Below are 57,671 nucleotides of genomic sequence, written 5' to 3'. Positions count from 1 at the left end.
CAACTGAAATCCTGCCGTATTCTAGCACTTTTTTTGTCAAACCAGTCTCCGGTTTTAACTTAGGAATATGGTGATCTGAAGCAGCGCCGACATGAGATAGAACTTGATGGTCATCTGTAATTGAAACCGCATCAGCAGCGGTTAATTTCAGCATAATTTCCGCTATTTCCCTGCACGAATGGAAATTTAAGCCTTGTCGAAAATATGGCAGAGTTTGATCGGCAATAAAAAAAGCCTGGTTGGTTTGATTTGCACGGGTAACCTCTTTATCACGTTTAATTGCGCTTATAATGAACATAAACAGCAATGTACCCAATCCATTGCCGAATATCATCGGGAAGCTAATGAACTGTACAAGACTCCATGCTTGTTCAAACGGTTTAGCAAATACAAGGATGAGTAACATCTGTACTGATTCCATTATCATGCCTATCATTACAGCAAATCTAGCAGTAATTTTTTTCCCCGATTGCATTCTTTTTTTTCCAAAGTGACCTGCGATAATTCCAGCTAAGATAGTAGAAATTCCGCATGCAAATGCGGTGAAGCCGCCAAGCGTGTAACGATGGACTCCAGCAACCAATCCCGCACCAACACCAACGATCGGGCCTCCAAGCACTCCTCCAATGACCACTCCCATTACTCTTGTATTTGCCAGCGCGCTCTCTTGTTCTAATTCCGAAAGCCACTCTGCTCTATCAATGGAATTATGATGAACTTCAATCCCTGTATAATTACTAATGATCCCAAAGGCACCAAAAAGTAAAATAAGCAGGATTCTCTCATTTGTCTTGTGCTCAGTTTGAATAATATGACGAAATGGCTTCATTTGCGATAGCAAAAAAGCAACAATGACAATGATTCCGACCTTTTCAAGCATTATTGCTGCTAAATTTAACATTTCCATCCATCCTTTATTTTCTACACATTTATTAGGTTACAGGCAGAACATCGTCCATCCACCTTTTTATTAGATCTCTTTGAGCTAGAAATGACAATCGGTTTTATTTTAACATAATTTTAGAAATACTCTATCAACCTATTATTATTATCGAGTAGAAGGCGATCCGCAAAATTTTATTTCTATTAAACGTTTGATAACGCTTTTAAGGAAAATAAAAAAACCTAAGTCCATATCTATAAAGGACTTAGGTGGTATCTACCCCATTAAAAATCATTTTTATAGCACTCTATTTAATCGTTTCCTTTACCGCTTCGATTACTTCATCCGTTGTTTTCATTTGTAGGGCTTTTTCTGCAAGGTTCTTCATTTCTGCTTTGGAAAGACGCAGGATTTGGGAACGTGCCTTTAAGATAGATGATGCACTCATAGAGAACTCATCAAGCCCCAACCCTAAGAGAAGTGGAATCGCTGTTTCGTCTCCTGCCATTTCACCGCACATACCTGCCCATTTACCTTCAGCATGCGCCGCATCAATCACCATTTTCACCAATCTTAAAATAGATGGACTGTATGGCTGATATAAATAAGAAACACGCTCGTTCATACGGTCTGCAGCCATTGTATATTGGATTAAATCATTTGTACCAATGCTGAAGAAATCCACTTCTTTCGCAAACTGATCCGCTAAAACAGCAGTAGAAGGAATTTCCACCATGATCCCCAGCTCGATCTTTTCTGCAACCTGTTGACCTTCAGATAAAAGCTTTTGTTTTTCATCTTCAAGTAGTGCTTTTGCTGAACGGAACTCATCCAGTGTAGCAATCATCGGAAACATAATTTTTAAATTTCCATAAATACTTGCCCGCAGCAAGGCTCGAAGCTGGACTCGGAACATATCCTGCATTTCTAAGCATAATCGAATCGCCCTAAATCCAAGGAACGGATTCATTTCTTTCGGCAGTTCTAAATACGGAAGCTCTTTATCTCCGCCGATATCAAGTGTGCGAATCACGACAGGCTTTCCTTCCATACCCTCTAATACCGTTTTAAAAGCAGCAAATTGCTCCTCTTCTGTTGGAAGCTGGGTGCGCCCCATATATAAAAATTCAGTTCGATATAAGCCGACGCCTTCGCCTCCATTTTCGAGCACTCCCTTGAGATCCTCCGGATTACCAATATTGGCAGCGAGTTCTACATGCTCGCCATCTTTTGTTATAGTCGGCTCATTAACCAGCTTAGCCCACTCGGCCTTTTGCGCCTCGTATGCGGCCTTTTTCATGTTGTATTCCTTGATAACCTCTTCCGTTGGATTGACAATTACCACTCCACTAAGACCATCAAGGATAATAATATCGCCATTATTAATGTCTGCCATGACTGTTTTTGTTCCAACAACTGCTGGAATTTCCATGGATCGAGCCATAATCGCTGAATGAGAAGTGCGGCCGCCAATATCTGTTGTAAAGCCTTTAACAAACTGACGATTTAATTGAGCAGTATCAGAAGGTGTTAAATCCTCTGCAATAATAATAACCTCTTCAGAAATCAAGCTTGGGTTAGGGATGGTCACCCCTAAAAGATGAGATAATATTCGCTTGGCCACATCGCGAATGTCGGCAGCTCGTTCTCTCATATATTCGTTATCTAATGCTTCAAACATTGATACGAACATATCCACTACCTCTTGTAATGCAAACTCTGCATTGAGGCTCTGTGTTTGTATTTTATCTTTAATTTGACTAATGAGTTCAGGATCATTTAGGACCAGCAAATGTGCTTCGAATATTTCAGCCTTATCCTCGCCAATTGTCTGGGAGGCATGCTCTTTAATTTTCTCAAGCTCTTCCTTAGAAGACTCAAGCGCCTGTTCAAGGCGTTTCACTTCTTGATCAAAATTTGCGATCACCTTTTTTTCTACCTTTAACTCTGGATTTTCTAAGCGGAAAGCCTTTGCGATGGCAATCCCGCTGGATGCAGCAATCCCTGAAATTTCTTTTGTTAACACTTCATTCGTACTCATTCTGCAAGACCTGAAGTTTTTAGAGTATTTTCTAATACACTTAGGGCATTTTCTTCATCTGAGCCCTCAGCAGATATTTTGATTACTGCACCTTTTGGAATCCCTAATGACATAACACCCATAATAGATTTTAAGTTTACTGATTTGTTGTTGTATTCTAACAGAATCTCAGCCTCAAATTTGCTTGCTGCTGATACTAGAAGTGTTGCTGGACGTGCATGAATACCTGTTTCATCTATAATTGTGAATGTTTTAGTTACCATAATTATTCTATCTCCTTTAGTTTTAATTTATAAGCTCTGTTTTAACAGAATGTTGATTTCACAGGTTTGAAAAATAGGCGGATAAATTCCGGCTATTTTGGGAAATACCCATATTTCCTTAAAAATAAGGGGAGTTTTTCCGCTTATATGATTCAAATCTTTGGATTTTGTCTTATTTAGAGCAGTTAAGCGGAATATCTCCGCTTATAACTGCTTCTTAAGCTTCATCTATACACATTAGCCGGAAATTCTCCGCCTATCACTTCTCATACCTGCACGAAAATAAACATTTAGTAATAACAGAGCCAAATTATGAAATATTTTTACTATAGCCTGCTTCCCAGGAACGACACTTCAGTCAATTTTGAGGGTTTGGCTAAAGAATGTATTAATTTCTTCAATCGACTCTAATTCTTTTAAAATTCCAAGGCTGTTTTCTTCATTGAGCAGTTCTGTCAAATGCGAAAGCGCCTTTAGATGGGTTGTATTATCCGTCGCTGCAATACAAAACAGCAATCGAACCGGAAAATCCTTGTTGTTTAAGAAGTAAACCGGTTGTTTAAGCTTTAAAAAGCTTATTCCTATCCGATTAACACCCTTTTCCGGACGGGCATGCGGGATTGCGACTTCCGGACCAATGACGACATATGGACCTAATGTCTCAATATTTTCAATCATCGCCTCTATATATGATGCTTCTATACTTCCGTTTATCAAAAGGGGATTTGCTGCTTGTTTTACAGCTTCTTTCCAATCAGAAGCTTCCTCCATTACCTGAATGGTTTCTGCTTGTAATAAATCTTCTAATAACGGTTGTTTTTCCTTATAAGCATTTTCTTTTTTATAAAATGTTAACTTGCCTATTTCCTTTTTTAATCCCTCTTCATCGTAAATAGCAGCAAACTTTCCAATGATTTGAATCAGTTCTTTCACAGAAACATCGTGATAGTGAGTACCAAACAGCAGTTGATATACTTCGTTGACTAAATTATGCTTTTCGTTTGGAGTCATAATTGGCTTTACGTAAAAACAAGGAAGTTTTGTCTCCAGCCTTACGGTCGAAAATATTAAATCATAATCGTCAAATGTACCCTCTTTAAATTCTCGTAATGATAATGTTTTTTCAACCAAAATCTCTGAGAAAAGTGATTCCAGCTGGTGTTTCACCATTAAGGAAGAACTTATGCCGCTTGGACAAACGACGATTGCTTTCTTCTTTTCCGGCATCTCCTGCTTTGGTCTTTCTAACAATGCCCCAAAGTGGATCGTAACAAAACCTATTTCCTCCTCCGGAATGGTGATATTCAACAATGTTCCAATCGGCTGCAGGATTTCCTTCACAATCATGTATAGATCTTTATGTTCACTCTTAATTTGATCTAAAAGTGGATTTTCGACAGGAATCCGATACTTCATACGAAAATAGGCCGGTTTAAAATGCTGGTACAATGTATGAACAGCTTCATCTCTTTTTTCAAAAACAATGCAGGCCTTTGTCTCAAAATCAAAGACTAGCTGCTGGCAAAGTTTAATTAATAAATCCTGTTTACTGTTTGCAGCAGAACTTTTTTCAAAAGATAAACCAAGAAATTGTATCGTTAAGTAACATAACTCCGATTCCTCATTCTCTAGTTGGAGAAGCTGACTTAACATAATTGCTGCCTTATGCATCGGATCTTTTTTAAATAGAGCCATTTCATCTGAGTGAAATTGGACGAACTTTTTTTTCTGCTGCCTGTAATAATAAAAAACTAAAAAATTGGCTAATTGATTTAAACGTTCTTCAACAAAATTAAGGGAAAACTGCTTTTCAATTTGTTTAAGAATGGTTAAGGTTCCTCGATAATCAATTTTTCCAGCTTCTTCTTTTAAAAGATACTCCAACAGTTTTTCAAAGTAAGGGACCTGAATCAGACGGGATATGTAATGCATAATAAGAGCTCTTTTATCGAACTCGGTTCCAGTCAGATGGTAGCCATACTTTCGTGAATACTTAATTTCCACCAAGAAAGGGCGATTCATCTTATTTGCCTTTTTTATATCAGAAATAACGGTGTTTTTACTTACTTGTAAAAGCTGGGTTAGATGAAAGGACGAAATGGTATCATTCCGCATAAACAAGTATAGGCAGATGACTGCAAAGCGTTCTTCTTCGGAAAAAACAAAATCGCGTTCATGGCGATTGAACTCCTCATTGCCGAAATACTCCACAACAGCGTCAGGTATTACTATAGAATGGCTCCCTTTAAATTGGATGGCGGGGAGTTCTCTCTCCTTTAACCATTGATTTACTTTATCCAAGTCATAGGATATTTGACGTTTGGTTAAATGAGTGACCTCCATAATCTGATTCATGCTGGTACTCTTCACTTTTAAAAGATACTCCAATAAAAGCGAGGGACGTTTATCAATCATCATTGGCTTGTCCTCCTGTTACTATCATAATATCAACCGCTTTCATTTTGTTCACCAATTGGGAACAAATGATGTACGGATAAACTTACAAAATTGCGCTGAACTTTAAATAAGACAAGTCCTTATAATATAGGTAATTATAAAATTATATCAACTGTGTCTTAAAACAGAAATAAGGTGCCTGCCTCCCAGCCAAAGTAATCCAGGAGATAGGCACCTTATCTATTTCAAATTATTTATTGCTCAAATATTCATTTAAGAATTCTTTCGCTTTTTCACTGTCTGCAACTACTTCTAAACCAGTGTTAACTAAAGGACTTACAGTTGAAACAGCCTTCATTTTGTTTCCTTGGTAGAAGCTAATAAATTCTTCTTGGTTAACAGAGTAAAGAATGGATTTACGTAATGCCGCGCTGTCAGAAACTTCGCGTCCATTCATGTTGAATGAAAGGTATGAAACCCCATTACTCTTGTTTTGTTGAAGCTTTAACTTTTCATCCCCGTTTACAAGATCATATTTGGTTTCAGGCACACCATTAAAGATATGAATTTCGCCGTTACGTAATGCAGATAAAGCACTGTCTGCATCTTGGATAAATTTCACAACAACTTCAGAAACTTTTGCTTCATTTTCAGTACCCGGCATGTAAGCAGGATTTTTCACAAAATGAGCTTCATAATCATTTTTGTAAGTTAAGATATATGGACCGCTTGCATAAAGGTGGTTGTTGTAGCTTGCACCTTCTGTAATGGTTCTTTGGTCACCATATGGAATATCTTTGTTAACATCAAAGCTTGCTACATCATAGGTATTGATGCTTTCCACTTGTTTTTGTGAAACAATACCAGCAGATTGGTGAGCTAGATAGTTCAATACTTGCGGGAATGGGTTCACAGTTGTTATTTTTACAACCTGGTACGCACCAGAATCATTATTTGCTTTTGTTTTATCTGTAACTAATTGATTAATTTCTCCATCGATACCTTTTTCTAATGCTTCACGGATGGTTTTACCATCTGCTGTTTTTCCATCAAGCTCACTTAAATCATTAACGATGGAGATGGATTCCATGTTTTCATGAAGACTGTAAGTACGATGATCCGGAACAGATTTTTGATCCTTCGCACGGTTTAGAGAAAAGACAACATCTTCTGCACCAACACGTTCACCAGTATCAACTGCTTTTTTGTCGCTAACAGCGGCAAAATGAATATCATCGCGTAGTAAGAAGTAGTAGTCTTTGCTTCCTTCAGCGATAACGTGATTTAAAGAAAGTGATCCATCAGATACTACCTTGTCATCGTCAGTTAGGTTTACTAAACGAACATACATGTTTGTGTTTAACGTGTTGATTGAACCATCATTCCCTTTTATCGGGTCTAAAGATGTTAAAGAACTAATGGACTGATGAACAATCAACGGCTGGGCAGCACGTTTGGATTGATCCACGAAATCGAATTTTTCCCAAACTTGCGCTCTTGATTTTGGAAGACGGACAGTGGATTCGTCCACTACTTGGTTGTTAACCGCTTGCGCTTTATACGAAGTGAAAAGCGGTACGATGTATGCATTGTCTAAAACCACGTGCTGTTCTAATTCTTTGTATGTTTTCTGGTATTCTTTAGGTAATTGTGTAGCAGCCTTTTCTACTAATTCATCAACCTTTTTATCAGCAAATAAGCTATTGTCACCATCAGAAGTAAATAACGAACGAACGGCATAATCAGGGTTACCTGTTACGGTTGTCCAGCTATTCACTGCTAAATCGTAGTTACCAGCATCTTTTTGAGCTGTAAAGCTGCCGTAATCGGGTTGGATATTTAGTTTGACCTCAAATCCATTTTTAGTTAGTTGGTCCCGCAAAATGTTCATACTATCTTCGGTTGTAGACATTCCTAAAATTTCAATCGTTGGCGCTTTACCTTTTGGAGCAGATTTAGCGTCTTCTTTTACATCTGATTCAGTTTTAACACAGCCTGAAACAAACAAAATCAATGCTGCTAGTAGAAACCATAATTTCTTCATTTACATTCAACCTCCGTTTTATATTTTTTTAAGTGATCTATTGAAAGAAACAAATCTATGAATCTAACTTCGGATCCAATGCATCCCGTAAGCCATCCCCCAGAAAGTTAAAGGAAAGTACCAAAAGAATAATGGCTATACCAGGGAAAATGGCCAAATATGGATTGGTTTCAAGGTACATACTGCCGATTTTTAATATGTTTCCCCATTCCGGAATATGCGGTTCCACACCCAAGCCTAAGAAACTTAAGGAGCTTGTAGCAATAATGGCACCGCCGATGGTTAGCGAAGCTTTAACAATCATCGGGGCCAAAGCATTCGGTACAATCTGTTTAAAAATAATTTTCCATTCGTTTTCTCCTAATGCTTTGGCTGCCTCAACAAATTCTAAATTGGAAACCATCAAGACATTCGCCCGCATGGTCCTCGCATAGGTAGGGATGGAGCCAACGCTTAACGCAATGATTAAGTTAAACGTACTTGAACCAAAAGCAGCAATGATTGCAATCGCCAGCAAAATGCCTGGCACGGCATACAACACATCAAGTAGACGCATGATGATGTTATCAATCGATTTTTGATAGTACCCCGAAATGGCTCCTAAAAACCCGCCAATTACAAGTGGGATAATGGTCGTCAATAAGCCAACAATCAAGGATATCCGTGCACCAAAAATGATTCGAGAAAAGACATCTCTGCCGAAATTATCGGTACCAAAGGGATGAGCCAAGCTTGGATCTAATAGTAATGCATTATAGTCGTTTTCTGTAGCAAAGGAACTCACAAAGGTTCCGTAGCTTGATATCGAAAGAGCAAACATTAAAAATACGAATAAAAATCCGAGCATAGCCGTAAAATTTTTCGTCATACTCATCCAAAATTTATTCCACTTATCAATAGTGGAAGCATCACTTCTTATTGATTTCATCACCAAGCTATACCCTATGATCAAACCAAAGAAGTTCCCGGTTAAACCAATCAGAAATAAAACAACTCCCAGCCATTTCAATAATGGCTTCTCGCCCCGTTCTACATCTGTTTTCGCAAGGATGATTATTGAAATTAATTCAATGACCATCGACAAGATTAGAAGTACCATTGCGGGCATGAATAGATTTGACACATATGGCTTAAATAAATTAAACACCGAAAGGAAAAACACTAGAAATTGCGTCAAAAACATATAGCAGACAAGGGCATACTCAATCGAATTCTTCTTTATTAACATTCGAAAGGCAAATGCTGAGGTAAAAACATTACCGGCAAATAAACTTAGCAGTTGAACTGCACTCAAAAGTCTTGTGCGCTTCTGAATTGCCCCAAAGGTTAATAAATCTTTTTTTAGAAGGATGGCAATGGACCCTTGTAAGATGGATGTAAGGAAGTAAGCAGCCGTTACAATCCCCCAGCCTGTACTCCAGGTCCCTTGTGCAAAATCATAAGCATTAAAGAAAAAGATCAACGTTAATGCGAATGAAAGACACACGGAAAAATTTGCATGCTTATATTCTTGTGATTGTTTTAGGGCAAACTCCTGTTGCGTTGTCATTTCATTCACCTCTTAAGAACTTTTCATCTGAGAACGAATTCTCGGATTCAATAATGCGTAGATAATATCAACCACAAGGTTTACAAGAGAAATGGTTATCGCGATATAGACAACGCCGCCTAAAATCGATGGAATGTCTGGAACAAATTGTTTATCAACAATATAGCTTCCAAGACCGCTTATATTAAAGACCTTCTCCGTAACAGCTGCCCCGCCGAGCATGCCGCCAAACTGTAAGCCAATTACAGTAATAATCGGGATCATTGCATTCCTTAAGGCATGCTGAATTAGAATTTTTCTAGGTTTAAGCCCCTTCGCCTTCGCTGTCACGATGTAATCTTCATTAATTACTTCCAGAATGGATGAACGTGTCATCCGGGCAATGGATGCTGTCAATCCTGTTCCTAGAACAATAACCGGCATAATGATGGATAGCCAATCATCCGGTGAATAGGTTGCCGGTAACAAATGCCATTTTATCGAGAAGTTCAGAATGAAAACTAATCCCTGCCAGAAATTCGGAATGGACAAACCGATTAAAGCGATAAACATAAAACTGTAGTCCCAGAAGCTATTCCGTTTCGCAGCGGAGATAATTCCAATTGGAATCGCTAACACGATGGCCATTAATAAGGAAAATACAGCGATTATTAATGTAATCGGAAATTTATTTGCGATGCTTGCCGCAATGTTTTCATTCCCTGTGTAGGAAAATCCTAAATCAAAAGTAACAATTCCTTTTATCGCGTCCACAAGCTGCACCAAATACGGTTGATCTAATCCGTATTGACGATTAAATTCTTCTCGCTGTTCCAACGTAGCGGCCTCACCTAATATGTTGGCTGCCGGGTCCGATGGTGAAAAATATAAAATAGTAAAGACGAAGATTGCTACCGATATGATGACGAATACCGTCAACACCAGCCGTTCGAAAATATATCGAAGAATTTGTCTGGAATAAATCCATAAGAACAAATACATCAGGATACCAGGTATAAAACTAACCCTGACAAAGGTTAATTTGTTTAAACATTCTCCAAAAAATTGCAGATAGTTGACTTCTTTGATATTTCTCTCTGACAAACTAGCTTTAGCCATTTCTTCAGCTTGTTCATCTGCTAGTTTTCTTGCTTCATTGCGCATCTCTTGTTCATCTATCGGTCTATTAAAATAATGCATTTTACTCTTATATTGATCTTCATAACGCCTTATCCAATGACCGTATGTAGGAGACTGCCGAACATCTTCCTTCTCTTTTTGGAGTAAATGCTTATAGGATGAATTTTTATATTTAAATTGATAAAAGAGCCAAGTTAACAAATGAACAGGAAGTCCAAGTATAATAAATAAATACTTTAATAAAGGCTGTGTAATAATTCCACGATAATGTTTTCCAAAACGAAATCCTGTTTGTTCATTTGTTACATCCTTTTCCGAAAGCAAATACTCACCCCCTTAGGAAATTTTTATTGTTGATAATTCCGAGCAGTTTAGTGTATATTAAAACCTGTAACAGTAATAAAGTATAGTTATAAAATAACTAGATGTCAACTCAAAAAATATCGATATACTAATACTAGAAATAGAGGCTATTTAATATGGAAAAATTATTAACAGTCAACAATTTGCATATCTCTTTCCTTTCTAATAATGAAGTGTTTGAGGCTGTCAGGGGAGTTACGTTTGATGTCCGAAAAGGGGAAACACTCGGTATCGTGGGAGAATCCGGTTCTGGGAAAAGTGTCACTGCAAGGTCAATTATGCAGCTTCTTCCTTCTCCTCCGGCATTAATGACAGAAGGCTCAATTGATTTTGACGGCAAACCGGTCTCTACATTTACTGATAGTGAAATGGAAAAGATCCGCGGAAAAGAAATTAGCATGATTTTTCAAGATCCAATGTCGTCATTAAACCCTACAATTAAAGTGGGGAAGCAAATCGATGAAGTCTTAATCAAACATCAAGGGCTTTCCGCAAAAGGTGCTAGACAAGAGTCTATTGAAATGCTAAAGCTAGTCGGCATAAAAAATCCGGAAGAACGCTACGATCAATACCCGCATGAGTTTTCCGGAGGTATGAGGCAGCGGGCAATGATTGCCATGGCTCTCGCTTGCCGGCCAAAGCTATTGATCGCCGATGAGCCGACCACCGCCCTCGATGTAACGATTCAGGCGCAGATTTTACGTTTAATGAAAAAAATGCAAAAGTCATTCGGTACATCCATCATCTTAATTACCCATGATTTAGGGGTCGTTGCCGGGATGTGTGACCGGGTTGTTGTCATGAAAAAAGGCGAAATCGTCGAAAGTAATACAACGGAGCAGATTTTCTCCTCCCCGAAGCATCCTTATACAAAAAAACTTTTGAACGCCCTGCCTCGGTTAGATGCAAAGAAACATCCAAAGGGAGCTATTGATCTGCCGGAAGATATCAATCCAGACACTCCGTTAATTGAGGTACGGAAATTAAAGCAAGTTTATCCACTTGGTGGTGGAAGAACGTTAAAAGCGGTAGACAGTATTAGTTTTTCTATACAGCCTGGTGAAACGCTGGGGCTTGTTGGTGAATCCGGCTCTGGTAAGTCTACAACCGGAAGACTGTTATTGCGTTTGCAAGACGCAACTGAAGGAGAAATCCTCTATAAGGGTATGGCAATCAATCGATTAAACAAGAAAGAAATGAAGCAGCTGCGCAAGGAAATTCAAATTATTTTCCAAGATCCTTACGCTTCACTCAATCCGCGTATGAAGGTACTGGATATTATCGGACATTCCTTGGATATTCATAAATTGGTCAAAAACAAAGCAGAACGGAAGGCTCGTGTTCAAGAGTTATTAGAACTTGTCGGTTTAGAAAGAGCACATGCAGATCGATTCCCACATGAATTTTCAGGCGGTCAGCGGCAGCGGATTGGAATTGCTCGGGCGCTTGCTGTTAATCCGAAGTTCATTGTATGTGATGAACCTTTATCTGCATTGGACGTATCCTTGCAGGCTCAAATCGTGGATTTATTAAAAGACTTGCAGAAAAAGTTAGGACTAACCTACTTATTTATCGCCCATGATCTTTCGATGGTCAAACACATCAGCGACCGGGTGGCGGTTATGAATGCCGGAAAGATCATTGAACTTGCCGAAAGTGAAGAACTTTACAGCAATCCGCTCCATCCTTACACGAAATCACTGCTAGCTGCTGTGCCAGTTCCGGACCCTGCAGTTGAAACGAATAAACTAAAGCAGGAAATGCCGGAATTGCCCCGTTTTGAATTCAGTCAAAATGCTTTGCAAGAAGTGAAACCTGGGCATTTTGTATTGGCGTAAATTTTTGGGCCTGTTCCTCTTGTACATGTAAATAGTACAAGAGGAACAGGCCCTTCCATTTAATACAACGATTAAACAAGATATCTCTCCAATAACAGCAATAACGGTCAACTATGTGCCTTAATCAAGCAGTCCTGGAGAATGTTTTTTACTATTGGGGAGTTTAAAATAGAACATAAACAATGTTAGCGCTTACTAGTAAACTAGCTTTATCCCATCCAATTCGCAAATGCTGAGAGTCTTTTATTCACGAAGGAGAGACTTTCCCGTATGGATGGAAAAGGTCCCAAGTAAAGATCACTTGGGACTTTTTGCAGTTCGAATCGTGCCTCCTGAAATGTCAGCTTGAACATGTCTTTAATATAACTAATTTAGGAACCGAGTCTGAATCTAAAATGATTATTTTACTGACAAAGGTTTACTTTTGGGTTTTTGACACAAAATGATCAAGCGCCGCACGCACTTCATTTGTTGACTTTGTGTTCATTAATTGATTTCTTAATTCACTTGCCCCAGGGAAACCTTTAACATATATTTTGAAGAAGCGATGCAGTCCTGTGATGGAACGCGGCACTTCTTCTGAGTATTTATCTTGAAGATCAAGCTGCAGTCTTAGAAGATCAAGGTATTCCTTCGTGCTATGCTCTCTTGGCTCTTTTTCAAAGGCAAACGGATTTTTAAAAATACCCCGCCCGATCATAACGCCATCAATACCATATTGTTCAGCAAGCTGCATCCCAGTTTGACGGTCTGGAATATCTCCATTGATTGTCAATAGCGTATCTGGTGCCACCTCGTCACGAAGCTTTTTAATCTCAGGGATCAGCTCCCAATGAGCATCTACTTTGCTCATTTCCTCCCTTGTACGCAGATGAATGGACAGATTCACAATGTCTTGTTTCAATATATGTGTCAGCCAGTCGTGCCATTCGTCTACTTTTGTGAAACCAAGCCTTGTCTTTACACTTACGGGCAATCCTCCTGCCTTTGCAGCTTGTATTAACTCTGCTGCAACTTCCGGACGACGGATAAGACCGCATCCCTTCCCATTTTGTGTCACATTCGGAACAGGACAGCCCATATTGATATCGATACCCCGAAAGCCTAGCTCCGCCATACCAATACTCATTTGCCGAAAATATTCAGGCTTATCTCCCCATATATGAGCTACAATTGGTTGTTCATCTTCTGTAAAAGTCAAACGACCACGCACACTCTGCATTCCCTCTGGGTGACAATAACTATCCGAGTTTGTAAACTCTGTAAAAAACACATCCGGTCTGCCTGCTTTACTCACTACATGGCGAAAAACAACATCCGTCACATCTTCCATTGGTGCCAGTATAAAAAATGGCCGTGGTAAATCACGCCAAAAGTTATCTTTCATATTTAAATCCAAATCCTCTCAATATGGGATAACCAAGCCTACCCCTTATCCCAAAAATAAAAAGCAATGCTTCTGCTTCTTTTATACTTATACCATGTCATGCAAATAAAATCCAAAGTTCAAAAAATAAACAGAAACCATTTGAGGTTTCTGCTTATTTTAACACTATTTACAATAGGTCTCTTCTTAAATCTTCCGCGGATCTTGGAGACAGATAACCAGGTGCCACATCGAATACCGTTTTTGCACCAGCTTGTCCTTCTTTATTTAAACGATAAGCGGCTCTTGCATATGCCACTAGTACGCTAGCTGTAAATTCCGGATTACTGTCTAAGTTAAGCGAGAATTCGATAATTTGATTATTGTCGCTTCCTGATTTTCCACTTCGAATAACAAATCCACCATGCGGCAATTTTGAGTGGTTTTCTTTTAATTCTTCTGCTGTAATAAAGTTTACCTCTGTATCATAATCAGCAAAATAGTTAGGCATTGTTTTAATATCGTGTTCGATTTTTGCGCGGTCATATCCTTCTTCTGCTACCACATAACAAACACGTTTGTGTTTTTCACCTGTAGATAATTCAGGATTTACTCCACTTTTGACCTTCTCTATCGCTTCATCAATCGGTACTGTATACTGCACACCGCCTGCTACACCTTCTACCCTGCGAATAGCGTCTGAATGTCCTTGGCTCAATCCTTTTCCCCAGAAGGTGTAAGTTTCACCCTTCGGTAAAATTGCTTCTGCCATTAAACGATTCAGAGAGAATAAACCAGGATCCCAGCCAACAGAAATAATACTAGTCTTTCCACTTTCTTTAGCTGCTTGATCAACTACACTAAAATATTCAGGAATCTTTGCATGTGTATCATAACTATCAATTGTATTAAACATTCTAGCAAAATAAGGGCCTTGATCTGGAAGATCTGTTGCGGAACCTCCACATAAAATCATCACATCAATTTTGTCCTTATATTCCTCTGCACTTGAAATATGCAAAACCTCTACATTTGGTTCATTTATTGAAAGATTTTCAGGTGCTCTTCTTGTAAAAATGGCCACAAGCTCCATATCTGAACATTGCTTGATTGCCTCAATCGTTCCTCTGCCAAGGTTACCATAGCCTATAATTCCTACTTTAATTTGATTACTCATTGCGCACTTCCCCACTTCTATTATTTTCGTATTTTCATTATAGATCCACTACCTATTTACTTTAATCATACTATATACCTTTTCAATAATACTATCCCGTATCATCCATGACAAGACTCTGTAATTCACCCGAGCCTTTCAAGATAATTTTTTACTTTTTTCCAAATGAAATAGACAAAATGACAAGAGTTTGAAATTAAAAAGACCCCAAAATCGCAAAAGTTTTTTTACGAGATTAGGGTCGGTTTGCAAAAGTTTATTATGACTAAATGATTATCTTTTAATGTTAAATAAAAAGAAAACGTACAAAAGTAAATAATTAATAGAAAAACTAGCTGGCTTTTCTAAATTTAGGATCATCTACTAACTCTTGAATTTTACTTTCACCAATTGGTAGTATGATTTTGCCATATACTTCATTTAGCACTTGTGCCATAGCCGCATAGATTGCTGTAAAACCGCAAAGAATTCCTTCATAGCCAGCTATAGTTAAAATCAAACTTGATCCTGTGAAATTTCCAATCGCCAATAAGAAAAATAAAATCGTAAGTGTTCCAAAAACAACTTGAAGGGCCTTATTAATACGCAAAGTTCCAACAAACATGAATAACGTGAAAAGTCCCCACATTAATAAATAAGCGGCCATTGATAAAGAACTAGCTGCTTCACCGTATCCCATTAATGGAATCATATTTAACGCAACCAATGATAACCAGAAAAAGCCATAGGACGTAAATGCTGTTGTTCCAAATGTATTGTTTTTCTTGAATTCCATGATGCCCGCAATTACTTGTGCTAAGCCACCATAAAATATTCCCATTCCTAAAATCATTGCATCCAATGCAAAAAATCCTGCATTATGAATGTTCAACAAGATTGTTGTCATACCGAATCCCATTAAACCAAGTGGGGCAGGGTTAGCTGTTATCTCTTTAATGCTTGTTACTGTCTTCTCCATTATTGTCACTCCAAACTGATCTACTGCTATTAACACACCAGCATGTATTATAGGCACGGAGATGTATTATGTCAACTAAACTTTTCTACAATATATTCTAAGCTGTTTCTCCTCGCCCCTGCCTATGGAATGTACATCCTAAAATTCTCGTTTATAACCCAACCAATTATTTCATTTTTTGTACAGTTATTTCCACATAGGAATAACTCATATCTTGCCTCTAGGTTCGATTGTATAATAGACTTTTACCCAGTTAGTTGTATTACGCCCCAAGTTAATTAATTCAAGAATCTCATTTAATTAAGAAGCGGCAGATTTCAATTCAGCCCAAAAATCAAATTACATTTTTCACAAAAATAACTTCAAGATAGAAAAAGCAGCCAAAATCTAGTAAGATATCCACATGTGACATTAAATAAGGAGTTAAAAAAATGAGCGTATTAAATGTAAAAAATTTAAGCCACGGTTTCGGTGATCGTGCGATTTTTAATAATGTGTCTTTTCGACTTTTAAAAGGAGAGCACGTTGGACTAGTTGGGGCAAATGGTGAGGGTAAGTCTACTTTCATGAATATTGTTACTGGGAAGCTGCAACCCGACGAGGGGAAAGTTGAGTGGTCACGAAAAGTTCGTGTTGGTTATTTAGATCAGCACGCTGTACTTCAAAAAGGTACTACGATGCGTGAAGCTTTGAGTACTGCTTTTCAATATCTTTTTGATGCTGAATCAGAGATCAATGAACTTTACGCAAAAATGGGTGATGAAGGCGCTGATATCGATGCATTACTTGCAGAAGTTGGAGAGCTACAAGAAACGTTAGACAGTAATGATTTCTATCAAATTAATTCAAAAGTGGAAGAAGTTGCTCGTGGTCTAGGATTAGACGATGTTGGACTCGATCGAGATGTAGATGATCTTAGCGGCGGGCAGCGGACGAAGGTTTTGCTAGCAAAGCTTTTGCTAGAAAAGCCTGAAATCCTATTACTTGACGAGCCTACGAACTATTTGGATGAACAGCATATCGAATGGTTGAAGCGCTATTTACAGGAATATGAGAATGCATTTATCTTGATTTCACATGATATCCCATTCTTGAACAATGTTGTTAACTTGATCTATCACATGGAAAACCAAGAGTTGAATCGCTATGTTGGTGACTATGATAACTTCTTAAATATATATGAAATGAAGAAGCAACAGTTAGAGTCTGCTTACAAGCGTCAACAACAAGAAATTGCTGATTTGAAAGATTTCGTTGCTCGTAACAAGGCAAGTGTTGCAACTCGTAATATGGCGATGTCTCGTCAAAAGAAGCTCGACAAAATGGAAGTTATTGAATTGGGGAGAGAGAAGCCAAAACCAGAGTTTAATTTCAAAGAGGCCCGTGCAGCCAGCCGCTGGATTTTCACGACTGAAGATCTTGTTATTGGTTACAATGAACCACTATCCCGCCCTCTGAATTTAAAAATGGAACGCGGACAAAAAATTGCATTCGTGGGTGCAAACGGTATTGGTAAATCTACTCTCTTAAAAAGTATTCTTGGGTTGATTGATCCGCTGGAGGGTAAAGTGGAACGTGGTGAGTATCAACACATCGGTTACTTCGAGCAGGAAGTTAAACAGTCAAACTACAATACTTGTATTGAAGAGATTTGGAGCACTTTCCCAAGTATGAATCAGGCTGAAGTCCGTGCTGCTCTTGCAAAATGTGGATTAACGACGAAACATATTGAAAGTAAAGTCGAAGTCCTTTCAGGTGGCGAAAAGGCAAAGGTTCGCTTGTGTAAAATCTTAAACACAGAAACGAATTTACTAATTCTAGATGAACCTACCAATCACTTGGATGTAGATGCAAAGGAAGAACTAAAGCGTGCTTTAAAAGCATATCGCGGAAGTATCTTGATGGTATCCCACGAACCTGATTTCTATCGTGAAATTGCGACTGATATTTGGAATTGTGAGGATTGGACTACGAAAGTGTTTTAATATAAAGAGTAAGGGGTACCCGGTGATTAACATTCTACTTGGGTACCCCTTTTTATAAACCATTCAAAAATGACAAAGGAATGAAGAATGGGGAAATGAAAAATTTCCACGGGCTGGATCTTGCTAGGGGGTACGGTCTAAAAGGCATGTCCACGGAAGCAAAATTAACGGCACTAGCCGTAAATTTAAAGAGGATAGCGAGTAAGCTATCCTCTTAATTCCCCCTTTAACTTCACGCATTTACCATATTATTATAAAAAACAGCGGCTTTTCGAAAGAAATGGCTCAGTGGCGATTAAGCGTCTGAAAAAAAGGTGACTATTTCAGTGGCTTCGAACTGTCCCTTTGGCTTAGGAAATGATAAAGTGCCCCGTATAGGTTGGCATCGTTTTGAAATTTGCATGTTACCACTTTTGGATTAGCCCTATGCTACGGGTTACATCAAAACCATTAACTTATAGCGAATACTACTCTTAAACTTCAGCAAAACAGTCTCTTTAACAAACAACCTTACTGCATGAAAAATCCTCTTAACTCTCAACATAACTCACTTTCCCTCCGATGCCCCTTTGATGTGGCTGTTCCATTTTCAGCAATGGGTGACAGGCACCGATTTTCTGAAAACAGTACTACAACCTATTCTTAGAGTTTATTTACTTCCCGTGCGGTTTCTTCGAGTATATAAACTACGGGTATTTGGGTGGTGATGTTTGAGTTTTTGTACCATTCTTCGGTGACGTAATAAGATATGTTGATGTCCGAGATTTTTGCGATGGTACTGTGTTTGTTATTAGTGATACTAATAATTTTGCTGCCTTTTTCTTTAAGCTGATTTAAGTGGGCAATCGTAAAACTATTTTCCCCACTTACTGATAAAGCAATGGTTGTACTATTATGAAGATAATTTGCATGGATTGGAATATATGGATCCTTCACATACATAGAAAACTTTCCTAAACTTGAAAAATACCTTGCACCATATTCCGCTAATATTCCTGAACTTCCAGAACCAATAAAAATAAGGTTATCTGATTTTACGATCAGTGTCGCTGCTTCTTTTATTGCCTTATCAAGGTTACCCTTTAAGGTCCTTTCCACAAATTCCGAAAGGGTGTACTGGGTACTTTTAATATTCCTCTCTTCATTTTCTTCTAAATAAAGCTTTAATTTCACTTTAAATTCCGTAAATCCTTCACACTTTAATTTTCGGCAAAAGCGTAGAATGGTAGAGGTAGAGACATGAGTTACATCTGCTAAATCACGAATTCGCATGTAAATGACTTTCTCGCTATTTTTACATATGTAGTCGTATAAAGAAGTTTCTAGCTCATTAAATGTAGCAATGATTTCGCTTGAGAACATGGTTTAGGCCCTCCTAAATCTCTTTGGAAGTATCATACCACAATTTATTGGAACAACGTGTTACTCATTTGTAACACGTTCCTTTCAAAGGCACTCCTGCCTAAACCCTTCAAGGTCATTTACTCCATCCCCTTCGACAAATAGAATGAATACAAGAAAAGAAAAACTAAATTACTGGAGGTTTTCCTAAATGTCAAAAGGCGTTAAAATTGTAACAATTGGCGGAGGATCTAGTTATACACCTGAATTAGTAGAAGGTTTTATTAAACGTTATGATGAGCTTCCGGTGAGAGAGCTCTGGTTAGTAGACATTGAAGCAGGAAAAGAAAAGTTGGAGATTGTTGGCAGCCTTGCTAAGCGTATGGTGGCAAAAGCAGGTCTTCCCATTGAAGTCCATTTAACATTAGACCGAAGAGAAGCATTAAAGGATGCGGACTTTGTTACCACTCAATTTCGTGTTGGTCTTTTAGAAGCGCGTGCAAAAGATGAGAGAATCCCATTAAAATACAATGTGATTGGTCAGGAAACAAATGGACCAGGCGGTTTATTCAAAGGCCTTCGTACCATTCCTGTCATTCTTGAAATCTGTAAAGATATCGAAGAGCTTTGCCCGGAAGCATGGTTAGTCAACTTCACCAACCCTGCAGGAATGGTAACAGAAGCGATTTTACGCTACAGTACCATTAAAAAGGTAGTCGGTTTATGTAACGTACCAATTGGAATGCGCATGGGAATTGTGAAATCATTGAATGTAGAGCCAGAGCGTGTTCAGGTCAACTTTGCTGGTCTAAACCATATGGTATACGGCCTTGATACATTCGTAGATGGAGTAAGCGTACAAGACCAAGTGATTGAAGCGATGGCAAATCCAGATAATGCATTAACGATGAAAAACATTTCTGGTCTTTCATGGGAGCCTGACTTTATTCGTGGATTAGGGGTAATCCCATGTGGATACCATCGTTACTACTATAAAACAGATGAAATGCTGCAAGAGGAATTAGAAAAAGCAGAAACGGAAGGGACTCGCGCAGAAGTCGTTCAACGATTAGAAAAAGAATTGTTTGAACTCTATAAAGATGAAACGCTTGATATTAAGCCTCCTCAATTAGAAAAACGCGGTGGAGCTTACTATAGTGATGCAGCTTGCAGTTTGATTAATTCTATTTATAATGACAAAAGAGACATTCAACCAGTCAACACCCGCAATAACGGTGCCATTGCCAGTATTCCAAGCGACTCAGCAGTAGAAGTTAACTGTGTGATCACAAAAGATGGCCCTAAACCAATCTCCGTCGACGACCTGCCAGTTGCTGTAAGAGGATTAGTACAACAAATCAAATCCTTCGAGCGAGTAGCAGCCGAAGCAGCCGTAACTGGTGATTACAACACTGCATTACTAGCAATGACCATCAACCCGCTCGTCCCATCTGATAAAATAGCAAAACAAATCCTAGATGAAATGCTAGAAGCACACAAAGAACACCTGCCACAATTCTTTACAAAAATAGAAGCATAAGTATAATCCATGGACGGTTCAAGACCGATGAAAAGGGTGATACATGTATTTGTATCACCCTTTATTTTCTCTTTAGTTTTGAAGAATTAGAAACAACAGCCTTGAAGGCACAGTTTGCCTATAATGATGGGTGAATAATGTGTCACTTCCTGTTTTTCTATTATCTTTTGGCTAACGATTAAATACGCAATAATGCGCCATTAGGCTTTGCTAGCTCTTGATCATTTATCTGATTCATTTTGCAATAATGTTCAAAAAATTGTTGTGCCAGCTCTTGTTCCTTTGGGTCACTTTTCAACGAAACGATATCAAATAAAATTTGAGCCATCCATGAATTATTAAAATAACGGTATTTACCTGTATTCCATGTCATTTTATGGGGGAATTTTTCATTTACGTAATATTTCCAGAAAAGCATCTGATCCGATTCTTGTTCTGTAAGTTGGATTCTGTATTGAGAATGGGCAGGGATATATCCATCTTCACAAAGCTTGCCGATAAAATCTTCATTCACCATATAGACACCTAAGATACGCCTGTCTTTTTCAGGCATCCCAGAATCTATTGCTGTTAACAGGACAGCGCTATTTTGGTGCAGACGGATGGGTTTGTTAGGCTTTCCCTGATTATTACCACTTTTTATTACGCCTGAAAAAACCTTCCACTCAGAAAAAGAACTATTCTGTTCTTCTGTGTCACACCAAAAGACCATTTGCGATTCGGAATGAAGCTTATGATTTTTCATAAGTTTTTCATGTTCCAAGCGAAGTTCCTGGTTTTTTAGTTGCAGTTTTTTCTCCTCTTCCTTCTTCCGTTCTTCCTGCTTACGTTCAGCTTCCCTTTTTTGTATAATTTCACCAAGTGAATTAGCAACAATCTTATCATGCAGTTTTAAGTGCTTTCCAAATACATCGGGAAAAACAAACTTTTTATTTTCCGAAGCGAAATGTATTTCAATAACAGAATCATTATGTTTAACTATACTACCCATGCCAAAAAGCTCGTGCGTAACTTTCTTATTGATTAGATTCATTCTTCTAGTCCTCCTTGCAGAATAAAAACTCGGTTACAATTAGATCGTTAATTGTTAATTTCTTTCAACTAACTTCCTTAAAAGCTCACACTACTGTTTGATTTTTTCATCGGTTTAAAAAGGATATTAAAAAAACGTATCCATAATTCAATCTGCAAATTAATACAGCGGAATTTTGGAATACGATAAAAAAAGTTATGTTAAGACTATTATAACATTTTTTTTGAAAATCGCAAATTTCTTATTGACAATATATTTTATCGCGAGGTAAAATGAAGTTTTATTCTCTTCATACCTATGATTTTTTACACAAAAAAAGCTGCTAAATAAGGAGACTGCTGAAAAAGCCTCGAATTAATTCCTTATGTTTTCTTTAAAACACAGCTAGGCTCAATTCTAATTAGAATGAGCCTAAATTATCTAGTATTTATTTTAATATGAGCGGCGCTACTCACTCCACATGTGTGGGGCTGGTGATTGCTTAGTCTATTGTTCTCGGACTGTTTCTTCATTATATATTGATTTTGATAAATTATGGATAATATCCCCTCGGCTGATAATCCCTACCACTCTGCCTGCTCCATTCACGACAGGAATCTTTTTAAAATGGTGTTTAGAAATTAATCTTATGGCACTTTCAAAGTCATCCTCAGGTGCTAACGTTTTAATATTTTTCTTTACCATAATTTTCTCAACCGGCGCATTCATTCTTTCTCTTAATACATCTTCTATTTTTTGGGATTCTTCTATATAGGTAACATAGTAAGCCAAATACAATTTTTCTTTATGTGGGGAAAGATAGCGTACAATATCCCCGTCTGAAACGATGCCCACTAAATTGCCCTTGTCATCAACCACTGGTACACCGCCAATTCGATTTGTTTCTAAAATAGAAATTAATTCTTTAATCGTTGTTGAATGCTTCGCTGTAATTACATTTCTAATCATAAAATCGCGTACTTGCATCTAGTCCTTGCTCCTTTCTTGGAACTTTATCCAACTTCTATACAGGAAAATTTATTCTACTTTAATTATACTCTTCGAATGCAAACCAGTCCTCATGTTACTTCCTGTCCCTCTTTTCTGACATGTAAAAAAGCCCAGTCATTATAACTGGACCATATAATTATTCTATTACTTTTTTAAGATAAGCTTTTACTTAAGTGACATTTTAAATTCTAAAAAGTATTCGTTATATTTTCCCAGCAGCTCAAGACCGAGGTTTTCATATACCTCTAAGTTTTTGCGACTTTCTTCGGGTGGGTAAAAACGTTCATCGTTTACCACTTCTTCATCTAATAGTTCCCACGCTGCTTTATTTGGAATCGCATACCCTACATAATCAGTATTTTGTGCAGCAACTTCTGCATCCAGCATAAAATTTATGAATTGATGGGCGGCTTTCACATTCTTTGAAGTTTTAGGAATAACCATGTTATCGAACCATAAGTTTGAGCCTTCTTGTGGTACGGCGTAATTCAACTCTTCATTTTCGAACATCATGTCTGCTGCTTGACCAGAAAATGTTACGGCTACTGTAGCTTCATTATTAATCATTAGTGGTGTAATTTCATCACCAATAACCGCTTTGACATTGCCGTTTAGCTGTTTTAATTTTTCTAATGCTACACGTAATTCGTCTTCGTCACGTGAATTTAACGAATACCCTAAACTGTTTAGGCCCATACCGATGACTTCACGTGCACCATCTACTAAAAATACTTTATTTTTTAGTACTGGGTCCCATAAATCGCCCCAAGAATCAAAAGTGATATGTTTTGGGACTTCATTAGGATTGTAAACTACACCAACCGTTCCCCAAAAGTATGGAATGGAGTATTTGTTTTTCGGATCGAATGGTAAATCTAAAAAGTAAGGATCGATATTCTTCAAATTTGGAAGTTTCGAATGATCGATTTCTATTAACAGGTCTTCTTTAATCATTGTTTCAATCGTATACTCTGATGGGACAACAACATCATAGGATGTGCCACCCTGTCTAATTTTCGTTAACATCGCTTCATTTGAATCGTACGTTTCATAAATAACTGAAATGCCTGTTTCTTCTTCAAACTGGTCGATCAGATCAGGATCAATATATTCTCCCCAATTGTATACGACTAAAGTGTCTTTTCCACCAGCTGAGCCTGCTGCTTCTAACTTTGAAGCAACAAAGGAAAGCAGGCCGCATGTTATCACAATTGCTAACATTATTTGAATTAAAGATTTCATAGAGCAGAGCCCTCCGTTTTTTTCGTCCGCTTCGTAATGAAATAATACATAACGACAATACCGACTGTCACGATAAATACCAGCCCCGAGATTGCATTAACGGTTAGGGTAATACCTGCACGTGCCATGGAATAGATTTCAACAGACAATGTACTAAATCCGTTACCTGTAACAAAAAATGTAACAGCGAAGTCATCCAATGAATAGGTTAAGGCCATAAAGAAACCGGCTAAAATCCCAGGTTTAATATATGGAACAATAACACGTGTTAATACATCACGGCGAGTTGCTCCTAAATCAAGCGCTGCATCAATTAAGTTTGTATTCATTTCCAATATTTTAGGCAAGACCATTAATACAACGATCGGAATGCTAAATGCAATATGTGAAATTAATACAGATGCAAAGCCAAGCTTAATTCCAATCATTGTGAATAAGATTAAGAAGCTCGCCCCAATCACAACATCTGGGCTGACAATTAAAATATTATTTAATGATAAGAAGATGTTACGTATTTTGTAATTTCTTAATGAAACAATACCAACTGCTCCAAGTGTTCCGATGATGGTAGCTATTAACGCAGATAGTAATGCAACAATCACGGTATTGATTAAGATAACGAGTAAACGATTATCATCAAATACGGCTTGATAGTGTTCTAGTGTAAAACCTTCAAATGTCCCCATTGAACCGCCGCTATTAAATGAATAAAAAATCAAGTAGAAGATCGGTGCATATAAAATAACAAACACGATGGCTAAATATACTTTAGCTTTTGTCGTTAATTCGGATCGCATTTATGCTCGACCTCCTTTTTTCTTTGTGCGTGTAAACGCCATGATTGCAAACATGATTAAGATTAAAAACACGGCAATGGTTGAACCCATTCCCCAATTTTGGGCAACTAAAAATTGCTGTTCTATAGCTGTACCAAGCGTAATTACTTTGTTCCCCGCAATTAAGCGCGTAATCATGAAGAGTGAGAGAGCAGGGATGAACGTTACTTGAATCCCTGATTTTACACCTTCAATGGTTAAAGGAAAAATGACGCGCCGGAACGTTGTAAGAGGTGAAGCACCTAAATCACGTGCTGCGTAAATTAATGACGGATTCATTTTGTCTAACGCGTTGAAAATAGGGATAATCATAAAAGGTATAAAAATGTACACCGCAACGAAAACAAAACTAAAGTCGGTAAATAAAATTTGTGTTGGGTCGAAGCCCAACATTTCCACTATTGCATTGACCGGTCCGTATAAACCGAATATCCCGATAAATGCATACGTTTTTAATAATAAATTAATCCATGAAGGAATAATAATGAGCATTAGCCATAAATGCTTATTCTTTGTTTTTGTTAATAGGTACGCAGTTGGATACGAGATAATTAGCGTAAAAAACGTAATGATTAATGCATACCAAAAGCTCGTTAACGTCATCGTTAAATATGCTGATGTAAAGAAGTTTTTATAGTTTACTAGCGTAAATTCTCCGTTTAAATCGAGTAGCGAATAATATAATATGAGCCCGATCGGTGCAATAACGAAGAGTGCAATCCATAGTATATATGGAATGAACGCTGGTTTTGACTTAACCTTCATTTGTATACGCCTCTATGCGTGCGTCAAATTCTTCTTCAGTTTCATTTAAACGCATAATATGAATCGCTTCTGGGTCGAAATCAAGACCTACTTGTGCACCTACTTCAGCCTGTTTCAGCGAGTGTACAAGCCACTCATTTCCATCTTTGTCATATGTTGATAACTCGTAATGTACACCGCGAAATAATTGCGTATCGACGGTAACCCCAATTTTACCTGCTTCTGGCGATGTGATTTGTAGATCTTCTGGACGAATGACAACATCGATTTTTTCGTTGTGTTTCATACCACCGTCAACACAGTCAAAAACTTTTCCCGCAAATTGGACTTTATAGTCTTCAAGCATAACGCCCTCTACGATGTTTGACTCCCCGATGAAGTCTGCAACGAAGCGGTTAATTGGCTCATCGTATATATCAACTGGCGTACCCGATTGCTGAATAATCCCTTCGTTTAAAACGAAAATCTCATCACTCATCGCTAAAGCTTCCTCTTGGTCGTGCGTAACGAAAATAAATGTTTTGCCAAGACGTTGCTGTAACTCTCGCAGCTCGTATTGCATTTCTGTGCGCAGCTTTAAATCAAGTGCTGATAATGGTTCATCGAGTAAAATCACTTCTGGGTCATTAATGATAGCTCGTGCAATTGCAACCCGTTGACGCTGACCGCCTGACATTTCTGTAATTTCACGGGTTTCATAGCCTGCTAAGTTTACGAACTTTAACGCTTCTGCTACGCGCACTTTAATTTCTGATTCTTTTACCTTTTTAATTCGTAAACCAAAAGCCACGTTTTCAAATACGTTTAAATGCGGGAATAGGGCATAGTCTTGGAATACAGTGTTTACTTGTCGCTCGTTTGCTGGTACGTCGTTTACATACTTTCCGTTAATGTAAACATCCCCTGTTGTCGGCTTTTCAAAGCCTGCAATGATACGTAAAATTGTCGTTTTTCCACAACCTGAAGGACCAAGTAATGTGTAAAATTTTCCACGTTCAAGTTCAAAGCTCACATCTTGTAAAACTTTTGTGTGACTATCGTAAAATTTTGTTACGTTATCAAAACGGATAATTATATCGTTTGCCATGGAAGCCTCCTATGATAAGATTAATTATTATTATGTAATTATCTTTATATGAAATAGAAATAGTTGGTACGAAAAAATTAAATGATTATTGAGGTATCGAATTGAGTTTAGTCATAGACAGGCTAAAAATCAATCATTTTCACTTGATTAGGAGTTGTGGTGCCGCAGGGAGTATTCTTTCAAATTATGTCTTACATTCACTGTTAAATAAACTCATTCCCTTTTCAACCGCATCATATTCATTTTCGCAAGAAAAAAACCCGTTTATTTATACGGGTTTTTTCACATTTTGAGTGTATGTGCCAACACATGTGTTATTTTAAACAGTTGGTTTTATTGGTGTTTGATTATTTTATAAGCTTCTTTCGCCAATCAAGGCTTTGTTGCTCGATTCTTCTACCATGTTTCTTAAATCAGCCCCAGACGGATTCTGGAATACTCTTAGTCCAAACTCTGGTGCAACGGCAAATAGATGGTCAAAGATATCAGATTGAACGGTTTCATACACTGCCCACTGTACGGAATTTGTAAATGCATAAATTTCTATAGGCAGCCCGTGTTCATTATGTGCCAGTTGTCTTACCATTAAGGTCATATTCTGATTGATGCCATCGAGATTTTTGAGGTAATTGCTGATATATGCCCTAAAAACACCGATATTGGTAAGGGCCCTCCCATTCACAGGATTGTTTCGATCGATTTGATTTTTCGCATTGTATTCCGTAATTTCCCTTTCCTTTTGAATAATGTAGTCCGAAAGGTAATCAACTTTTACAAATTTCTCAATCATATCCTCGGTGCAAAACGTGATACTACTTGTATCAATATACAAAGAGCGCTTGATTCGTCGGCCGCCTGAGCTTTGCATCCCTCTCCAATTGATAAAAGAATCGGAAATAAGGGCATAACTTGGAATCATCGTAATCGTTTTATCAAAGTTTTGAACCATTACCGTATTTAAAGAAATATCAATAACATCCCCATCTGCTCCATATTTTGGCATTTCAATCCAGTCACCAACCCGAACCATATCATTGGACGTTAACTGAATTCCGGCAACTAATCCTAATAACGAATCTTTAAATACTAACATCAAAACGGCTGAGAGCGCACCAATCCCACTTAATAGAATAAGAGGGCTCTTTCCGATTAAGTTCGAAATCACTAAAATGATCCCTACAGTCATAATAATAATGTTAATTACCTGAATATATCCTTTAATCGGCTTAACCTTGGATATATCAAAGGTTTGATAAATATCATTACATACATTTAGTAGACTTTGAATAAACACTAAACCGACAATAATGATATAGGCAATCGCCAATTTTTCAATAGTTGATTGATAGGTTGGAAAGGTTGAAGAAAACGAATAAATAATGATCGCAGGAACAATATGGGATAACTTTCGAAAAACCTGTCTATCCAAAATGATTTTGCCCCACTTGACTTTGGAGTTTGTAACGACACGAGTAATGATCCTGATCACGATTTTCTTTGAAATAAAATTTGCTGCGATACAGATAAGCCCTATTAGCAAAATCTTGATGATAATCGAAAGATATTCTACTAATCTAGGATCTAGTTCCATATCCAGAAGTAGATTATTAATGAATTGCATTTGTTTTCCTCCATTTTCATTTGCATCATAAGCAACTTTACGGGTACACCTTGTAAACTGTCAATTCCTACTTCATTAAAAAAGAAAAAATGGTACATTAGCCCCTGAGTTGTAACGCTTCAGTTTACTGGGGTCAGTTAAAGTCAATATCAAATGTTTCAATCCTGTTATAAATATTAAAAAAGAGCGCAACTGTTTCTTTTTCTTACGTTTAACTTTATAATGCGCACTAGATGATTTTTTTTAGGGGAAAATTATACTTCTAGCTTAAGGAAGGAGATCGATTATGAAAAAAATAATGTTTACATTAATAACCGGTCTAATGGCCGTTGTTTTAGCAGCATGCGGAGGAAATGAAGAAAGTAAAGAAGCTAAAAATGATGATAAAGCAAAAACAGCGGAAACCGATCAGCAGAAGGAACTGCAAAAGCAAATGGAAGAAATGCAAAAGAAATTACAAGCACAGCAAATAGATGAAAAGAAAACTGTTGCCATAGTGAATGATATAGAAATTTTAGGAAGCGACTATAATAGCGCTTTAGCATCTGCACAAGGACAAATGCAGCAAATGGGACAAGATCCGACATCCAAAGAAGCTGCAGAGCAGGTGAAAAAACAAACAATTGACAGCTTAGTCGGACAAACTCTTCTCCTTCAAGAGGCAGATAAAAAAAGCTATAAAGTTTCAGAGGCAGATATTAATAAACAGCTGGAAGAAATAAAAAAACAGTTTAAAACAGAAAAAGAATTTGAAGCCGCTCTTAAAAAATCCGGCATGGATATGAAAACACTTGAAACTCAAATAGCTGACGATATTAAACTTAAACAGTACATTGAGAAAGAAGTGCCAGCTGGTGAAATAACTGATGAAGAAATTCAAAAAACGTATGATCAATTTGCAGAACAAGGAAAGAGCACTGGACAAGAAGTTCCAAAGCTTGAAGAAGTGAAACCGCAAATCGAACAATCTCTTCAACAGCAAAAACAGCAGGAAAAACTAATTCAGCAGGTTGAAGAGTTAAAGAAAAATGCGAAGATTGATATTAAGATTTAAGATGCTTCACACAAAAATGAACAGCTCAAGGGGCTGTTCACAAATGCCCATTCAAATAAAAAAGAAGATGAATCTCTACAGAATGTAGGGATTATCTTCTTTTTTATTCACCAAATTCTGTGTCTGTAGATGAGGCTTTTTAGTTTGATCAACAGCCTAATCTTTTTTAAAAATAGATTACTCTTTATAGTTTAATGATAAAGCACCCCTAACACCAGCACGTTTGTTTTTAATTCCTTAAAACTATTTGTGCTACGCACTCAACGTGTATGGAGTGTAATTGGCAACACACGAGTTGCTGGCAGGTTTATCCATTCTCCACTGGAAGTTCAACAGTAAATGGTTTTAATTCCATATTTCAAATTATTTTAACATGGTTGCTTGGAGGAATTCTTTTGTACGTTGCTCTTTTGGATGATCAAAGAATTCATTTGGCCGATTTCTTTCGATAATTCTACCATCGTCCATGAAGACAATCCAATCAGCAACCTCACGAGCGAAGCCCATTTCATGTGTAACCACTACCATGGTCATTCCTTCATCAGCTAACTCCTTCATGGTTGCCAATACCTCACCAACAAGCTGCGGATCAAGGGCAGATGTCGGTTCATCAAAAAGCATGATATCCGGCTTCATTGCCAGCGCCCTGGCAATTGCCACACGTTGCTTTTGACCGCCTGACAATTTGCTAGGATAAACATTCGCCTTATCAAGAAGACCCACCTTTTGGAGCAGTTCCTTTGCTTCGGCAATGGCCTGGTCTTTTGGGATTTTCTTTACCATCGTTGGTGCTTCAATGACATTTTCTAGGACGGTTTTATGCGGGAATAGATTAAAGTGTTGGAAAACCATCCCCACCGTTTGGCGGACATTGTTAAGATTGTGGGTTTCCGGGTTAATTTCTTCCCCGCGGATTGAAATTAGTCCACCTTGCCTCTTTTCTAAAAAGTTAAGGCACCGCAGCAGAGTACTTTTACCAGAACCAGATGCTCCGACCAGGCAGACAACTTCACTTTCATACACTGCGATATTAATATCTTTTAATACCTGTAAACTGCCATAAGATTTATGTAAGTTTTCTATTTTTATCATTTCTCTTTCATTCACTTTGTCGTCCTCCTATCGATCACTAACTGCCAATCTCTTTTCGAACAAGCTCACCAGCATTGTTAATACTGCAACAAGTACTAAATAATAAACGGCTACTATTAACAAGTAGGTCATTTCATCGAAATTATTGGAACCCAGTGTTGTCGAAACATTGAACAGTTCATTCATGGAAATAAAGGCTGCCAGAGATGAATCCTTAAGTCCAATAATAAATTGGTTTCCAAGGGGAGGCAGTGCCCTCTTGAAAGCCTGCGGAAGAATGATACGGCGCATTGCTAGTATTCTAGTCATGCCGAGAGAGCGTGCCGCTTCCATTTGACCTTTATCAATGGACTGAATCGTCCCCCGGAAAATTTCTGCAATATAGGCACCATTATGGAAGGCGAGCGCAAGAGCCGCTGCCCAAAAGTCAGGAATCAGGAAAATTCCGCTGAAGCCAAAATACAGAATGAAAATCTGGACAATGAGTGGAGTTCCCCTTACAAGGAATACATACGCATTTGAAATATACTCCAATACTTTAATCCTTGAAATTTTTAAAAGAGCAAAAAATAATCCGAATAAAATCCCAATTAAAATGGAGACAACCGTTAGCTTTAATGTCAACAGCGCTGCATCTATGAAAAGATTTTTGCTACTGATAAACGTATGTAAAAAGTGCGAAAAACTAGGCAAAATAACGACATCCTTTCTTTCTAATGATCAATCTATTATTCTGGTTTTTTTGTAATATCCTCACCAAAATACTCTTGGCTGATTCGGGATAGTGTTCCATCGTTACGAAGTCTTTGAAGTGCGTCATTAACCCGCTTGAGCAAGACCGGATTATCCTTCGGAATAACAATAGCCTGCTCGCTTCGCTCGATTAACTGCTGCTCCTGGATTTTGAATCCTTCCTTTTTTGCACTTTTACCAGTGACAAAATCGGTAATAACGGCGTCATGCCGGCCAATACTTAGCGCTTTTAATGCCGTAATATCACTGTCGTACATTTTAATATTGCTGGTATACTTTTTGGCTGTATCCGCATAGGTGGAGCCCTTTGCTACGGCAACTTCTTTTCCATTTAAGTCATCTACTGTTTTAATCTCGCTATCAGGTCTTGTGAAGATCTGTGGACCTGAGTAATAGTAGGGTGTGGAAAAATCAACTTGTTTGGCACGTTGGGGGTTAATGGTGTGGCTGGCAACTGCTGCGTCTGCCCGTCCCGTTTTAATGCCCTCAATGAGTCCTTTGAATTTCATCCTCTTCTGGACTGGTTCAAGACCCAGTTCTTTTCCGACTGCATTTCCTACCGCAATATCGAAACCAGTCATCGATAAATCATCATTGCTAACATAGCTAAAGGGCTTAAATTCACCTGAAGCTGCAAAAATAAATTTCTGCTTATCTATCAGCTTTGTTCCATCTGCCAGCTGGTCCTTTTGGATACAGCCAGTCAGCATCCCCATCAGAAACAAACACGATAGAATAATTATGTATCGTTTTTCCATGCTTGATTTTCTCCTCTCTCGTTCAAGCTATACCGTTACTATCCCGGCATTTTTGAAAAGGACTGCTCTTCTGCTTCAGAAGCAGAAGAGCAGTCCCCATGTTTCATTCACGAAGCTCAAAGGTTTTGCAAGCTGTTTCTTCCACATTGTCAGCCTTTCTGCTGCCGTGCGGGCCTATGACAAAGATGGAGTCAGCTACACATTCGTCTCCCTCTGCCCAATACTTGCAGTTTTTAACATTACATTTCACATCCAGTTTCATATTGTGCCACCCCCTCTAATAGGTTTTCTTTTTTAATACCCCTTTCAAAGTTGGTTGAAACAAGATTTTCCCACCAATTCTTTGCCACTGCCAAAGTAGCCTCATCATTCAGACATAAATAAAAAAGACTCTCACCATATTATGAGAGCCGGACTTGGTATCTTGATTTACTATTCTTGAAGATTGCTAACCGCTTTCCCTTCTAAGCCTTCATATACACGGCCCCAGCCTGTGATTATAAAGTAACCTTATCTTTTATTTTTGTATTTTTAACCATGACTGTTGATTGAGGCTCCATGGCCTTCGATTTCATTCAAAAACCGAAATATGCTATCACTCTTTTCCTATAGAAAAAACTTATTCTTTTTAATATTGATCTTTGAAAAAGGAAGTTGTTTATGGAGAATTTAATCATGGTTTATTAGGAGATTATGGGCAATTCATGAGGTTGAATGAAAATAGAAGAAAAAGATAGTAGTCATCGGGATAAACCTTGAAGCGGTAATATTCCGTGCAGCGTCTTACAACTCATTAACCAAAATACACATTTACACTGTTTTCTTTTTGTGCTGTTGCTAAGCAGTTAAGTATAAACTTCAGGATTTGTTTTTGATCCATCGCTAATAGATCAATTTCTGATATCGAGTCACCAGTACGAAAAAATTCCTTGTAAGCTTTCAAACCCTTTTCAATTTGTTTTGTTGTGAAGGTTGTGCTCCTGCCTGACCCACTAACTCCTGCGTAAAATTCATTTGCATCAAGTAACCTGTACAGTATGGTCGCATTGTAATTCCCCATGCTAAAACGGGCATAAGCAATTTCTTCCCCAGCTTTATTGTACCCTGATATATCGTGTCCCATTTTAATAATCCTCCTTCAAATTTTTGTACATAAAACAATATCGGTGCCTTCCGCAGGTACATTAAATAGTACGACTCCTTTTTTAACTTGGATTTACCGGCAGCCTTCCCAATGAATAAATTATTAAATTTGCTTCAGCATTTTAATTGGAAGTTATTATTAGACTAGTAGTGGATTTAAAATGATGAGAAATGAAAGGGAAAATCGCGGATTTAGTAGAAAGGAATCTCTTATATATATCACTTGGTACTTTTTACCTCCCTTCCGGTAAAATTATATCACACTATATTTTCATATTAATTTTTCTTTTGTAAGTGTTTTCTATAATTATGTGAACACACCGTGATATGTTAAACATTCTGCTAGCTGGAGCTGAATGGTATTTTTTTAAAAAAAACAGATGATATAGATTTTTTCTATATCATCTGCATTTCTATTAGACCAACGCCAACCATGGGGACAGCTTCAACGTGGCTTGAATGGTGATGGCAGATAGTTATAGATGCAGTAGTGTTTACCCTAACAGAGATAGTCTCGTGATTTAATACATCCACCTAGTGTTGTTTTATTTGATTAATTAATCAATATATAACAGCTACACATATTTCTTTTATTATGTCCTTTTATCCCACGAACCTGATTTCTATCGTGAAATCGCGACGGATATTTGGAATTGTGAGGATTGGGCTACGAAAGTGTTTTAAACAAAGATTAAGGGGTACCCAATGAGTAAAATTCTACTTGGGTACCCCTTTTTAAAAACAAAAATATTTCCTTGTAAAGTTATATTCTACAACTATTTATTACTACTATCATATATTTTCCCTAAAAAGAAACCATCTACTTCACTAAGTTTTCCTCGCCAGAGAATTTCCCCTTTGGAGGGTGTAGGTTTACTGTCGCCACAATATACTTTGGTTTCTTTCATATGGATGAAATTTGCTTCCGAACCGCCTTCTGATTGGGCTGATTCTCCCGCCCTGCTAAGTTGTTCACTTAACATTTGTGCAACCTCATTGCCATCTTCAATTATTTCACTTAGAGTATCGAAATATTCCTTAGCTGACACCAGTGTTCCGGTAATAACAGCGCCTTTTACATTTAAAGTAATATCTAAGGAAAAATCATGTATATTGGATGCCATTACAAGAAATTCAAGAATATTGTCTTTCATTGTTCCGGAACTACTATTCATATTTAGCTCTCCCTTCTCATTCCATCTAGAAGGAGATAAGTTTCCTCGTCCTCTTTTAGAACTGTGTAACCTTCCTTGTCCTCTTCGTCTGACTGATTGAATTTTAATTCTTTATTACCTGGGTTCGCGTTATTATTTTTACTAAATTTATCATTTTTGTTAGTCTTCTTGTTATTTTCTTGTTCTTTTTCCCCATTACTTGCATCTAGTTTTTTTTTGTTTATTTTATCATCTTTATCATCCTCTGCAGTGTCAGCCTCTTCTCTATTATCTTGGTCTGTGGCTGCACTGCTCTTGTTTTCGTTATCAGTTAGACCGTTTTTTTTTCCTCCTTGTGTAACCTCTTCGTTTTCTGCCTGGTCTTTTTTTTGGCCATGCTGAGATTTTTCTTCATTTTCTTCCCTATTAGTATTTGGTTGGCTAGGTGCCCGTAATTTTCCTTCGTTTTCTGATTCGTCATTATGATGATGTTTTTCACCTTGGTCCTTTTTTTCCTGAATCATTTTTGTTAACATTTCTTCTATTTTGCCTAATCGATCCTGCAATTGCTGATTTTCCTTTTTCACAGCCTCATAGTCCTTGTTATTTAAATCATTATTTCCATCGGTTTCAGCTTGATCTTCCTGCTGGAGATTTGTTCCACCCGAGTCATCTTGACCCTTTAATTGAGACTGTGATTCTTCACTATTATTTGGGTCTTTGAATTGACCTTTCGAGGGTCTTTGTAAATATGACTCTGACTCCTTGCTGCTGCTATCCTCTTGTTCTTGTGAGCCTTCCTGCTCTTCGCTCACCCCATTTGATAATGAGGTTTCATTCGTTAATTTATCATCATGCTGACTCTTTTTTTGGCCTTGACCCTGTCCCTTTTCATCTGATGTTAGCTTAGCCAACAGTTCTTCTATATGAGTAAGACGGTCATTAATACTGCTGCCTTCCTGTTTTGATTGCTGATCTCCTGAAGGGCTGGTTTCTGTTTTTTCACCTTGAGAATCATTATCTTGTTTAGTGAAAAGTTTAGAAGCTGAGTTTTTTATAGAACCAACGGCATTCTTGGACTTTTCCTTTACTGCTTGCCCTAAGTCTGATCCCGTGCTTTTTAAATTATCCGCAGACACCGTCTCCATTAGCTTTTTTCTATTCTCAGGAGTCGCCAGATATCCGACTGCCGCTCCAATCACTCCGCCTGCTAGGGAACGTTTAATTTGACTGCTATTTGAACTGCTTGTGTTTTTTCCTTCCTCTGTTTCATTCTGTTTGTTCTTTGTTTCCTCTGTTTGGTTTTCCATCGTTTTAGTTTCTTTCATTATAAACAAGCCTCCCATTTTAGATTTTTATATAAAGTAAAAACAAGGGTCCCCACTATTGGTCAGCAAGCCCTGTATCTAGTAAACTGCTGTTTTATGACCTTGTTTTTCTTTAACCAGTTTTGCAAGTATCTCTTCAAACCTGATGCCTGAGATTTCACTATCACTCGGTTGAAATTATACGGTTTGCGGAGAGACTTTCTTCTAGAGATTCAAGCCGCTCCAGCAGCCTCTTATTTTCTTCTTCGAGTGCTTTTGTAGAATGCTCCGAGGCTTTTGAGGTTAAATAAGGGTCTGTTTCCCACCAGTCCATGCCAATTTCCTTTGCCTTATCAACAGAAGCAACAATCAGCCGGATTTTGATGGTCAATAGTTCGATATCCGCAATTCCAACTGTGATATCCCCTGCTATCACGACACCTTTGTCTAATATTTTTTCTAATACGTCTACAATCGTACTGGATTGCATGGAATGTTCCATTAGAAGTCCTCCTTGGTGATGTATTAAAGCAAACTTCCTAAAGGACCCAAATCAATATTCAAGTCATCATCTTCTAAACCGAAAATTTCTTTCAATTCATCCATTTTTTCTTCTAGGTTCATTAACGCTTCACCTAAATTTTCAATTTGTTCGTCTGTCAGCGTCCCGCCCTCCACCCTTTTGATTGCATGCCTTTCGACGATTTGGCGTAAAAGCTCTATGACGGTTAACACTAATTGAGCTAATCCATGCTCTGCATTATCTGGATCTAGGTTAATTTTTCCACTTGTTTGGCTGGCCGGTTGCATCTATCAGCTCCCCCCTCTGTTTATCAAATTCTTCTGAAGATATGGTTTTGCCATTTCCCTGCTGTGCTTGAACAAGCGATTCAACGGAAGCAATTAATAATCTTAAATCTAAGTAAACGAGATCTACTCCTGCTATGGAGATCACTAAATCCGCCTTTATGGCAACACCCTTATCAAGAATCACATCCAAAATGTCAATTAAAGCAATCTTCTTGTTTTCCATCGAATCTTTTAGTGACATTTTCTACTCCCCATTTAGGAAAAGCTGGAAAAGTGGTAGGCTGGCCATGGCCCTGTTGCTTTAAACCACCATCCTGTTTCCCTCATATCCTTTTCAAATTGTTGAATTTTTTCCAAAAAAGGTTCTACTTTTGATTTGGAAACAAGGTAAACACCATTCCATGCCATCTGCTCTTGTTTTCCAGTCACCTGATGACTCAAGTTTTCTTTGACGTTTGCTTTAAGGGCAAACTCTGATAAGAATGAGTGGATTTGCTCACTGATTTTGTTTTTCTCTTTTTCCAGTTGAGCTTCTACCAATTTGTCAAACTTTTTCTTTTCGAAAAATTGTCTCCCCTTTGGCAGCTGGCTTATTTCTGCTCTTTTCGCCTCGATCACTGGATTGGATTGACTTACTCGGTTTTTTAAGATGTCATCCTCACAGTAAATTTTCAAATTCCATTCTTCATTCCCATAGATTAAAAGGAACGTATCCATTATTTTGGATTGATTCAATCGAACAGCCGTTTTCAGGCTGGCTATATTTTTGTATAATGTACAAAATTTTAATGGTAAAACAGTAAACATTTTTGATAGTTTCATTACGGTTTCATGATGGTGGAAGGCCTTTTCTTGAAGCCACTCCATATCATTATTAATCTGGTCTTTCACTCTTTCTTCTGAGTAGATGTTGGAATCCAGATTACAAACGATTGCTGTTATTTTTTCGATTGTAAAAGTGTATATATTACTAGCACCATCAAAGCCTGTTAAAGATGGAAACGATTGATTGGCTGCTTCTTTTGTAGGAATTAATCCATATAAATAAATGAAATCGTCCATTTTACGTCCCACCTTCTTTCCTCTTTGTCATCTGTTCCCATTGTTCCATTTCCATTCGTTTGGCAACTTCATATCTGAAGAGCAGCCCTTCTTCCATCGCTTTATAAGCTTCTTCAGGAATGTCACCAAGCTCATGCATCATTTGCAGTTGAATCAGCTTTTGTTGAATGGTAGGAAGGTCATACAGCTCTTTTTCCACCTCTTCTTTTACCTTTTCTCCTATTTTTATCACGAGGTTAATCGGTGCTGAAACCAACTTGTGCAGCATCAGACATCGACGGTTAATCTGATATTCACAAAGTTATAGGCCGGCCATGGGCCGCTATAGCTGAATTCAACCTTATCTTTCCATTTGTCATGTGCCTCATTAACTTTTTGGTCAAACTCGGCTTCTTTGTCCCGTTCAACCAGAAAGGATGCATTTAAAAGCATTTTTTCACTTGTCGGCTCATTTGATTTGGAAGCAACAGCCAGCTCCCTTAAGGGCTCCATTACATCTTGTTTTACTTCGTGACTTAAAGAGGAAACCATTTTTTGGGCTGCACCGCCTAATTGAATCCGGTCATAATAGCTTGCCGCTTCTGTTTTCCCTTGGATTGCTTTCGCCATCTTCTCCATTTTTGCGTTTCCATTCACCTGTGACTGGAGCCACTCTTTTCTTCCAATCACTTTCAATCCCAATTCAACTTTCCCTTTTATTTCAGGAAAAAGTTTTTCAAATTGCGGATAAAGATTCTCGAGCAGTACACCTACATCTTCTTTGGAGTGAAACACATTACCAAAGCTTACTGGTATGACGGTGTCGTTCCTCTTCATTACTTGCGAAACCGCATTTTGGTGCATCATCAAATTGTCTTTTTTCGGATGATAAATTTTCATTGGTACTTCAGCAGCAACCATTGCGGCATCTTTATACCGAATCGTAAATAGTTCTCTTTTTTCACCTTCCACTTCGATGATCCCAAAGTTCTCATCCGACTTTATCTGTATTCCGCAAAAGATATAAATACCCATTTGTTCTTCTTGGCCCATGGTAAAAACACTCCTTTACTACTCTTTAACCTTGATATTTCGACACGCATTATTAATCGCTTTTTCTGCTTCTTTTATTGGATCTCCTGTTTCGATACACCGGCTGATTTGGTGGCCCAATATATCCATACAGAGACGATGAAAAGCATGGTCTTCCCCATCTATTGGTATTTGCTGCTGGACTGCCAATTGGGCAATCATTAAAGATGCCCTTAGACTCGGCCCGCTATCACCCTTGTATTTCTTGCGTAATTCAGCTACTAGTGTTGTAATCGCGATGGCATCATTCTTATCGATATTCACTTTTTCTGACACGATGGCTGCCTCGCGGTCACGGTCTTTATGATCGATATAGATGGTAATCAGCCGATCAAGCAACGCATCCTGAGTTTGATAGACTCCTGCATATTCCTCTGGATTGCTGGTAAAGATCACCGCAAAGTCCGGATGAACCCTTATAAAGGGTTCCGTCATTTTTGTCCCGTATAACGGAAGGATTCCTTCTTCTAGAATGGATAAAAAGATATTGTTGGTGGCGGGCTTTGAACGAGTAAATTCATCATAAATCAGTGTGTATCCATTCTTGACTGCCTCAAGCAGCCGACCGTCCCTCCATGTTTCTGTCATACTCTCGTCTCTTTTGTAAACAGAACGAACATAGTTATCGACCACTTTTTTACTCGTATATCCAGTAAAATCACCAATTAAATCTTTATTGTTCAATTCGTGGTTCCCGTGGATGAGCATGGTCGGTTTCTTTCTTCTTTTGGCAAGGGCGAGGGCAAGTGAAGTTTTCCCAGCTCCCGAAGGACCTGTAAAATGAATAGGGTAGCCGGCTTTCATGTATTGTAATGAGCGGGAGAGTAAGTTTTCCATATTTTCGTCTTGCACCATTGTTCTAGCATTCTTATTGATCTTCTTTTTTAAGACCGTCACACTTCTTCCTCCTACTCCAACGTCCTGCACCTTTTAATTAATGGAGCTTCTGTAACGGATATCCCGTCTTGTATAGGATGTTATTTCTTTATTCGGGTTTACATGAACCTCGTAGACACCAATCATTTCGTCTTTTGCATACTTTTTCATATATTCTTTTTCTTCAATGACTTCGACCGTGAGCTTCCAGCCATTGTTTTCACCTTCCTCTATTGCGGTTATCTTATGTACTGGGGCGACGAATTCATTGAAGAAGCCTGTAACATTGGCAATGATTTTTTTGATTTCCATTTGGTGGCCTCCCGCATAAGGATGGCAGCCAAGGCTCTTCTGAACCCTGGCATTGCCCTGTTTCCTTACTAAATACTAAAGCGTGCATTTCTTTCATTTGATTGTGATGGAAGACCGTTTTCTTCCACTTCATCTGAAAGTAAACCGACCGCCTCGGCATAACGAAGCCATGTATCAACACTAGCAATAACAACCCTTGCTTCTACTGTTAAAATTTCAATACCCACAACCGACACCCTTACGAATGCATCGATTACAATTCCTTTATCCAAAATGCGGTCAATTACCTCAGCCAGACTAGAACTATCCGTACTCTTTTGAACTGCCATTCTTTGCATCTCCTTTCAGGTGACAGGCACCATTTTCTGAAAATCGGTGCCTGTCACCAATTAAAAAAGCTGTCTTATTAATGTTAGGATTTGATTTTTTCATAGCTTTTGATTCTAGTAGCACCCTTTATATCCTTGGATGTTTTGATATTACTGACGCCTTTAATATGGTTTGCACCCTTAACTTTTCTTTTATGGTCATGTTTATGGGATGATGAAACCTTTTCTTGAAGTCCTTTCCCAGCTTCCGCCACTTTCCCAAGCTTCTCCCGGGCATTCAGTAATAAATCCTGAGTTTTTTCTTTTGCTTCAATCGCTTGATCGTGGACTTTGTCAGCAAATTTCTCTTGGCCGTTCTCCAGCTTTTCTGTAAATCTATTAGCTTTATCCTGAACATGCTCGACTACCATCTCTTTTCCCTTGTCGACAACGAAATCTTTTACCTTTTCTTTTATTGGCTTCGGAGTATGTTCAATTGCCTCTTTGATAATCTTCTGAGCTGCCTTTTTAGCACGCTTACCCATCAGTCACCTCCTTCGAATCATCGAAAAGGCTTCACATTACTTTACTTCCATGAGGTCATTTAACATTTTTTCTATTCTCTCAAGACGCTCATTTAGATTCCTGTTTTCTTCCTTGATTTTTTCATAGTTTACCGCATGGCCATTCTTTTCTTTTGAATCATTTATTTCGCTGCTGCTTCTTTCCTTTTTAGTAGAGAGCAATCCAGATTCAATCGTATTGATGCAGCCCTCCGCTAATTGCCTGATACTGTTTTGCACCTGGCCGGTTAGAAGCTTATGGGCTGTTTTTTTAAATTCATGGCTTGCCACTTTTACTAATTCAGACTCTCCTAAAGTCTCCATAACCTTCTTGGTCGTTTTAGAATTAACTAGCAGACCCATCCCTGCTCCCAGAGAGCCTCCTATGATCGCCCGGTTGATCGAACAATTCGGGCTATTCTTTTTTTCCTCTGTTTGCATATTTTCATCACATATTTTTTTTTCTTCCGCTTGTACATTATGTTTGTTTTCCATATTTTCTTTATTAATCTCCTCTCTTCTGTTTTTCCATTGTAGAGGTTACTTGGACATTTTTATCTTGTAGGTTTGGTCTGTATATTCCTTTTGAACACGAAACCAAACTGGTATTAATAACCAAAACGTTCTCTTACTATGCGGTTTAGCAATCCTTTAATACTCATGTAATACTAAAAGACCTTACCTGTTGGGTTTACGAAAACTTTCTATCTTTTTTTACATTCTTGTTACTAACTTTAAAAATAAAAAAAGAGCAAAGAATTCTTTGCTCTCAGATTGTTGAAAAACTATTTCGTCGATGAAATCCCTGCGAACTTTCACACGAATTTATTGATTGTTTTAAATTGATTCACTTATAATTTTATATGTGGTGTAGGCCAATTTTCTGTAATGAGCGGAGTTTGGTACACTTTTTCAAGTTCTGTATGATGGCTGTCATCAAACCTTGCGTCTTTACTTTTTGGACTCCACGGTAACGCACGTAGCGTAATCCGTGGAGTTCTTTACTATGCGCGAAACATAATTCGATCGTTGCTGGTCAAGATAAAACTTCCGATTCTGTTCAACTTGTTGAGGAGTATAAGTGAAAAGCATAAAAAAACCTCCTCTTTTAATTCACTTCGAGGAGATTTTATAAAATTTTCCATACTTTATCTATTGAAAAAAAGACTTTTTCAACAGAGTAAAGGCTCAATCCTAATAAGATTGAGCCTAATTTATCTAGTTCTTATTTTAATGCCAATTGCGCCATGCACTCAACGTGTCCAGAGTGTATGTGGCAGCACATGGGATGCTGGAGGGATTATAAACATAGACCCCCCCCAAACTCTTAGTCTGGGGGAACATAAAACGCACTTCAATATTCTTCTAAAATCCGCTAAAAATATTGATTCCTGCGGGCAGACCAATTATATACTTAGTAAATTCCCACCGAATCAAATCCCGCAGCAGCTGCAGCCTCTTCCTCGCTGCCTTCACCATAAATATCAATTGCAGACTGAACAATAGCCTTACGAGCGTCACTAAAATCGGAATTTGGCGTTAAATAAACGCTAATTGCACGATAGTAGATTTGTCCTAACTTGTGCCTTCCAATTTCTTGACCAATCAAGTATGCAGCGTGGTTTGTAATCGAGGAGTTAACATGGACGCCACCGCCATCAACAGATGTTGGCATATAATAAAATTCATCCATATGAGCCGGATAGACTCCGCCATTTGTACTATAAGCCCTTCTATCCACGTTGCTGACGACAACACTGTTTGGATTACTTAAGCTGCGCAATCTTGTAACACCGTCAGCTTTAGCAGCTGGTGCCATAATTTCCTCGCCCATTTCCCAATCATCATCATCAACGAGTGCACCAAAGACGTCTGCAAATGATTCGTTTAGTGCTCCAGATTGATTGCGGTAAACTAAATTTGCTGTATGAGTGATGACGCCATGAGTCATTTCGTGGGCAGCAACGTCAAGACCGGCTGATAGTGAAATAAAGAACTCACCGTCACCATCCCCATAGGTCATCCAACGTCCATTCCAGGAGGCATTGTTGTAATTATTGCCATAGTGGACCTTAGAAATGATTGCCATGCCTTCACCGTCAAGGGAATTTCGGCCATGCTCATTAAGGTAATAATCATATACCTTTTCCGAATTATAGTGTGCATCGACAAGAGCCCGATCATAATCTCCGATAAATGCAGCAGAATTCCCCACATATAGAGTATCATTACTGGAACTATTATCATTTTTAGCATCATACGTAAGTATTCCATCAAGACCATTATGAGAGTAATCAGCTAACGCAAACTGAGTTCCAGATTTAGGCTCCTTCACTTGGGTAATATGTATATCCCTGTGAGCACCATGCACCCCTTTTCCAGCACCTTTTTGTGTTTTCATTTCATCAGCATGCATTAAACCATTATACTTATCGATGATTTCTCCTGTGTTTGCATCCACAAAGACAAACCAGTTTCCAGGCTCATCCCCCATGAAGTTAACATTCACTTTATAAGCTGTATAATTATCCCCTTCAAAAGGATAGACAACAAGCTCAGAAGTTGGCTCATATGTCAGCTCTTCGGGAGCATTGACAGAGGATAATGCCGCCTTTAGTGCAGCATCACTACTTAAAGAGGCAGTCGTGTCAACTGCATCATCGGCAATCGTCTGATTGATTCTTCCGTTGACGGATACTACTTCATTATTCTTATTAAAATGAACAATAATTTCGGATCCCTCTACGTCAACTCCATTAATTGACTGATTGAAGCGGACATGAGTCATACCCAGTTTATCTATTTGTGTATCTTTCAATTTTAGTTTTTTGTCCGGATTTTCAATTCCGGTTTTACCTTCGTTTTTCTTCAAATAATTCAGTGCATTGGAAGGATTGCTAGAAGAGAATTTCTCTGCCATTCGTTCCTTCACAAATATAGGAACACTTGCCTTCTCATTCCATTTCTTAGATGCTTGTACACTATTAGCCACCTTCGAATCAATCGGGTTCGCAAATACAATACTAGCTGGGATAGAACCTACCAACAACGCCGACGACAGAACTACAGGAACAATAAACTTCTTCTTCAACATTTGATACCCCCTATTATTATCAGTCGGTTTTATTATAGATTAATAAATATTAATTTACATGAATAATTTGAATTGTTTAAATTTTTAAAAATCAGCCATTAAAGCCCAGATGCTATTTTATGGTAGTTACAATTGACCACTTAACATGGCGATAAAATTAATAATACTTCTAAATTTATTGGATTTTCTATACTTTTGTTGTAGTTAATTTAAACTAATTATAAAAGGTAGGATCCTAGCTAGTTAATTTGGAATATGCATTATAATAGGTAGAATGATAGTCGATTTGACACGGAAGCTCTGCGGGCTTGATGCACGGCCATGCCGCCAGGTTTTAGGAGAGTTATCGACATTGGGGTCAGTCCCAAGAAAAAAAGTGCCAGACACCTTCCAATTTAGTTGATTTTCTTCAAATTAATGGAGTATTCGAAATGAAAATCGAATACTCTTATTTTTTCCAATGGAGAATAAGTAATAATCGCCCCCACTTCTTAATTTCGTATGTTAATTATTGATCATTTTCATTAATAATTCCGTAATATACTAAATCCCATATTTACTGTCTTTTATGACATGTTCATTTAAAATTCCCTCTTTTTTCATACCAATCTTCTCCATAACCTTCCTTGAAGCAAGGTTCGATGGAAAATTTCGTGCAAACACTATGTGCAGTTTCTTTTCTTCAAAAGCAAATCGTCACAACCGCTGCCGCACCGGGTGTTTGAAATAATCTAAGGACGAGCCTTTCTGTCGTGATCAGTAATTTGTCACTGACATATCCCATTCAATCGAATTCCTTTTCCTACAAAATGCAAATCCTGCCCTTTTCTTAACGAAGGCAACTTGTTTTACTTTGATTATAGATAAGTATTCTATTTTTCAAAAACCTTGTTAGGCTATCATTTTTCTTAATGGAACAGTTAAATGCGGTGTCTGCCACGTCCCGAAGTTCCGCGGAATATGGCAAATTAAAAACTAATAAATTTCTCCTTTTTCAAATTCAAACAGCCCAGTCCTACGACTGGGCATTATTATTACATTATTTTAAAATCAGTTGCGAAACACATTCAACGTGGCTTGAGTGGTGATCGCAGACATATTGATGTAGTGGTGTTTACCTAATGGGATATTTAATGTATTTTTTTCTTATTGAAAAGTTCTCCACAAATTAACGGTTTTTTCTTTCGGACACCCTAATGTAAATAATCATTCTCCACACATTATAAATTTACTTTAAGAATTTATGTTTACACTTTATAACAGGAATCTCTTTAACAGGAAATTATTATTTAATTATAGTGAAATTAAAATCTTTACTACCTTACCCCTTATTTCTATTTCCTTTTCATTAACAATAATTGGTTCAAAATTGGGATTGTCTGAGTAGACAATAACTTCACCACTTGGTGTTTTTTTTATTTTTCTAATGATAGCATCCTTTCCAAATATATTTACCAATACAATGTCTCCATTTTTGATCCTCACCTCGCTATTGATCAACAATTTATCCCCTTTTAAAATACGGGCTGTCCTCATAGAGTCATCACTAACAATGAAATAAAACAATTTCCCATTAGATTTATCTTCATATATGCATTCTTCAACAAATTCACTAGAAATAAGTTCTCCCGCTGAAGTTACCTTTGTATACACTGGGACCTTATTTTTTGACGGGTCATTCGATGTCTCACTTCTTAATTGCTCTCCATCCAAAAGTGAATTCTTTATTAGTGATGATGCTTCAGTTTCCCCTATATATTTAAAGCGAAATTTAAAAACATCGTTCAACCTCTTTTTTAATTTAAATTCATCTTCCTCTGGAAATGCCCATTTTAGTGCTTCAGCCAATTCTACCCGTTTATACTCATCATTGTCTGATAGGCTGGCAGCTAACAGCATTTCTGGTATTATTCCCAGTATCTTCGCTAAAACGAGAGAAACCTTGTAAGAAGGCGGCGGCATTTTTCCGTTTTTTAATTTACTTAAATAGGAAACCGTAATCCTTTGACCACTCTTTTCAGTTAAATTTGCTATTTCAGTTAGTGAAAGATTTCTTTGTGAGATATTACTCTCCAAAAAATGATCATAGACAATCCTTTGCCTATCATCTAAAACATTAAATTCTTCTTTTTCAAATGTTTCCATATCGAATACTCCCTTTCATTAAAATTATATTTCTTGTTGATTAATTAGTCAAAAAACCAATTAACTTTATTGACTGATTAATCAAAAGGACGTATTATATAAATAAGTTTTTACTAATTAGTCAAAAGAGGAGGAGTGAGTTTGTTTAACAATGAGTTAACTCAAAGGATTAAAAGTATACAAGCCAGCAGGCAACTTCTAAAAGAATCAAATTTAAAGATTGATGATCTTTCATATCACTGGGAACAAATAATTGTCAGTGCGAGACAAGAGAGGACAAAATTCAATTTATTAAGGATGCAAAGGAAATCCTTAATAATATTGCTGCAAATATCGATGTCATTAATGAAGAAAATGAATAAGTATTAAGCTCCCCTGAGTATAACTTGCCCACTTTTATAGGAGATGATTTTTTGTCGTTTCATGGGTCTATAAAAATTGTAAAAAGGAAGGATAATGATTAATGTCAGAAGCTAGTGAAAAAGATAACAGAATTGTTTTAAGGAAAACCCCTTATGAAAAATCCCTTTTGTTTAAAAATCCAACTTTAGCTTCACAATGGGATAATGAAAAAAATAAACCTCTTACTCCCGGAGATATAAATGTCTCTTTTGAAGGGAAAGTGTGGTGGCGCTGTAAAAACAATCATTAATGGAAAGCTAGTGTAAGAAATCGCCACAAAGGGAATGGTTGCCCCAAATGTAATAATGAGTTGAAAAGTAAGAGAAAGGATCATGAACCTTCTTTAGATGATACCTACCCTGAAATCGCTAAACAATGGCATCCAACTAAAAACATAGTGCCAATTCAAGATGTAAAAATAAAAAGCAACAAAAAATTTTGGTGGCGCTGTAGCAAGGGGCATGAATGGCAAACAACAGTGGCAAATCGCACAAGAAATATTGGAGGAGAATGTCCCTATTGTTCCGGATTTTATGCATCACCAGAAAATAATCTACTAGTCATTTATCCTGAGATAGCAAAGGAATGGCATGCGACTCTAAATTTGGATACCCCCCAGGATGTAACACCAAAAAGTAAACAGAAAAGATGGTGGATCTGTGATAGAGACCACGAAACATATCGCGAAGTACAAAAAAAGGTAGTTTCCAAAGCTTGCCCTGAATGTTTAAAGAAAGAAAAAACTTCATTTCCAGAATGGGTAATCTATTTTTATATCAAAATAGTGTTTCAAGATGCACAAAAAGGATATACTTTTGACAGTCATTCACAATTTCATTTAGATTGTTTGATTCCGAACATTAACCTAGCAATCGAATATGATGGTTCATTTTATCATGGTAATACAGAAAGAGACATACGAAAAGATAATTTGCTGAAAGACAAAATGCCTAATGTAACCTTAATTCGTTTTCGCGAAGAAGGCTGTCCCACTTACATCTCTCCTAATCCAAATGTTCATTTCTGGTCGGTTGAAAAAAATGAACACTCTTTAGAAAGTAACATTAAATTACTTTTCAACTGGATTGAGAAAAATACCGAAGTTACCAAACCCTTAAACATTGACATTAATATAGATAGAGACCGGACCGAGATAAGAGATTTGTCAGTTCATTGGGAGAAAGCAAATTCATTAGAGATGCAATATCCAGATATATCAACTCAGTGGCATCCTTTAAAAAATGGTTTATTCAAGCCTTCTCATGTCACAAAAGGTAGTGATGAAAAAGCCTGGTGGCAATGCCAAGAGGGCCATGCATGGCAAGCAACAGTAAGCAGTAGAGTAGCAGGGAGCGGCTGTCCATACTGTTCAAACAGGCTTATCGGATTCCATAACAATATCACCAGTACACATCCAGAAATAGCAAAGCAATGGCATCCTAAGTTGAATGGCGAAAATACCCCTGCACACTTCTCATCAGGTAACGGCAGCTATAAAGCTTGGTGGATATGCAAAAATAACTCTTCCCATGTATGGCAAGCACTTATAAGTTCCCGTATTAAGGTTAAAAGTAATTGTCCTTATTGTTCTGGTCATAAAGCAACTGAAGATAATAATTTGGCTGTAACACACCCGCAGATTGCAAAGTATTGGAATTGGGAAATGAATTCCATTACCCCATATGAGGTTAAACGGTTCAGTAATAGAAAGGTTTGGTGGCGGTGTGATGTTAATTCCAATCATATATGGGAGGCTGTGATTAGTCACCGGACAGTGAAAAGTGGTTGTCTTATTTGCACAAATAAAATTGTTTCTGACGATAATAATTTAGCCGTGACCCATCCAAAAATTGCAGGAGAATGGCACCCTTTAAAAAATGCTTCACTGACTCCAATGGATGTAACAAAGGGCAGTGATCAAAAGATATGGTGGATTTGTACTGAGGGACATGAATGGGCAACTAAGGTATATAATCGTACAAAAACTAATGGTAATAACTGTCCTAGATGTTCTAAGAAAAAGAAGTTTTCAAATTAAGTTCCCTATTAACTGATTAATAGGAATTATAAATTTTAAAAACTTGTTTTAATTTGTGAAGAACAAAATTTTTTATGATTATTAAAATGAGCCATACTTGATGTGAACCCCAAAAGAGTTTTATATTAAGCAGCTAATTGGCTGGTATGCATACGGTATTGTACCGGACTCATACCTGCCAATTTTTGCTTTATCCTCTTGTTATTATAGTAAATCATATACTCTTCAATTCTCTTTTTTAATTCCTCAAATGTGCACAGTGGTTCCCCGTAATACATTTCTTGTTTCAATAAGCCGAAAAAGTTTTCCATAGGCAAATTATCTAAACAGTTTCCTTTTCGCGACATACTCTGGAACACTTTGTTTTGCTTAAGCGTTTTTACCCATTTATTATGTTGATAATGCCATCCTTGATCAGAATGTACTGTTGTTCTAAACTTAATCATCCATATTATTTCCTCCACCTTATTAACTTTACATTTTAATTATAGGTTAAATATTCCGGGTAGCAATTCATTTAATAAATTTGTTTCTGCTAAGTGTAACTTATGATATTATAAAATGGTAATTTTTGTTATCCTCGAATACCATATTTGTATTTATTCGAATAGTTCAATAAATTTAAGGAGGAATTAGTTTTGATTGATATCGCCAAATACTTGGAGGAACTACCATTTGAAGGTTATTTTAATTATGATTCTAAAATTCGTGAATTCCAAGAAAAAGAAAATTATAAGTTTGAAGGTATGGCATTTCAGTTTTTAACTAAAAATGATATGGAAGAAGGTTATGATTACGGTATAAGTAGTTATTTTAAACCATATTATGAGTTTGCGGATTCTGTATATCCAAATCTTTCTGACATTTGTTGTGAGGCTCTCCAATATTGGCAAATAAGAAGTGAAGAATCTAACAATCCATATTTGATTGCTAGATATTCTGATTTAGTGTGGAATTTTTCAAAATTACATAGGGGTTGTATAGCAAATCCATTTGTTTATGCAATTAAAGCTATCGATAATTATCTCTTGTTTTCAAATGAGAGTATTAATCGTCGAACAGATTTAGATACAAAACACGCAATTATAAGAGCTTTAATATTAGCTAAGAGTTTAAATCAACGTGAAAAGTTAAATACAATTTTTAGAAAAATGATTGATATTGATAACGCTATGGAGGATAAATTTATCGGTCTTTGGGGGTTCTCCTATGATAAGTTGATTGGTAATAATTTAGAAATAACTTCAGAGCTTGAAGGAGAAATAATTACTTCGATACTCGAAAGAGTTGATAGACTTATCTACGATGAATTAGAAAATAAGACAGATAATTTTCATGCAATTGAGTATGGAATAAGCAAATTAACAAAATATTATTGTAAAATGGGGCAAACTAACGAGGTGTTACGATTACTAACTTTAATAGAAGATGTCATTAATAAATCCGAACAATCACATTTAAAAGAATTTAGATATAATAAATTATTAGATTTGTATCATGCTGTTCAAATACACGAAGATGATAACAGAATAATTAGGAAAATATCTGAGTCTGTACAAAATAGTATCGAGAGAATGAAAGAGACCTCTATAACGCAGTCAATAGATAGAGAAAAATATGAGATTTATATAAATAATTTTTATACACAAGACTTAGAGTTGGATTTAAGAATGTTAGCATTGAGATTTATTCCTAGTATAGATGATAATTTAAGAATGATTGAAGAAAGAAGAAAAAAAGGAATTGGTCTACTGAGTGAGTTAGTTTCACATGTAAAAATTAATAAAGATGGTATGCCTATCACTACGTTAGATTTATCTAATGAGTATGATAGTTTAGCAAATCAATTTGAAATAACTATTGGAGTACAGTCTTCATTTTTCAATGACATATTTAATAAACTAATCCAAGAGTATAATTTAAATGAAATAAATCTTGGTGGTATTCTATCTACATCACCCATTTTAATTGAAGAGAATCATTCTATTCTATATTCTGGATTAAAAAGTTACTTTAATGAGGAATATATTTCTTTTATCCATATCATGATTCCTTATATTGAATCTACTTTAAGAAATGTAATACATCTAACTGGTGATAGTATCTACAAATTAAATAAAAATGGTGGATATGATGCAATTCTTTTAGGGGATATTTTGGCAAAAGACTACTTAGAAAATATTATTAATAAAGACATTGTATATTATTTAAAGTTCATATATAACGATAAAAAAGGATATAATATTAGAAATATAGTTGCTCATGGTTTAGCACATCCTAGTATTTTTAATAAAGCAAATGCTGACTTAGTTATGCACACACTTTTAATATTCTTCTTATTTAATAAAACAGAGAATTAATACTAGTAATATTGAATAAACCTTAAATTAGCGTGGCGTTAATCCGAGTAGTATAAACTTTTTTATTAAAGTTATTCTACTAATATATCTAGCTTCATTATTAGCATTAAAGAGGATGGCACACCCATTATTCACTATCTTTTTACCACTCCGAAATTAAGACTTTTGAAAGAAGAAGTGGGAAAACTTTAATTTTCCCCGCTTCTTCCACATGTCCAGAGTGTATGTGGCAACACATGGGATTTTGATGAGTATTATATATGAATAATATATTGTATAAAATCTACATATTTAAAAGAATATTTATTAATTCATCAAGTCATTTAGCTTCACACCTAAGGTCATGAAAAACCGACAAAGGATGTTATTGAAGTAACAACTATTTCATGTAAAAGCATCAGTACTGATATGCATCGACAATTTCTTGTTGTGCCCTTTTTAATCTAATCTGTGACGCATTATTACAGCCCCATGATTTCTTTCTTTTTAGCATCAAACTCTTCCTTTGTTAAAACACCCATATCAACCAGTTCTTTTAGCTTTTTTAATGTTTCGATCTGCTCGTCGAAAGACATTGAAGAACTTGGCGTTGAAGCTGGCTGGCCTTGAGGTCCAATATTCTGGGCCATATTCATTCCAAAGAGCATACCTCCGCCGTTTCCAAGTCCATTATCTTGAATACCCTGAGCAATTTTTTGCTGTGCAGCAATATTGGATGCTCTCTGTGAAACATCTTCATAGGCTCTCATATTCATCTTGTTTGCAGAGAACTGGTTAACAAGCTCTCTAGATAACAGGAACTAAGTTAGTAGAATTGTGGTTGAACTATAATAACCCTGTATCTAATGAAACGTTAACGATAAAGCCTATTACTAATCAATCAAATAAATTAGAAACTCCAATTTAAAATCTAACCCTAACCTAAGAATGGTTAGGGTTTTCATTTAATTGCTCCTTCCTAAAATGGGTAGTTATATTCATCAAATGCACTAAATGCTGGAAATTAATTCCTTGAAATTCTCTATCCTTTTTCCAGTGTTAATTTTAATTAGATTACTATCTCCCAATTTTTTTTCATTTATTTTACCGAAAATAGGACCTGCTTCGCTATATCCACTGAATCTAATAATCGCTACATCGAATAATTGAAATTTCTTTTGCATCAGTTCAAAGAATGAGGAATCATGTGTAGAAATGATAAGTTGCTTATTATACCCTTCTTGATCAGTTAGTTGTCTTAGAAAATCAATGTACGCTAATGAATTTAAACTATCCATGCTCTGTATTGGATCATCCATTGCTACAATATTTAAACTACACCATTCTTGTGTAATTGCCATTGATAAAAATAGCGACAGAGCTATTGTATTAATTTGAGCAGCGCTATAAATATAAGTTGGATTTGCTTCGACTTCGTTATCTGATAATACGTTAAGTAATAATTTAAACGTCCCATATCTTTTTTCTTTCTTAAAGTTTACCTTATTAAATATCGGATGAGAATTTAATTTACTATATATTTTTTGAACTACCTCAAACAACTCTTCAATAGCTTTTTGATTAAGTGTTTCTATTGCTGAAGGTACCTTTTTACTAGCTTCCTCAAGAATGGATATTTTTTGATTTATATCTTGTTTCTGATTCTCAAGTACTGAAAGTGCCTTTTCCTCTTTTTCATATTCGTTTGTTTTTATTCTTAGTAATTGTTGAATTTTAAGACTTTCTATGTCTGCAATTAGATTACCTAATAATGTAGTCTTCTCATCTATAATTTTCTGCTTATTCCTGTAACTATTGAATTGACTCTCTACAAACTCACTCACCGTTTCTGGCTCATAACTTTCTTTCTGATAACTTACTTCATTTAGTCGTAATCTATACCCTTCCAAAAAAATGTTATTAATTTCTATTTTCTGGTTTAAACCCCTTACAATTTCATTATTCAGTTCATTTTGAAGAAGAACACTTTCTTTGAGCATATTATCTTTTAGGTTTTGAGTAGTATTTATTACTGTTTCTAAATCCTCTATACTATTTAATTCTAATTGGTATTCATCTATTAACCTTTGATATTTACTATCATTCTCTTCAATTACAAAAATTGTCTGTATCAAATTATTAAGACTTTTATATAAATTAGTTAACTTATTTCTTTGTTCATCAATACTTTCTGATACCTTTTCAATCTCTAGTCTAATTTGATTTAGATCTTCTTTGTATTTTTCTTGTATTTTGCTTATTTGTAATTTACATTGATCATACTCGTCAACAGATTTATTCAACGCTTCCTGAGCATGAGGAATATCAACATTAACTTCCTTTTGTGCTTTTTGAGTGTAATCAATCAAATATTCAGATGTAATTTCTTTATTACCACAGACCGGACAATTATCTAATTTATCAATTGATTGAACATACTCTATGACATGTCTAAGTAGAGTGCTATATCTATTATTTATCCTCTCTAAATTTTTTAACCATACTTCGTTCTCATCTTTTTTCCTTTTGATTTCCTTCAGTTCATTTTCTTTATTTTTTATATCTAACAAATTTGTTTCGACTCTAATCAATTGGTTAAAAAATTTATCTTTTAAATTAGTATTACTTATTTCATTAGTTACTAATCTTCTAAAACTTTCAAAGTTATTACTATTGATGGATTTATCTAAAGTAAAATTTATAGAAGAAACAAAAATATCAAGACTTTTAATATATTTCTCTAAAGCACTTATTTCCTGCTTTATATCATTTTTATTGTTAATCTTATTATCATAATCCTTTGTACCTTCTATAAAATCCTTATAATTTTCTTTCATCCATTTAAAGTCTAATAATTTTGCATTAAATTGTATCAATTTATTAACAATCTTTAGCTGGTTCCTATCAATAGATAAGCTTTCATATTTCTGTTTATATTTATGTAGGTCATTTCTTAATAATTCCAATGTTTCATAGTTTTGATTCAGTTCATTTCTCTCTTTAAATAAATTACTATTATCTTTATGTATCATTTGAAGTAATGTATCAACATTATCATCTAAATTCAAATGTTGAGAAAATAATTGATTATACTTAAGAAGAAGTTCTTGTGTCTCATTATAATTATATTGTTTGGCTTTATCTTTTAATTTATTGATTTCATTACTAATAGTTTCTTTTTTCACCTTAACTTCTATAATTACATCGTCAATATCATCAATTTCACTTTTAAAAATATTTTGTGCATCCTTAAATTTATTCTTATAAGAATTATATTGTTCTGTGCCAAGAATAGTTGAAAGAGCATCATACCGCTCACCCTCTTTAGCACCCTTAAGAAAATGATTCATTTTCTCTTGACTAGAGTAATGTGTTAAATTAAAAATATTACCTAAATTCTCCTGGTTTATTTTATCTAACCATTCACTATTGATTATTTTGTTATTGATATACCCTTGTGCTGCGTTTCCTAATAAACAAACCTCTCCTGAAACCTCAACGCCTAAGATACTTCTCCCATAATCAGTTTTAGAGTCATCTTTAATACCTTTCCTGGTAATTATAAGTTCCTGCTCTTCATCCGCTAATACTATCTGAACAAATGGTGGCTTGCTTGAAAAAGTATTTCCTACAAATTTAGAACGATTTCTCTCATCAGTAGGAGCATCATAGCGATTTATTTTTCCTGTAAGGCTCCATTCGATTGAATCAAAAAACGATGTTTTTCCATGCCCATTTGGACCATAAATTAGTATTAATTGGGCATCATTAATTAAAAAGTCTCTTTTCTCATTAAAACCTCTAAAACTCTCAATTACTATACGTTTTATCTTCATTTAACTACACCCTTATTTTGTTTTAATAATTGATAAATTTCTTCAGAGCCAAACTTATCACCATTAACAAAAAAATCTGATCCGAACATTTCCCTAGCTTGATCCGATAATAGATTCTTTAAACTTTCCAAAAACATATCTTCTTGATGGATAATAACATCTGTTTCTGTTTCTCTATTTTTATTTTTCATATTATCAAACATAAAAGGTAGTCTATGAAGTTCTACTTCATTGTTGGAAATAACTATTTTTTTAAAAAACTTCCGATCATTTTCAATTACTTTTCTCGATAATGGAGAAATATTACTATTTACTATTAAAATCAAGTATATGTCCCATCTTAAGTTATCGAGATGCTCGGATAATTTTGCTTGAACCTTAGTAGAAAGTTCATACGAACAATCTTCCCATTTCTGGATTAATTCATCTTCAGTTTCAAACTCAACAAAACCATAAATTCCTTTGGGTGATGCAATAACGGAGTTTATATTTATCCATTTTTTTTCAATTTCGATTGTATCCGTTTTTTCTAATAAATACCCTTTTAATAAATCAATCACCTATTAGAACCCCCCTTAAACTATCTTGTAAAATTTGAACATTTTCTGACTCACGTAATTTCCTTATACATTTTGCACAGCATATTTTTATACTTCCAAGGTCCAAATAACTATTTTCGTCCTTAGGTACATCATCAAAAACACCAATTTTTCTAACTTTCCCGTAATCAATTAAAATCTTGGAAAAGGGAAAGTCATAACCAATCCCACATATTTCACAGAGATTCTCATTATCCAAATCTGTATTTGCATTTTCTATTATCCATCTATGATCAAAATAGTTCTTATAAGGTGTTTTTTCATATAAATTAATGCCTAGATCCATAATTATCATAGGAAAAGTATTCTTTCTCATAGAATAAATTAATTGTAACCAACCACTTTTCCCTTCTTCTATCAATTGTAAATTTGCAATATCATACGATTGTATTGACCAATTCTTTATCTTACAATTAATATAAGTTAATAATTCATATAGTTCCCCCACTCCATCATAAGAAATATTACTGTCACTTCCCCGGGGATGCTGGTACATTTTTAAAAATTTCTTTATTGAGTCAAGGTCTATACTTACTAATTTTGTATATACTTCTTCCATTGATTGTATTAATAAAGTTTTAATGCCTTCATCTATATTGCTAGTTTCAGATAAAATAGTTTCCTCCATTCCAATCTTATATTTATCAATTGCATGCTTAATTGGATTTATCTCAGTTAAATTCGGATCAAACCATTCAATTAATGATGGATACTTTTCAAACACAAAATCCGAATTGATTACACCTGCCTTAAAGTTATCGTCAATAACCCTCGCTAATAAGTTATTCCATACACTTGAAGCACTTTCTAATCCTTGAACTCGTCTTTTTGCAGTATCAAGAAATTGAATAATATTTCTTTTATCCCGGCTTACATCAGAGTTATAATCATAAGAAATCACATAAACACCTTTTAAAAATCCCCATAGCTCTTGATCCGATACACTAGAACCTTTTGCTTCTTCGACAGCATTCTTAAATGTATTAAACAACTCAGTCATATTGTTATATGCGGTAACTTTTTGAAGAAAATCAACATGATCGATACATCTGCGTGCCCTATCAAGTAAATAAGTAGTATTATTGTAAATATCCATACTAGTTGGTTCGCCCATTATTATTGCAAAAACATCATTTACCTTATTAAAAACAGCTACATTATTGTAATCTCCCCAAAAACCCTTTATTACTTCATTAAATAATGTATTATTAGTTAATCTTATTTTAAGTTTCATCTGGGCAAAGATTCTACTAGTAATTCCATTCTTAGGTTTAAAAGTAACAACCATATCATCAGTTTCAACATTTCTATATCTAGCTTGAAATGATATATTGTCAATCAAATAACCATCCTCGAATCTTTCAATACGTGCCTTTCCCCCACTAATCATTAGGCAAACAAATTCTGTTTGAACCTTATGTTCAAATGTAGTACCTCCCGCTCCTGTGGAAACTGGGCTTGGAGTTGTACTCGTACTCATATGTAATCACCAACCTATAAAAATTAGACTATTAATTAACTATTATACTATAAAATATGGTAATAAATTATTTTAGTACTACATATTGATAGTAATAAAAACCGCCCATAATCGATGTTATGAGCGGTTTTAGACATAGGAATACTGTATCTTTTACATCCTTCTTCAACTAAGCTACATCTAGTTAAAGAGCAACATATAGATAGTTCTTATTTTTTGCTATAATACTTTATAATGGATTCTTTTGGTATAGTACCATCCCAACTTTGTTTATAAGTTCTTGTAGCTTCTGGTTGTTTATTTCCTCATAGTGAAGATTGTCGATATCATCCAGCTCTTGATAATCTTTATCGTTATTCTCTACAATTCCCCTAAGAATTTCGAAAAATGGACAAGGAATGCCCTTAGTCCTATAATACTAATTTCGCGACCGCTTCAACATGTGTCGTCTGCGGAAACATATCCACCGGCTGAACTTCAACAGTTTTATATCCGCCATCTTCTAAAATCCGTAAATCTCGTGCGAGTGTGGCTGGATTACAGGATACATAGACAACTCTTTTCGGTTTCATATCGATAATGGTTTGTAAAAATGTTTCGTCACAGCCTTTACGCGGCGGGTCTACAACCAGCACATCTGCCGAATTGCCGTCTTTATACCATTTCGGGATAACAACCTCTGCTTCTCCTGCTTCGAAGTCAACATTTGTGAAACCATTTAGTGCTGCGTTCCGTTTCGCATCTTCAATCGCTTCGGGTACGACTTCTACACCGAAAACCTTCTTTGCTTTTTGGGCTAAAAATAAGGATATCGTTCCGATACCACAATAAGCGTCAATGACCGATTCTTCACCACTAAGATCTGCATATTCGAGAGCCTTGTCATAGAGAACTTTTGTTTGAACCGGATTCACTTGGTAAAAGGACAGAGCTGATATAGCAAACTTAACGTCACCAATCATGTCGTATATTACCTCATTGCCCCAAAGAACATTCGTTTTCTCACCAAGGATTACATTCGTCCGCTTTGAATTCAC

At 36.5% G+C, this 57,671-nt stretch carries 51 protein-coding genes and 3 pseudogenes (2 of these 54 cut by a window edge); 7 read left to right on the top strand and 47 right to left on the bottom strand.

Translation table 11 applies throughout. The features are described 5' to 3' along the window. The 7 genes from V7108_RS03005 to V7108_RS02975 form a co-directional block, all read right to left on the bottom strand. Positions 1-901, bottom strand: partial view of a sensor histidine kinase gene (locus V7108_RS03005; RefSeq protein ID WP_335512321.1) — the 5' portion only. Its footprint begins 884 nt before the window's first position; the window shows 901 of its 1,785 coding nt (coding positions 1-901); its start codon is at positions 899-901; the stop codon falls past the left edge of the window. 289 nt (positions 902-1,190) lie between these two features. Then, positions 1,191-2,924, bottom strand: a complete 1,734-nt coding sequence (gene ptsP, locus V7108_RS03000; RefSeq protein WP_335512322.1) for a phosphoenolpyruvate--protein phosphotransferase — start codon at positions 2,922-2,924, stop codon at positions 1,191-1,193. Further along, the gene (locus V7108_RS02995) at positions 2,921-3,187 is read right to left on the bottom strand and encodes a phosphocarrier protein HPr (RefSeq protein ID WP_335512323.1); all 267 of its coding nucleotides are present in this window, start codon (positions 3,185-3,187) and stop codon (positions 2,921-2,923) included. The genes ptsP and V7108_RS02995 overlap by 4 nt, the downstream gene beginning before the upstream one ends. 354 nt (positions 3,188-3,541) lie before the next feature. Then, positions 3,542-5,605, bottom strand: coding sequence for a BglG family transcription antiterminator (locus tag V7108_RS02990; RefSeq protein WP_335512324.1), 2,064 nt, complete (start codon positions 5,603-5,605; stop codon positions 3,542-3,544). Positions 5,606-5,834: 229 nt separating this feature from the next. Continuing rightward, entirely contained in the window at positions 5,835-7,628 is a 1,794-nt protein-coding gene (locus V7108_RS02985) for an ABC transporter substrate-binding protein (protein WP_335512325.1), read from the bottom strand. A 55-nt stretch (positions 7,629-7,683) separates the two neighbouring features. Further along, positions 7,684-9,177, bottom strand: a complete 1,494-nt coding sequence (locus V7108_RS02980) for an ABC transporter permease (RefSeq protein ID WP_335512326.1) — start codon at positions 9,175-9,177, stop codon at positions 7,684-7,686. A 12-nt stretch (positions 9,178-9,189) separates the two neighbouring features. Continuing rightward, a complete protein-coding gene (locus V7108_RS02975) occupies positions 9,190-10,620 on the bottom strand; it encodes an ABC transporter permease (RefSeq protein ID WP_335512327.1) in 1,431 nt (476 codons plus the stop codon). Between the two features lie 155 nt (positions 10,621-10,775). Between V7108_RS02975 and V7108_RS02970 the strand changes: the two genes are divergently transcribed. Beyond that, entirely contained in the window at positions 10,776-12,497 is a 1,722-nt protein-coding gene (locus V7108_RS02970) for an ABC transporter ATP-binding protein (protein ID WP_335519897.1), read from the top strand. A gap of 418 nt (positions 12,498-12,915) precedes the next feature. Here V7108_RS02970 and V7108_RS02965 read toward each other — a convergent pair whose 3' ends face one another. From V7108_RS02965 to V7108_RS02955, 3 genes are all read right to left on the bottom strand, one after another. Further along, on the bottom strand, positions 12,916-13,884 hold the full coding sequence (locus V7108_RS02965; protein WP_335513804.1) for a tRNA dihydrouridine synthase: 969 nt from the start codon (positions 13,882-13,884) through the stop codon (positions 12,916-12,918). Positions 13,885-14,053: 169 nt separating this feature from the next. Continuing rightward, positions 14,054-15,040 (bottom strand): diaminopimelate dehydrogenase, encoded by a 987-nt coding sequence (locus V7108_RS02960; RefSeq protein WP_335513806.1) that lies wholly within the window; start codon positions 15,038-15,040, stop codon positions 14,054-14,056. A gap of 331 nt (positions 15,041-15,371) precedes the next feature. Next, on the bottom strand, positions 15,372-15,998 hold the full coding sequence (locus V7108_RS02955) for an acetate uptake transporter (protein ID WP_335513808.1): 627 nt from the start codon (positions 15,996-15,998) through the stop codon (positions 15,372-15,374). A gap of 431 nt (positions 15,999-16,429) precedes the next feature. On the opposite strand from V7108_RS02955, the gene V7108_RS02950 reads away from it, so the two are divergent. Further along, positions 16,430-17,983 (top strand): ABC-F family ATP-binding cassette domain-containing protein, encoded by a 1,554-nt coding sequence (locus V7108_RS02950; RefSeq protein ID WP_335513810.1) that lies wholly within the window; start codon positions 16,430-16,432, stop codon positions 17,981-17,983. A gap of 318 nt (positions 17,984-18,301) precedes the next feature. Here V7108_RS02950 and V7108_RS02945 read toward each other — a convergent pair. Further along, positions 18,302-18,412 (bottom strand): annotated as a pseudogene (locus V7108_RS02945) (ROK family protein); the annotation flags it as partial. 213 nt (positions 18,413-18,625) lie between these two features. After that, on the bottom strand, positions 18,626-19,345 hold the full coding sequence (locus V7108_RS02940) for a MurR/RpiR family transcriptional regulator (protein ID WP_335513812.1): 720 nt from the start codon (positions 19,343-19,345) through the stop codon (positions 18,626-18,628). 190 nt (positions 19,346-19,535) lie between these two features. On the opposite strand from V7108_RS02940, the gene V7108_RS02935 reads away from it, so the two are divergent. After that, complete coding sequence (locus tag V7108_RS02935; protein WP_335567338.1) at positions 19,536-20,864, top strand: 6-phospho-beta-glucosidase; 1,329 nt, start codon at positions 19,536-19,538, stop codon at positions 20,862-20,864. A 178-nt stretch (positions 20,865-21,042) separates the two neighbouring features. Here the strand turns inward: V7108_RS02935 and V7108_RS02930 are convergent, their stop codons facing one another. The 7 genes from V7108_RS02930 to V7108_RS02900 form a co-directional block, all read right to left on the bottom strand. Beyond that, complete coding sequence (locus V7108_RS02930) at positions 21,043-21,897, bottom strand: malate synthase (RefSeq protein WP_335567337.1); 855 nt, start codon at positions 21,895-21,897, stop codon at positions 21,043-21,045. A 486-nt stretch (positions 21,898-22,383) separates the two neighbouring features. Then, on the bottom strand, positions 22,384-22,863 hold the full coding sequence (locus V7108_RS02925) for a CBS domain-containing protein (protein WP_335513818.1): 480 nt from the start codon (positions 22,861-22,863) through the stop codon (positions 22,384-22,386). A 189-nt stretch (positions 22,864-23,052) separates the two neighbouring features. Then, positions 23,053-24,129, bottom strand: coding sequence for an ABC transporter substrate-binding protein (locus V7108_RS02920; protein WP_335567336.1), 1,077 nt, complete (start codon positions 24,127-24,129; stop codon positions 23,053-23,055). After that, entirely contained in the window at positions 24,126-24,926 is an 801-nt protein-coding gene (locus V7108_RS02915; RefSeq protein WP_335567335.1) for an ABC transporter permease, read from the bottom strand. The genes V7108_RS02920 and V7108_RS02915 overlap by 4 nt, the downstream gene beginning before the upstream one ends. Then, the gene (locus V7108_RS02910; protein WP_335567334.1) at positions 24,927-25,730 is read right to left on the bottom strand and encodes an ABC transporter permease; all 804 of its coding nucleotides are present in this window, start codon (positions 25,728-25,730) and stop codon (positions 24,927-24,929) included. Continuing rightward, a complete protein-coding gene (locus tag V7108_RS02905) occupies positions 25,720-26,817 on the bottom strand; it encodes an ABC transporter ATP-binding protein (protein WP_335567333.1) in 1,098 nt (365 codons plus the stop codon). Before V7108_RS02905 ends, V7108_RS02910 begins: the two co-directional genes overlap by 11 nt. A 352-nt stretch (positions 26,818-27,169) precedes the next feature. After that, positions 27,170-28,438, bottom strand: coding sequence for a mechanosensitive ion channel family protein (locus V7108_RS02900; protein WP_335567332.1), 1,269 nt, complete (start codon positions 28,436-28,438; stop codon positions 27,170-27,172). Between the two features lie 286 nt (positions 28,439-28,724). Between V7108_RS02900 and V7108_RS02895 the strand changes: the two genes are divergently transcribed. Then, positions 28,725-29,492 (top strand): SurA N-terminal domain-containing protein, encoded by a 768-nt coding sequence (locus tag V7108_RS02895; RefSeq protein ID WP_335513830.1) that lies wholly within the window; start codon positions 28,725-28,727, stop codon positions 29,490-29,492. 363 nt (positions 29,493-29,855) lie between these two features. Here the strand turns inward: V7108_RS02895 and V7108_RS02890 are convergent, their stop codons facing one another. The 22 genes and pseudogenes from V7108_RS02890 to V7108_RS02785 form a co-directional block, all read right to left on the bottom strand. Beyond that, complete coding sequence (locus tag V7108_RS02890; protein ID WP_335513833.1) at positions 29,856-30,599, bottom strand: amino acid ABC transporter ATP-binding protein; 744 nt, start codon at positions 30,597-30,599, stop codon at positions 29,856-29,858. Positions 30,600-30,611: 12 nt separating this feature from the next. Next, on the bottom strand, positions 30,612-31,277 hold the full coding sequence (locus tag V7108_RS02885) for an amino acid ABC transporter permease (RefSeq protein ID WP_335513835.1): 666 nt from the start codon (positions 31,275-31,277) through the stop codon (positions 30,612-30,614). A gap of 35 nt (positions 31,278-31,312) precedes the next feature. Next, positions 31,313-32,095, bottom strand: coding sequence for a transporter substrate-binding domain-containing protein (locus V7108_RS02880; RefSeq protein ID WP_335513837.1), 783 nt, complete (start codon positions 32,093-32,095; stop codon positions 31,313-31,315). A 103-nt stretch (positions 32,096-32,198) separates the two neighbouring features. Beyond that, positions 32,199-32,357, bottom strand: coding sequence for a DUF1540 domain-containing protein (locus tag V7108_RS02875; protein WP_335513839.1), 159 nt, complete (start codon positions 32,355-32,357; stop codon positions 32,199-32,201). Between the two features lie 531 nt (positions 32,358-32,888). Beyond that, a complete protein-coding gene (locus V7108_RS02870) occupies positions 32,889-33,218 on the bottom strand; it encodes a hypothetical protein (protein ID WP_335513840.1) in 330 nt (109 codons plus the stop codon). Between the two features lie 796 nt (positions 33,219-34,014). Then, positions 34,015-34,413 carry a gas vesicle accessory protein GvpU gene (gene gvpU / locus V7108_RS02865; RefSeq protein ID WP_335513841.1) on the bottom strand — a complete coding sequence of 133 codons (399 nt, stop codon included), beginning with the start codon at positions 34,411-34,413 and terminating at the stop codon, positions 34,015-34,017. Between the two features lie 2 nt (positions 34,414-34,415). Then, entirely contained in the window at positions 34,416-35,720 is a 1,305-nt protein-coding gene (gvpT, locus tag V7108_RS02860) for a GvpT/GvpP family gas vesicle accessory protein (RefSeq protein WP_335513843.1), read from the bottom strand. A 163-nt stretch (positions 35,721-35,883) separates the two neighbouring features. After that, positions 35,884-36,201, bottom strand: a complete 318-nt coding sequence (locus tag V7108_RS02855; RefSeq protein ID WP_335513845.1) for a gas vesicle protein — start codon at positions 36,199-36,201, stop codon at positions 35,884-35,886. A gap of 23 nt (positions 36,202-36,224) precedes the next feature. Beyond that, positions 36,225-36,509: a gas vesicle protein K gene (locus tag V7108_RS02850; RefSeq protein ID WP_335513847.1), complete on the bottom strand. Its 285-nt coding sequence runs from the start codon at positions 36,507-36,509 to the stop codon at positions 36,225-36,227. Continuing rightward, entirely contained in the window at positions 36,475-36,750 is a 276-nt protein-coding gene (locus V7108_RS02845) for a gas vesicle protein (protein ID WP_335513849.1), read from the bottom strand. Before V7108_RS02845 ends, V7108_RS02850 begins: the two co-directional genes overlap by 35 nt. A gap of 14 nt (positions 36,751-36,764) precedes the next feature. Beyond that, positions 36,765-37,571, bottom strand: a complete 807-nt coding sequence (locus V7108_RS02840; RefSeq protein WP_335513850.1) for a GvpL/GvpF family gas vesicle protein — start codon at positions 37,569-37,571, stop codon at positions 36,765-36,767. Between the two features lies 1 nt (position 37,572). Next, the gene (locus tag V7108_RS02835; RefSeq protein WP_335513852.1) at positions 37,573-37,839 is read right to left on the bottom strand and encodes a gas vesicle protein GvpG; all 267 of its coding nucleotides are present in this window, start codon (positions 37,837-37,839) and stop codon (positions 37,573-37,575) included. Next, the gene (locus V7108_RS02830; RefSeq protein WP_335513854.1) at positions 37,839-38,603 is read right to left on the bottom strand and encodes a GvpL/GvpF family gas vesicle protein; all 765 of its coding nucleotides are present in this window, start codon (positions 38,601-38,603) and stop codon (positions 37,839-37,841) included. The genes V7108_RS02835 and V7108_RS02830 overlap by 1 nt, the downstream gene beginning before the upstream one ends. Before the next feature lie 18 nt (positions 38,604-38,621). Further along, positions 38,622-39,539: a gas vesicle protein GvpN gene (gene gvpN / locus V7108_RS02825; protein ID WP_335513856.1), complete on the bottom strand. Its 918-nt coding sequence runs from the start codon at positions 39,537-39,539 to the stop codon at positions 38,622-38,624. Between the two features lie 33 nt (positions 39,540-39,572). Continuing rightward, positions 39,573-39,830, bottom strand: coding sequence for a gas vesicle protein GvpO (gene gvpO / locus V7108_RS02820; RefSeq protein WP_335513857.1), 258 nt, complete (start codon positions 39,828-39,830; stop codon positions 39,573-39,575). A 68-nt stretch (positions 39,831-39,898) separates the two neighbouring features. Further along, positions 39,899-40,159, bottom strand: a complete 261-nt coding sequence (gene gvpJ, locus V7108_RS02815) for a gas vesicle protein GvpJ (RefSeq protein WP_335513859.1) — start codon at positions 40,157-40,159, stop codon at positions 39,899-39,901. An 83-nt stretch (positions 40,160-40,242) separates the two neighbouring features. Next, a complete protein-coding gene (gvpQ, locus tag V7108_RS02810; protein WP_335567331.1) occupies positions 40,243-40,683 on the bottom strand; it encodes a gas vesicle protein GvpQ in 441 nt (146 codons plus the stop codon). A 36-nt stretch (positions 40,684-40,719) separates the two neighbouring features. Beyond that, positions 40,720-41,196 (bottom strand): gas vesicle protein GvpP, encoded by a 477-nt coding sequence (locus V7108_RS02805; RefSeq protein ID WP_335513863.1) that lies wholly within the window; start codon positions 41,194-41,196, stop codon positions 40,720-40,722. 364 nt (positions 41,197-41,560) lie between these two features. Further along, positions 41,561-41,728: pseudogene (locus V7108_RS02800) on the bottom strand (transposase); the annotation flags it as partial. Between the two features lie 387 nt (positions 41,729-42,115). Beyond that, a complete protein-coding gene (locus V7108_RS02795) occupies positions 42,116-43,795 on the bottom strand; it encodes a M4 family metallopeptidase (protein ID WP_335567330.1) in 1,680 nt (559 codons plus the stop codon). Between the two features lie 543 nt (positions 43,796-44,338). Next, a complete protein-coding gene (locus V7108_RS02790; RefSeq protein WP_335509163.1) occupies positions 44,339-44,458 on the bottom strand; it encodes a GNAT family N-acetyltransferase in 120 nt (39 codons plus the stop codon). A 630-nt stretch (positions 44,459-45,088) separates the two neighbouring features. Next, positions 45,089-45,940: a helix-turn-helix domain-containing protein gene (locus V7108_RS02785; protein WP_335509161.1), complete on the bottom strand. Its 852-nt coding sequence runs from the start codon at positions 45,938-45,940 to the stop codon at positions 45,089-45,091. A 463-nt stretch (positions 45,941-46,403) separates the two neighbouring features. On the opposite strand from V7108_RS02785, the gene V7108_RS02780 reads away from it, so the two are divergent. Together V7108_RS02780 and V7108_RS02775 are read left to right on the top strand one after the other, a co-directional pair. After that, the gene (locus V7108_RS02780; RefSeq protein WP_335509159.1) at positions 46,404-46,592 is read left to right on the top strand and encodes a zinc-ribbon domain-containing protein; all 189 of its coding nucleotides are present in this window, start codon (positions 46,404-46,406) and stop codon (positions 46,590-46,592) included. A 60-nt stretch (positions 46,593-46,652) separates the two neighbouring features. Continuing rightward, complete coding sequence (locus tag V7108_RS02775; protein WP_335509157.1) at positions 46,653-48,380, top strand: zinc-ribbon domain-containing protein; 1,728 nt, start codon at positions 46,653-46,655, stop codon at positions 48,378-48,380. 125 nt (positions 48,381-48,505) lie between these two features. Here the strand turns inward: V7108_RS02775 and V7108_RS02770 are convergent. Further along, positions 48,506-48,805 (bottom strand): annotated as a pseudogene (locus V7108_RS02770) (transposase); the annotation flags it as partial. A gap of 213 nt (positions 48,806-49,018) precedes the next feature. Here V7108_RS02770 and V7108_RS02765 point away from each other — a divergent pair. After that, on the top strand, positions 49,019-50,740 hold the full coding sequence (locus V7108_RS02765) for a DUF4209 domain-containing protein (protein ID WP_335567329.1): 1,722 nt from the start codon (positions 49,019-49,021) through the stop codon (positions 50,738-50,740). 461 nt (positions 50,741-51,201) lie between these two features. Here V7108_RS02765 and V7108_RS02760 read toward each other — a convergent pair whose 3' ends face one another. From V7108_RS02760 to rlmD, 5 genes are all read right to left on the bottom strand, one after another. Further along, entirely contained in the window at positions 51,202-51,489 is a 288-nt protein-coding gene (locus V7108_RS02760; protein ID WP_335513865.1) for an SHOCT domain-containing protein, read from the bottom strand. A gap of 240 nt (positions 51,490-51,729) precedes the next feature. Then, complete coding sequence (locus tag V7108_RS02755; protein WP_335567328.1) at positions 51,730-54,555, bottom strand: AAA family ATPase; 2,826 nt, start codon at positions 54,553-54,555, stop codon at positions 51,730-51,732. After that, complete coding sequence (locus tag V7108_RS02750) at positions 54,552-55,115, bottom strand: ABC-three component system middle component 1 (protein WP_335567327.1); 564 nt, start codon at positions 55,113-55,115, stop codon at positions 54,552-54,554. The genes V7108_RS02755 and V7108_RS02750 overlap by 4 nt, the downstream gene beginning before the upstream one ends. Beyond that, positions 55,108-56,634 (bottom strand): ABC-three component system protein, encoded by a 1,527-nt coding sequence (locus V7108_RS02745; protein ID WP_335567326.1) that lies wholly within the window; start codon positions 56,632-56,634, stop codon positions 55,108-55,110. Before V7108_RS02745 ends, V7108_RS02750 begins: the two co-directional genes overlap by 8 nt. Before the next feature lie 410 nt (positions 56,635-57,044). Continuing rightward, on the bottom strand, positions 57,045-57,671 hold the 3' end of the coding sequence (gene rlmD, locus V7108_RS02740) for a 23S rRNA (uracil(1939)-C(5))-methyltransferase RlmD (protein WP_335567325.1). It continues 741 nt past the right edge of the window; 627 of the gene's 1,368 nt are visible here — the last part of the coding sequence; the start codon falls outside the window, past its right edge — the gene reads right to left on this strand; its stop codon occupies positions 57,045-57,047.

Source organism: Neobacillus vireti, from assembly GCF_036962345.1.
GTDB classification, from domain to species: Bacteria; Bacillota; Bacilli; order Bacillales; family Cytobacillaceae; genus Neobacillus; species Neobacillus vireti_A.
This window is presented reverse-complemented; position numbering and strand designations above follow the sequence as displayed.

Excerpts from the sequence above, each read along its gene's own strand:
- V7108_RS02835 (WP_335513852.1), bottom strand. The coding sequence starts at position 37,839 with ATGCTGCACAAGTTGGTTTCAGCACCGATTAACCTCGTGATAAAAATA.
- V7108_RS02915 (WP_335567335.1), bottom strand. The coding sequence starts at position 24,926 with ATGCGATCCGAATTAACGACAAAAGCTAAAGTATATTTAGCCATCGTG.
- V7108_RS02985 (WP_335512325.1), bottom strand. The coding sequence starts at position 7,628 with ATGAAGAAATTATGGTTTCTACTAGCAGCATTGATTTTGTTTGTTTCA.
- V7108_RS02830 (WP_335513854.1), bottom strand. The coding sequence starts at position 38,603 with ATGGGCCAAGAAGAACAAATGGGTATTTATATCTTTTGCGGAATACAG.
- V7108_RS02895 (WP_335513830.1), top strand. The coding sequence starts at position 28,725 with ATGAAAAAAATAATGTTTACATTAATAACCGGTCTAATGGCCGTTGTT.
- V7108_RS02850 (WP_335513847.1), bottom strand. The coding sequence starts at position 36,509 with ATGCAACCGGCCAGCCAAACAAGTGGAAAAATTAACCTAGATCCAGAT.
- V7108_RS02965 (WP_335513804.1), bottom strand. The coding sequence starts at position 13,884 with ATGAAAGATAACTTTTGGCGTGATTTACCACGGCCATTTTTTATACTG.
- gvpT (WP_335513843.1), bottom strand. The coding sequence starts at position 35,720 with ATGAAAGAAACTAAAACGATGGAAAACCAAACAGAGGAAACAAAGAAC.
- V7108_RS02855 (WP_335513845.1), bottom strand. The coding sequence starts at position 36,201 with ATGGAACATTCCATGCAATCCAGTACGATTGTAGACGTATTAGAAAAA.
- ptsP (WP_335512322.1), bottom strand. The coding sequence starts at position 2,924 with ATGAGTACGAATGAAGTGTTAACAAAAGAAATTTCAGGGATTGCTGCA.
- V7108_RS02920 (WP_335567336.1), bottom strand. The coding sequence starts at position 24,129 with ATGAAATCTTTAATTCAAATAATGTTAGCAATTGTGATAACATGCGGC.
- gvpJ (WP_335513859.1), bottom strand. The coding sequence starts at position 40,159 with ATGGCAGTTCAAAAGAGTACGGATAGTTCTAGTCTGGCTGAGGTAATT.
- V7108_RS02785 (WP_335509161.1), bottom strand. The coding sequence starts at position 45,940 with ATGGAAACATTTGAAAAAGAAGAATTTAATGTTTTAGATGATAGGCAA.
- V7108_RS02900 (WP_335567332.1), bottom strand. The coding sequence starts at position 28,438 with ATGCAATTCATTAATAATCTACTTCTGGATATGGAACTAGATCCTAGA.
- V7108_RS02935 (WP_335567338.1), top strand. The coding sequence starts at position 19,536 with ATGTCAAAAGGCGTTAAAATTGTAACAATTGGCGGAGGATCTAGTTAT.
- gvpO (WP_335513857.1), bottom strand. The coding sequence starts at position 39,830 with ATGGAAATCAAAAAAATCATTGCCAATGTTACAGGCTTCTTCAATGAA.
- V7108_RS02980 (WP_335512326.1), bottom strand. The coding sequence starts at position 9,177 with ATGACAACGCAACAGGAGTTTGCCCTAAAACAATCACAAGAATATAAG.
- V7108_RS02960 (WP_335513806.1), bottom strand. The coding sequence starts at position 15,040 with ATGAGTAATCAAATTAAAGTAGGAATTATAGGCTATGGTAACCTTGGC.
- gvpU (WP_335513841.1), bottom strand. The coding sequence starts at position 34,413 with ATGAATAGTAGTTCCGGAACAATGAAAGACAATATTCTTGAATTTCTT.
- V7108_RS02805 (WP_335513863.1), bottom strand. The coding sequence starts at position 41,196 with ATGGAAAACAAACATAATGTACAAGCGGAAGAAAAAAAAATATGTGAT.
- V7108_RS02780 (WP_335509159.1), top strand. The coding sequence starts at position 46,404 with ATGTCAGAAGCTAGTGAAAAAGATAACAGAATTGTTTTAAGGAAAACC.
- V7108_RS02940 (WP_335513812.1), bottom strand. The coding sequence starts at position 19,345 with ATGTTCTCAAGCGAAATCATTGCTACATTTAATGAGCTAGAAACTTCT.
- V7108_RS02880 (WP_335513837.1), bottom strand. The coding sequence starts at position 32,095 with ATGGAAAAACGATACATAATTATTCTATCGTGTTTGTTTCTGATGGGG.
- V7108_RS02795 (WP_335567330.1), bottom strand. The coding sequence starts at position 43,795 with ATGTTGAAGAAGAAGTTTATTGTTCCTGTAGTTCTGTCGTCGGCGTTG.
- V7108_RS02910 (WP_335567334.1), bottom strand. The coding sequence starts at position 25,730 with ATGAAGGTTAAGTCAAAACCAGCGTTCATTCCATATATACTATGGATT.
- V7108_RS02990 (WP_335512324.1), bottom strand. The coding sequence starts at position 5,605 with ATGATGATTGATAAACGTCCCTCGCTTTTATTGGAGTATCTTTTAAAA.
- V7108_RS02925 (WP_335513818.1), bottom strand. The coding sequence starts at position 22,863 with ATGCAAGTACGCGATTTTATGATTAGAAATGTAATTACAGCGAAGCAT.
- V7108_RS02870 (WP_335513840.1), bottom strand. The coding sequence starts at position 33,218 with ATGGGACACGATATATCAGGGTACAATAAAGCTGGGGAAGAAATTGCT.
- V7108_RS02760 (WP_335513865.1), bottom strand. The coding sequence starts at position 51,489 with ATGAGAGCCTATGAAGATGTTTCACAGAGAGCATCCAATATTGCTGCA.
- V7108_RS02950 (WP_335513810.1), top strand. The coding sequence starts at position 16,430 with ATGAGCGTATTAAATGTAAAAAATTTAAGCCACGGTTTCGGTGATCGT.
- gvpQ (WP_335567331.1), bottom strand. The coding sequence starts at position 40,683 with ATGGGTAAGCGTGCTAAAAAGGCAGCTCAGAAGATTATCAAAGAGGCA.
- V7108_RS02840 (WP_335513850.1), bottom strand. The coding sequence starts at position 37,571 with ATGGACGATTTCATTTATTTATATGGATTAATTCCTACAAAAGAAGCA.
- V7108_RS02905 (WP_335567333.1), bottom strand. The coding sequence starts at position 26,817 with ATGGCAAACGATATAATTATCCGTTTTGATAACGTAACAAAATTTTAC.
- V7108_RS02970 (WP_335519897.1), top strand. The coding sequence starts at position 10,776 with ATGGAAAAATTATTAACAGTCAACAATTTGCATATCTCTTTCCTTTCT.
- V7108_RS02995 (WP_335512323.1), bottom strand. The coding sequence starts at position 3,187 with ATGGTAACTAAAACATTCACAATTATAGATGAAACAGGTATTCATGCA.
- V7108_RS02955 (WP_335513808.1), bottom strand. The coding sequence starts at position 15,998 with ATGGAGAAGACAGTAACAAGCATTAAAGAGATAACAGCTAACCCTGCC.
- V7108_RS02755 (WP_335567328.1), bottom strand. The coding sequence starts at position 54,555 with ATGAAGATAAAACGTATAGTAATTGAGAGTTTTAGAGGTTTTAATGAG.
- V7108_RS02745 (WP_335567326.1), bottom strand. The coding sequence starts at position 56,634 with ATGAGTACGAGTACAACTCCAAGCCCAGTTTCCACAGGAGCGGGAGGT.
- V7108_RS02930 (WP_335567337.1), bottom strand. The coding sequence starts at position 21,897 with ATGAATCTAATCAATAAGAAAGTTACGCACGAGCTTTTTGGCATGGGT.
- V7108_RS02845 (WP_335513849.1), bottom strand. The coding sequence starts at position 36,750 with ATGTCACTAAAAGATTCGATGGAAAACAAGAAGATTGCTTTAATTGAC.
- V7108_RS02875 (WP_335513839.1), bottom strand. The coding sequence starts at position 32,357 with ATGAAACTGGATGTGAAATGTAATGTTAAAAACTGCAAGTATTGGGCA.